The sequence below is a fragment of the Janthinobacterium breve genome, from assembly GCF_051380895.1.
GTDB lineage: Bacteria > Pseudomonadota > Gammaproteobacteria > Burkholderiales > Burkholderiaceae_D > Janthinobacterium.
Map to the genome: position 1 here is coordinate 115344 of NZ_JBNYXY010000013.1, position 57048 is coordinate 172391.

Here is a 57048-nt window from a genome sequence, read left to right on the forward strand (position 1 = left end):
TTGCTGGCCAGGTCGACCAGCACCACTTCCACGTCCACCAGCGGCGCGGCAACCGCTGGAGCTGCCGCGGGTGCGGCCGCCGCTGGCGCGTCGGTAGCGGCAGCTGGCGTGGCTGCCGGAGCGGCGTCGGACGCATGGTGGAAGATTTTGTTATAGATATTGCTGAAAATGCCCATAAGGTTACCTCGAGTTGAGTGAATGGAAGAAGGTTTGCCTGCGCGCCCGGTTCATAACGCGAACCGGTGACAGCTGGAGCCGGGCGCAGGCGCCAGCCCGTCGAGTATAAGCCCGTTCAGGCCGGGAGCCCTGTCCCGCAGGGCCAATGGACATCTGGTGGCAGGGCACGCCTGTTTCAAGGGTGCAAGGGCCGCCGGGCGTGCAGCAGCGCATCGAACGCTTCGATGGCCAGCGGCGGCGCAAACAGATCGCCTTGCGCAAAGTCACAGCCGATCTCCAGCAGCCGTGCGCGCTGCTCTGGCGTCTCCACCCCTTCGGCGATGACCTGCAAGCCCAGCTTGTGGGCCATGGTGACGATGGCTTCGCACAGCACCAGTTCGCTGGCGCCGGGCGCCAGCTTGCGCACCAGCACGCCGTCGAGCTTCAGGTAATCGATGCCGCATTGCTGCAATTGCGTCAGCGAGGCCTGGCCGCTGCCAAAGTCGTCCAGGGCGATCTGCAAGCCCGCCTCGCGCAAATGCTGCAGCCGCTGCGCCATGCCGCTGCCGGCGCTGGCACCGGGTCCCAGCAGAGCATCTTCGCGCATGTCGAGCACGATGGCCGAGGCCGGCACATCAAGCGCCATCAGCTGGCGCAGCCAGGTGCCGGGCGCCTCGGCTTCGCGCTGCAGCTCCAGCGGCGACTGGTTCAGGCACAGTTGCAGCCCCGGCAAGCCAATGGCCTGGCCCTGCGCGCGCCAGCGCAGCAGTTGCGCGGCCGCCGTGCGCAGCACCCAGTCGCCGATGTCCACGATCAAACCGCTGCTTTCGGCCAGCGCCAGAAAATCGGGCGGACACACGATGCCCCGCTGCGGATGGTGCCAGCGCAGCAAGGCCTCCGCTTTGACAATTTTGCAGCCATGCAGCTCGACAATGGGCTGGTAATGCAGCTGCATCTGCTGTTCGCGCAGGGCCGTGCGCAAGTCCGCCCCCATGCGCATGCGGTTGACGGCCGCCACCTGCATCGCCGGCGTGAAATAACTGTAACGGTTGCGCCCCGCGCCTTTCGAGACATACATGGCCTGGTCCGCATGCTTGAGCAAGTCCTCGATATTGCCCGCGTCGTCCGGATACAGGGTGATGCCGATCGAAGCCGAGACGAATGCCTGCTCCGCCCCCAGCAAAAACGGCGCCAGCAAGCCGTCGAGTATCTGCCGCGCGATGCGGTCGACTTGCTGCAAGTCATCAAGGTCGGACAGGATCACCGTGAATTCATCGCCGCCCAGACGCGCCACCGTGTCCGTCTCGCGCACGCCCACGCGGATGCGCCGCGCCGCTTCGATCAGCAAAATATCGCCCTGGTGGTGGCCCAGGGTGTCGTTGACTTCCTTGAAATGGTCGAGGTCGATGAACAGGATGGCCACGCGGCTCGTATCGCGGCGGCCCTGGGCCAGCGCCTGGCGCAGGCGTTCGTGGAACATGCGCCGGTTCGGCAATTGCGTCAAGGTATCGAAATTGGCTTGCTGCCAGATCAGCGCTTCCGTTTGCCGCTTGTCCGTCACGTCTTCCAGCATGCACAGGTGGTGCGGCCCGCCGTGGCTTGCCGTGGCAATGGCCGTCACCGAGGCATCGACCCACACCACGCCGCCATCGGGACGCACGATGCGCTTGGCGTGGCGGAAGCCCGGCATGCGCCGCGCCAGCAACTGCGCCACGTGCGCCTGCTCGCCGGCCACGTCGTCGGGATGGCTGATCTCCATCCAGCTCGTTTGTTTCATGTGCTCCAGGGTGCGCCCGGCGATGGCCAGATAGCGCGGATTGATATCAAGAAACTGTCCACTCACGGTATCGATCAGGGCGATGCCCATGGGCGCTTCCTCGAACATGGTGCGAAAGCGCAATTCCCCCTGGCGGATGGTTTCCTCCGTGCGGCGGCGCTCGCGTGCCAGGTTGCTAAAATGAAAGGCGGCCGACACGGCCAGCAGGCTGCCCGCCACGCCCAGCGACAGGTACAGCCAGCCCAGGTCGGCGCCTGGCACGGGGTGATACAGGAAGCCCTTGTAGGCGCGGCTGTCCGTGGCATTGGGCGGCAGCACGCCCATGGCGACATACGTGTCGGCGATATGCTGCCAGCGCTGGGGATTCATGTAGCCGAGCTCCACCAGCACGGGCTGCAGCAGCAACTCCATCTGTTGCGCCTCGTACAGCAGATGTGCGTGGTCGTGGCGCTGACTGTACTTGACGTGGATCAGACGCGCCATTTCCTCGCGGTGCGCCATCGCGTATTGCCAGCCGCGCAGGCTGGCCGCGCGGAACGCTTTCACGCGCTCGGGATGGCGGTGCAGTTCGTGCTCACTGGTAAACAGGTTGTCGCCGTAAAAATCGATGCCGGCCGTGCGCGGCGTAAATTGATAGTAGGGAAAACCCGCCCGGTCCAGGTAGTCCGGTTCGTTGGTGGAATACGCGGCAACCGCGTCGACCTTGCCGTCGATCAAATCCTCGATCCGGTAGCTGGGCGGCAAGTGGCGCAGCTGCTGCGGCGCGACGCCCATTTTCTGCAGGAACAGCGACACTTCATCGAAGGCGGTCGCCACCTCAGTGGGCTCGCCTATCATCACGGCCGCGCCCACCAGCTTGCGCACGTCGGGCGCGCCGCCATGCTGGCGCATCAGCAGCACGCTGGGCGAATGCTGGAATACCACGGCCAGCACCACCAGAGGCTTGCCAGCCATGCGGCTGAGCAACAAGGTGCTGTTGCCGACGCCATAGTCGGCCTGGCCCGTCAGCACGGCGGCCTCGGCACGCGGCACGCCGCTGCCTTCGAGCAGTGTGACCTCCAGCCCCGCCTCGCGGTAATACCCTTGCTCGATGGCCGCGTAATAGCCGGCAAACTGGAACTGATGCGTGAAATTGAGTTGCAGGGAGATGGGTTCCAGCGCGCGGGCTGGCGGGGCCACGCACAGCAATAAGAAGAAAAGGCAGCGCCAGCCGTACGCCAGCCTGCCGGCAGGCGGCAAGAAGGAGCGGAAAGCGTCGGATGCTTTCATCGGCATGGCAGGACACCACAGGAAACTGCCGAGCTGGCAGAAGTAAGGCTATTGTAGCCGCCCCTTTTGCCGAAGGATAATTATTTCAGTGAGGGCAATAACGTTGATGTTTTTGGCAAACAGTTTCAGCATTATTTGCGCTAGAACACGACGCCAGCCACCAGAATGACGTTGGCATACGGACTGCATTCACCCGTGCGCACGATGGCGCGCGCGCCCTTCGACAGTTGCTTGAACTCATCGTGCGTCACCTGGCGCGCATCGGGCAAATCCAGGGCCGCCACCTGCGCCGCCATGGCCGGGTTGTGCTGCGGCAACTCGCTGGCGAGCAAATGGTATTCCACCTGCATTTCGCTCAGCACGGTGTTCACGGTATCGATGAAGCCGGGAATGCCGCGCGTCAAGGCCAGGTCGATCAGGGGCACGCCCGGCTGCGAGGGCAAGCCCGCGTCGCCGATGACGAGCATGTCGCCATGGCCCAGCGAAGCGATCAGTTGCGACAGCGCAATATTGAGCAGCGGTGTTTTTTTCATGGTCTCAGAACAGCTCGTGCAGGTGGGGAATCGAGGTTTGCGCGCCGGGCTTGGTGACGCTCCAGGCGGCAGCGCGCTGGCCTTGCTGAATCGCTTCCGCCTCGTCCATGCCGGACGCCAAGCCCGCCACGAAGCCGCCGATAAATGTGTCGCCAGCCGCCGTCGTATCGACAGCCTTGACGGCTTCGGCAGGGAACGTGGTATCGCCGCCATACAGGGCCGCGTGCACCCCCTTGGAACCCAAGGTGATGATGACGTTGTCGCTGCCCAGCTTTTGCAGCGCGGCCGCCAGCACCTTGACATCCGCGCCTTCCGGGCTGACGCCAGCCAGCATGGCCGCTTCGATTTCATTTGGAATCAGGTAGTCGACCAGTTCCAGCACGCCTGCCGGCAAGCTGGCGGCCGGGGCCGGGTTCAGCACCACGGTCTTGCCCAGCGAACGGGCCAGTTTGATCGCATGCACGACGGTGGCCATCGGCGTTTCCAGCTGCAGCACGACAATATCGGCCTGTTCGATCAAACCTTGCGCCGCATCAATGTGCGCGGGGCTCAATAAATCGTTGGCGCCGCCGGCAATCACGATGCTGTTCTGGCCATTGTCGTCGACGAGGATGGAAGCGATGCCGGACGCGACACCGGGCAAGGTCGTGATATGGCTGTCGATGATGCCGTCGCCGACCAGCGCCGCGCGCAGGGTCGCGCCGAATGCGTCATCGCCCACGCAAGCGATCATGGCCACTTGCTGGCCACCGGCGGCCACTTTGCCGCTGAGGCGCGCGCAAGCGACGGCCTGGTTGGCGCCCTTGCCGCCAGGAATGGTGCGAAAAGCGCCGCCCGTCAGGGTTTCGCCGGGGAGGGGCATGCGCGGCACGCGCAAGACCAGGTCCATATTGATGCTGCCGATAACCACGATCATGATGTCATTCCCATCAGTTCAGTTGCAGGTGAAGAAGTAGGTGCGGAAGAAGTTACAGTGGCAGCCACGCTGGAGCCGCGCACGTGCAGTGCGGGCGCGATGCTGCGCTGCTGGCGCGGCAAGGCGGGGTCGGCGATACGCGCCAGCAGGCAGGCGGCCGTGATGTGGCCCAGCTCGCGCGTGTTTTGCGCCACGCTGCTCAAGGCCGGATGCACGAAGCTGGCCAGGTCGATATCGTCGAAGCCGACGACGGCCAGCTCCGCCGGCACGGCAATGCCCCGCTCGGCAGCGGCGCGCAGGGCGCCAAATGCCATCAAGTCATTGCAGCAGAACAAGGCGTCGGGGCGCTGGCCTTGCGGCAGCGCCAGCAAGTCCAGCGCCGCCGCATAGCCGCCCGCGCTCGTGAAATCGCTATGGCGACACAGCGCGTCGGCCAGGACCACGCCCGCGTCCGCCATGGCGCCGCGCGCGCCGTCGACGCGCTCGTTGGAAATGCTCACTTCGCGGGGACCGGCGATGCAGGCGAGGCGCCGGCGTCCCAGCCCCAGCAAATGGCGCGCGGCCAAAGATCCCCCGGCGCGGTTGTCGACGGCCACGGCATCGATGGACAGGTCGCTGGGCGCGCGGTCGAGCAGCACGGCCGGCACCTTCATCTTGCGCAGCAATTCGCCATCGCTGTCGGCCAGCGCGGATAAAATCAAGCCGTCGCAGCGCTTGGTCAAGAGCACGTTCAGGTAGTCGCGCTGCTTGACGGGGTCGTCATCGGAATTGCATAAAATAACGCTGTAGCCGGCCGCGTAGCAGCTATCCTCGATGCCGCGCGCCACTTCCGAAAAATACGGGTTCGTATTGTTTGGAATGATCAGGCCGATCGTGCCCGTGCTGCGGCTGCGCAAGGAACGCGCCAAGGCGCTGGGCACGTAATGCAATTGCTCCGCCGCCGCCAGCACGGCGCGGCGCGCCGCGTCGCTGACGGGGCGGGTATTGTTGAGGACGTGCGACACGGTGGTAAACGACACCCCCGCCGCCTGCGCCACTTGTTTGATGGTTGCCATGAAACGCGCTTTCTCCTGTGATCAGGCGCGTTCGCCGCGGCGGCGGTAAGTGTCGAGCACCACGGCGGCCACGATCACCAGGCCCGTGACGATGCGTTTCACGGGTTCGGATACGCCCACTTGCGCCAGACCCGCTTCCAGCACGGAAATGATCAACACGCCGATAAAGGTGCTGATGACGGAACCGCGCCCGCCCATCAGGCTGGTGCCGCCGATCACGACGGCGGCGATCACTTGCAATTCCATGCCCACGCCGCCATTCGGGTCGGCAGCTTCCAGGCGCGAGACCTGGAACAGGGCGCCCACGCCGGCAAGAAAGCCCATCAAGGCAAACACCAGCACTTTTGACGGCTTCGTGTTGATGCCGGACAAACGCACGGCTTCTTCATTCGTACCGATGCCGATCCAGTGACGACCCAGCACCGTGCGCGTCAGCACCAGGTGGCCGATGACAACAATGGCGATGGCGGCGATGAAGGCGGGCGACAGGCCGAAGGCGATCGGCGAGCTGATGCCGTCAACGGCACTGCCGATGTATTCGGTGCGCGAGTTCGTCACTTCATACGCCAATCCCCGTGCCATTTCCAGCACGCCCAGCGAAACGATGAAGGAGGGTATGCGCCAGCCGACGGAAATCAGGCCCGTGGTGGCGCCGCACAGGGCGGCGACGAACATGCCCAGCAGGGCCGCGCTCCACACGGGCCAGCCCCAGTGCACGACGGCCAGCGACAGCACGGAAGCGGCCAGCGCCATCACGGAGCCGACGGACAGGTCGATGCCGCCGATGATCAGCACAAAGGTCATGCCGACGGCCATCACGACCAGAGTCGGGATGTTGTTCGACAGGGTGCTGAGGGTGGCGAGCGTAAAGAAATTTTCGCTGGCAAACGAGAACAGCACGCACATGGCGACCAGGGCGCCGATCAGGCCCGCATAGTTTTTCAGGTCGGCCAGGCTGCGCTGCAGATACGAAGGAGAGGAGTGGGTGGTCATGGGAATCTTTCCGGCGGATCAGGCCGCAGCTGGAGTGGAAGTGGGGGTCAAATAGCCGGAGAAGGCGGCCGACAGCAGCGCGTCCTGGCTCCAGGCACCGCGCTCGAAGGTCTCGACGATGCTGCCCGCGCTCATGACGGCGATGCGGTCGCAGATCAGCATCAGTTCGCGCAAGTCGCTCGACACGATGAGCAAGCCCTTGCCCTGGCGCGCCTGTTCCGCCAGCACCTGATAAATATCAAACTTGGCGCCGATATCGATGCCGCGCGTGGGCTCGTCGAACAGCATCACGGGGCAGTCGCGGTACAGCCAGCGGGCAATCACCACCTTTTGCTGGTTGCCGCCTGACAACTCGGCCACCGTTTGCGCGCTGTTGCGCGAGCGGATGCCCAGGCGTTGAATGTAGTCGTCGGCCACCGACGCTTCGGCCGCGTCGTTGAGCCAGCCTGCGCCACTGACGGTATCGAGCGATGCCAGGGTGGTGTTGACGGCGATGGACTGGCGCAGCAACAAGCCTTGTCCCTTGCGATCTTCCGTGATCATGGCGATGCCGGCTTTCACTGCTGCCTGCGGAGAAGACAAGGCGGCGGGCGTTGTGCTGTCACCGAGGAACACCTCACCAGCATCGGCACGGTCGGCGCCGAAGATCAGGCGCAGCAATTCCGTGCGGCCCGAGCCGATCAGGCCCGCAATGCCGAGGATTTCGCCCGCGCGCAAGTCGAAGGAAGTGGGGTTGACCACCTTGCCGCGCGCCAGGCCCCGCACGCGCAACAGCGGCGCGCCGATGGTGCGCCCGCTCAAGTCCACTGCATCGTCGGCCGAGCGGCCCACCATCAGGCTGACCAGGTCGGCGGCGGAGTGTCCCGCGATATCGTCGTCGCACACGAGCTGGCCGTCGCGCAGTACGGCGATGCGGTCGGCCACGCGCTTGAGTTCTTCCAGGCGGTGTGAAATATAGATGATGCACACGCCTTCGGCCTTCAGGCGTTCGATTTGCAGGAACAGCAATTCCACTTCGCGGTGCGTCAGCATGGCCGTCGGCTCGTCGAGCACCAGCAGGCGGCAGGAACCGATCAGATTGCGCGCGATTTCGATCATTTGCTGGTGGCCGATGCCCAGTTCGCCCACGAGGGTCCACGGGTCGAGGCCGCCCAGGCCGACTTTTTCCATCTGTTCACGCGCGTCGCGTTCGAGGCGCGTACGGTCGATAAAGCCGAAACGCTGCGGCAGGTTTTTCAGGTACAGGTTTTCCGCGATCGACAGGGTGGGAATCAAATTGAGTTCCTGCATCACCATGCGGATGCCCAGCGCCTCGGCGGCGCCGCGCGAGGCGGGCTGGTAAGGCTTGCCATCGAGCAGCATGGTGCCGGTGGTGGCTTGCTCCAGGCCGCAGATGATCTTCGACAGGGTGCTCTTGCCCGCGCCGTTCTCTCCCGTCAGCGCCAGCACCTGGCCAGGGGCGAAGCGCAGGCCCACACCGCCCAGCACGGGGCCGACATAGGACTTGCCGATGTTGTCCAAGGTCAATAGAGGGGTGGCGGCCGGTGGCGCCGGGGGAATGTCGGTAGGCATGATAAAACTCCGCGGTAGTGGCGGCGGGGCCGGCGCCGCCTACTCGTAAGTAGGCAGGCGCCGGCCCCGGCGGGATCAAACGATCAGGACTTGGCGCCCTTGGCGACCAGTTCGACCTTGGTTTCGATGACGCCACCAAGCTCGGCCTGTTTCTTCTTCTGCGCCAGGGCTTTCAGCACGGTGTCGATGCCGAACACGGCTTGCTGCGAACCGAACTGGTCGGCGGTGGCCAGCACGCGGCCATCGGCCAGCATCGGCTTGATGGCGTTGATGTTGTCGTAGCCGACGACCAGCACCTTGCCCGTCTTGCCGGCCGCCTTGATGGCGGAAATGGCGCCGATGGCCATGTTGTCGTTACCGCACAGCAAAGCCTTGATATTCGGGTTGGCGTTCAGCATGGCGGCGGCCACCGTGTTGGCAGGAGCGATTTCCCACTGGCCCGACTGCACGCTGACGACCTTGGCACCGGCCGCGTTCATGGCGTCCTGGAAACCCAGGGTGCGCTGCTGCGCGTTGTAGGTGGTGGACACGCCTTCGATGATGCCGACAGGGTCGCCCTTCTTGATCTGCTTGGCCAGGTAATCGCCGACCACCTTGGCGCCCTTGCGGTTGTCCGGACCCACAAACGGCACGCTGATGCCCTTCTCTTTCAGGGCGCCCTCGTCGAGCTTGTTGTCGATATTGACGACGATGATGCCCGCGTCGATGGCTTTCTTCAGCACCGGCACCAGCGCCTTCGAGTCGGCCGGAGCGATCACCAGCGCGTTGACGCGCGAGACGATCATTTGCTCGACCAGCTTGATCTGGCTCGACGTATCCGTTTCATCCTTGATGCCGTTCGACAGCAAGTCGTACTTGGCGGCATTCGCCTTCTGATGCGCCTTGGCGCCGTTTTCCATGGTCAGGAAAAATTCATTGGCGAGCGACTTCATCACCAGCGCCACCTTCGGCTTGGCAGGTGTCTGTGCCATCGCCGGCACGGCGGGCAAGGCACACACCAAGACAGCAGCGGCAATCATTTTCAGGCGAATACGGGATGTCATGAGCGTCTCCAGAGTTGTTGGTCAAGCACGTGTAGAGCATGCTTTTATGGAATTTCATTGCGCGCAAACGTTTGCGCGAAGCGAATAGTGCCTCAATGCGCCATATCAGTGCAAGCAAAACTGTATGTGCGGTGCAGCAAAAAAGGGGATGTCCGGAGGGGAACTGGCAGGCCGATGCGATCAGCCCGCCTGGGAGAAATGCGCGGAAGTCAGCGGTTTGTTGCGGGCCGGGCACTGGCCCACTGCACGGCCAGCACGCTGGCCAGCACCAGCAGCAAGCCCAGCATCGACCAGCCCGTCATGGCCTGGCCCAGCAAGGCCCAGCCCAGCACGACGGCCATCAGGGGACTGAGCAGGCCCAGCGAGGAGACGGCCACGGGCGACAGGCGGGCGATGCCGCGGAACCACAGCCCATACGCCAGCAGGGCGCCGGCCAGGCACAGGTAGGCGTACGCCAGGACTTGCTGCAGGGATAGCGCCGGCAAGGGCGCATCGGCCAGCCAGGCGACGGGCGCCAGCATCAGGCCGCCCAGCAGCAATTGCCAGCCCGTCAGCGCCAGCACGGGCAAGTCCGGCTTCCAGCGCCGCGTCAGGTAGGTGCCGGCCGCCATGCAGGCCGTGCCGCCCAGTGCGGCGGCGATGCCGATGGGTTCCCACACCGTGCGCGGCGACAACAGCAAGACGCCCATGCCGGCCACGCCCAGCACGCTGGCCCCCAGCGCCAGGCGGGCCGGACGACGCCCTTCCACGCCCCAGGCCAGGCCCATCACCAAGAGCGGCTGGATGGCACCCACCACGGCCGCCAAGCCGCCCGGCAAACGGTAGGCGGCCACGAACAGCAGCGCCTGGAACACGCCGATATTTAATGCGGACAAGATTAGCACGCGGCCCCAGTCGCGCCGCGCGGGCAGACGCCGCATCAGCAGCAGCAACAGCAAGCCGGCCGGCAGCACGCGGATCAGGGCCGCCGTGAAGGGGCGATCGGGCGGCAGCAGTTCGGACGTGACGATATACGTGGAACCCCAGATCAGGGGCGCCAGCGCCGTGAGTACGATATCGCCCCAGGCGGGGCGGGCGGAGGAAGAGGTCATACAACTATCTCGATATTAAGATAAAAATCGAGTGTGGGCGCGAACTATCTTGATGTCAAGATAAACCAGTCGCTGCGCCGCCGGCTGACAAGCGTAAAAAAGCCCGGCACGGCCGGGCTCTGGAAATGATGCAAGGCGGCAAGCTGCGCCGCCTGGATAGCTGCTTAATCCCGCATGCGCTGCAGGGTCGTCACTCGCATGCCGCCCATGCTGATCTGCGCCGTGCTGCCATCGTCGCTGACGATAATGTCCATGGCCGCATCGCCCGCGCCTTCCGGCGTGATCGTCACGGTATTGCCGTTGGTGGTGAAGGTGGCCTTGGTCGACGTCCCGTTATTGATCACGCTGTCACTTGTAAATTCCAGGACATTGCCCATCGCCGCCTGCCATTTCCCCACCGCCGGGTGGCCGCCAAAGCGGAACGCGCTCTTCAGCTTGTCCAGCATGCCCGCGCCCTGCACGGCCGGCGATTTGCCCATCACACCAGTCATGGCCGCCTGGCTCATCTGCGCTTCATCGATGACTTGCCATTGCTTGTCGACCAGCGCCATCGGCAGTCGCACTTCCAGGTCGCCATCCGGCAAGCGTTGCAGGATCAGCGCGCGGTCCGCCGACTTGGCGAACCACGCCGCCTCATCGGTCAGCGTCAGCGTGGCCTTGGCCATTGCTACCTGCTGTGCGCCCAGGTCGCGCACCTGATCGTAGCCGCTGACCTTGGCCGCTTTCACGCCCTTGGCCACGCACAGCTTGTCGCCGCGCAAGGCGGCCTTGCCCGGGGCGGCCAATGCGTAGACAAATTGCGATTGGGCAACCCAGCCACCGCTGCCTTGCTCGACGGGAGCGCTGTACAGCCCGCCACGCACGAGGATATCGAGCCATTGCCGGGTCGAGGTATCGTACGAGGCCACGCGGATTTCTTCCTTCTGGTACGGCAAGTTGGCGAGGCACAGCAACTTGTCGCGCGCCGCCGCGTCGGCCGCCAGATGGGCGTTGATGGCGCGGCTGAAACTGCTGGCCGAGGCCGCTTCGGGCGCCAGCAGCCACGCCAGCGCGCCACCGGCAACGATGAGCACCGCCAGCACGCCACCGGCGATAATGACGTGATGCCGCTTCACGCCAGACAACGCCGACGTCGCGGCCGGTGCAGGTGCCGGCGACGATGCGGCGTTCAGGGCCTTGCCGCATTCATCGCAAAAGCGCGCGCCCGGGGCATAGGCCGTGCCGCATTTGGTGCAGAAGTGAGCCATGGTCTGCCTTACTTGAGTTTATGCGCGCATTCGCCGCAGAACGCATCGTCGGATGCGACCGGCGCCTTGCAGTTCGGGCATTGCAGGCTGTCAGCCGGTGCAGCGGCTGCCGCTGCCGGGGCGGCTGGAGCGGCTGGTGCCGTCGCCTGCTCGGTCAGGGCACGCGCACGTTCACGCGCTTCCTCGGCTTTCTTCTTGACCACGGCCAGGCCGTCGTTCAGGCTCGCTTCCGAGGCGCTGAAATCGACATTGCGCGTGGCGTTCAGGTAAATGATGCACACGCCCTTGGTGAAGATCAAGCCCGGTACGACGGCTGCGGCCGCCATCAGCAAGCCGCCGCCAAGGCCGGCAGCGATGATATAGCCGGAACCGCTGCCGCCACCCAGGCCCGAGGCCAGCGTGTACATATTCATCTGACTGCCCAGGCCCAGGATGCCGGCCGACATGCCCGTGGTCAGCGACCCGCCCGTGCCCAGCACGCCAAAGATCAGCAGGGCCACAAACGACGTGATCAGGAACAGCAGCACTTCCAGCAGGATCACGGACACCAGCTTGGTGCGCACGATCTGGTTCAGGCGGGCAATGATCTGGAACACGCTGGCACCCGACCAGGCGGCAGGGCCGGCCAGCGGCAACATCACGTAGAACAGCGCAAACACCAGCACGCCCAGCACGATGGCCGACAAGGGGAAGACCACCGCATACAGCACGGGGCCCAGCACGGGAATCTTGCAGACGAACAAGATAATGGCGATGGCGATCATGGCCGCCAGCACGATCAAAAACTCCAGGAAGACGACCGCGATCAGGCGGTGGCTCGTGTACAGCGAGACGAGCACGGCATCAACCAGGCTCATGCCAGGCTGGCCCTGCACATCGCGCATCAGCAGGATGCCCACGGCGTTGGAACCGTAAAACATCACGAGGAAGGCCATCAAGCCACCGAAAAAGGCCAGCAGCGGGCTCCTCATGCTGCCGGCAAGCATCGTCAGCACGCCACCGACGAGCACGGCGCCGATGAAGGTCAGGGCCAGCAGGGCAATCGCGCGGAAATTCTTGATGGCGTCGGTCGCTTCGATCAGCGATCCCACGGCGGAGGAAAAGGGAAGAGGTTTATGTGCTTCTGTGGAAATGGTCATGTCTAGCCTGGAAGGGGTGAATAGGGATGGGACGGCCGGCCTGGCCGCCCCGTGTATTGCTCTGTGTTAGTAGGCCAGCGCCAGTTGCAGTTCGCTCGCAGGCGCCTGGCGCTGGACGATCTGCAGCTTGACGTCCTGGCCACCGACACGCTTGCTATTCAGGTACAAGGCCGTACGCACGGGGTAAATGCCCTGCGGTACGCCTTCGGGCATGGGAATCGAGAAGCCGCCCTTGTAGGCGCCGCTGCCGTTGTTGCTGCTGACCACTTTGCGCACAGTTTTGATCAAGTCGCCATTTGGCTTGTACAGGCTCAATTCTTCTTCCACCAACGGATTCGGATCGCGCGTGCCGGCCGCCACTTCAATATACGAATTGGTCTGCGCCTTCTGGCCCGGACGCACGGAGGACGGCGTAAAGCCCGTCTCATACTTCACCAGCGTCGACTGCTCGGGCAACTTGCCCTTGTTGGCCACCTTGTAGTCAGCCTGTACCTGCTGCGCCGTCTTGACTTGCTGGCTTTGATAATTCAAGGCCACGCAGGCGAGTGCGCCCAGGCTGGCGCCCAGGGCCGCGCCGCGCACGGTATTGGTGCCACCGCCCAGCAAACCGCCGACGACGGCGCCGATGCCGGCCAGCATGGCGGTATTGCATTCACCGCTGGCCGCTTCCGTGCCTGCGGTGGTGGTGCCGGTGGCGCCAGGGCCACCCGGCGCGGCGCAACCGGCCAGCATCGAGGACACGACCAGCAGCGCCACCATGGGCTTGGCAATTTGTTTCAAGTTTTTCACGTTATTCTCCGGGAGGAACAAAATAGGGGGAAGGCAAACAGCGCGGCTTACTCGATCTGGATTTGCGACAGCGCCTTGTCTTGCGCTTCTTTCGCCTTGTGCTTGATGTCGAGCGCGTAGCGGTTGCCCTTGTCCATGCGCAACACGGCATTCGCGTTGGCAATGGCACAGTCGTATTTGCGCTGGCTCATGCAGTGGCTCGCTTCCGACAGGCTCTCCGTAATCACGCTTTCCAGGCCGGCAGCCTTGTTGGCAGGGGCGGCTGGCGGTGCTGCCTTGACGGGCTTGGCCGGCTTTTCCGCAACAGGTGCCCGTGCCAGCTCGGGAGCGGGAGCGGCCTCCGGCACTGGCGTGGGTTCATCTGCAGCCGCAGCAGGAGTTGCGGCAAAGTCGGCCGTCGCGGCGCCATCGAGCACAGGGTCGCTGATGGCCAGAGGCTGCTCGGCGGCAGACGCAGGGTCCTCCTGCGCAGACAAGGTTGGCGTGGGTTCCGGCGCCGCTGCTGGCGGCTTGCCTGACAAGAAATAGTAAGCGCCCGCACCGCCCAGCAGCACCACCGCTGTGACCGTCGCAGCGATCAGTTTCATGCGCTTGCCGCCCGTTGGGCTGTCAGCCGGCATATCGGGAACACTGTCCGGCACGCGTGCGGGAGTGGCTTCTGGTTCCGGCACAGGTGCGGGCACAGGTTCGGGATCGGCACGGCGCTTTTCCAGCACGGGCGGTGGCGGTGGTGACGCGACCGGTTCCGGGATGGAAATGGGAACGGGAACGGGTTCCGGGACAGCTTCGGCGACCACGTCTGCTACTGGCACGGCGACCGGCAGCGGCGCGACAGCAAAATTGAACGCGCACTTGGGGCAGAATTTGGCATCGGCCTTGCAATCATGACCGCACTGGCCACAGGATTTGCCTGGCACCGGGGCGGCAACGGTCGTGGCAACGGCAAACGTCGTGCCGCAGGAAGAACAGAATTTTGCGCCCGGTTTATTCTCGGCCTGGCAGGAAAGGCATTTCAATTGGCATCTCTTTTCATATCAACGCTGACGCCGTACGCCTGTATCGCTTGCCAGAATGGCAGCATTGTTGCCGTACGACTAAATATTCAACGAGTATATTTTCAAACACCAAGTTGCCACAAGGGAAAATTGCCTTTTGCTCTATTCAATTTTTAAATATTGGTAAAAATCCTGCCACCAAAGGGTACCGCGCCCCATCTTGGTGCGCAGAGAGCAAAAAACCCGGCAACGCAGTACGCGTTGCCGGGTTTTTCAGAGGAGGCGCCAGGATTGGTCAGGCTGGCTTACTTGCGTCCGCTCCGTGCCGGCGCGGCATGGCCGCCCTTGGCCGGCGGCTTGCTGCCACGGCCCATCGACGCGGCGGCCGGTTTGGCCTTCGTCTTGATGGTCGACAAGATCGATGGACGCACTTTCGACTCGGCAGCCGACGCTTTCGGCGCCGCGGCCGTGCCGCCCAGGGCGATGCGGTTCTTGCCCGGCGTGACCTTGAACTTGTCCGGCGTGCCGGCGCCATGCGTCTGGCGGCTGCGTTCGCCTGCGGCCAGGCCGCCCGATTCCGACGAGGTCCAGGCAGGAATCAAGTGCTTGTCGCCATTGCCGATCAGGTCACCACGGCCCATGTTGACCAGCGCTTCGCGCAGGATAGGCCAGTTGGCCGGATCCTGGTAGCGCAGGAAGGCTTTGTGCGTGCGGCGGATCTTGCCGCTGCGCGCCGTTTCCACCACTTCCGAATCTGCCGTGACCTTGCGCAAAGGATTCTTGCGCGTGTGATACATCGTCGTGGCCATGGCCATCGGCGTAGGCATGAAGGTTTGCACCTGGTCCAGCTTGAAATTGTTTTTCTTCAGCCACAGGGCCAGATTCAGCATGTCCAGGTCCGTCGTGCCCGGATGGGCGGCGATGAAATACGGGATCAGGTATTGCTTCTTGCCCGCTTCCAGCGAGAAACGGTCGAACATTTCCTTGAACTCGTCATACGCGCCGATGCCAGGCTTCATCATCTTCGACAAGGTCCCCTCTTCCGTGTGCTCGGGCGCGATCTTCAGCAAGCCGCCCACATGGTGCGTCACCAGTTCCTTCACGTATTCGGGCGAACGCACGGCGAGGTCGTAGCGCAAGCCCGAGCTGATCAACACTTTCTTGATGCCGGGAATGGCGCGCGCCTTGCGGTACAGCGAGATCAGCTTGCTGTGGTCGGTGCCCAGGTTGACGCAGATGGACGGGTACACGCACGACAGGCGGCGGCACGACACTTCGATCTCTTTTTCCTTGCAAGCGAGGCGGTACATATTCGCCGTGGGACCACCCATATCGGAAATGGTGCCCGTAAAGCCCTTGGTTTTATCGCGGATATGCTCAATCTCGCGCAGGATCGACGGTTCCGAACGGCTCTGAATGATGCGGCCTTCATGTTCCGTGATCGAGCAGAAGGTGCAACCGCCGAAGCAGCCGCGCATGATGTTGACGGAGAAACGGATCATTTCCCAGGCAGGGATGTGCGCCTTGCCATAGCTCGGGTGCGGCGCGCGCGCGTAATTCATGTCGTACACGCCATCCATCTCGTCCATGGCCAGCGGCAGCGGCGGCGGATTGAGCCACACGTCGCGTTCTCCGTGCGCCTGCACCATGGCGCGCGCATTGCCGGGATTCGATTCCAGGTGGAACACGCGCGAGGCGTGCGCATACATCACGGGGTCATCCTTGACGACGTCGTAGGCGGGCAGGCGCACGACCGTCTTGTCGTGCTTTTCCTTGGCCATGGCCAGGCGCTCTTCGCGGCTCATGATGCGGATCGGCTTGATGACTTCGGCCGATTTCGAGGCATTTTCCGTGGCGCAGGCGGTCTTGTCTTCCTGCACCATCTCGTACGGGCTGTAGTGCGGGTCGACCTTGCCGGGCACGTCGACGCGGGTGGAATTGTGCACGCCCCAGTCCTCGCCGGGCAGCCAGCCGGCCGGCACCATGAAGGCCGTGCCGCGCAAGTCGCGGATATCCTTGATCGCTTCGCCAGCGGCCAGGCGGTGGGTCAGGTCGACCAGCGCCCGCTCGGCATTGCCAAAGATCAACAAATCAGCCTTGGAATCGGGCAAGACGGAACGGCGGACCTTGTCCGACCAGTAATCGTAATGGGCGATGCGGCGCAACGACGCCTCGATGCTGCCGATCACCACCGGCACGTCGGGATACGCTTCGCGCGCGCGCTGGGCGTACACGGTGACGGCGCGGTCCGGGCGTTTATTTGGTTCCGCGTTCGCCGTGTAGGCATCGTCGGAGCGGATCTTGCGGTCGGCCGTGTACTGGTTGACCATGGAATCCATGTTGCCGGCGGTAATGCCGTAGTACAGGCGCGGCTTGCCGAGGATGCGGAAGGCCTCGGCCGACAGCCAGTCCGGCTGGCTGATGATGCCGACGCGGTAACCTTGCGCTTCGAGCAGGCGGCCCACCAGCGCCATGCCGAAACTCGGATGGTCGATGTAGGCGTCGCCCGTGACGAGGATGACGTCGCACTGGTCCCAGCCCAGCGCATCCATCTCGGCACGCGACATCGGCAGGAAAGGCGCCACGGCAGCGCGGGCAGACCGCTTGGGAACGGTCGAAAATAAATTGGTAGGGGAGCTCATAGGGTACGGATTGTACCGGAATTGGCCATTTCCAACCTGACAGCCAGCTTTTTACTGTTGGATTTTCGTATAAAAAACGTTTATTTTTCAATCACTTGGGGAAATGTGGCCCTTTCCCGCAGGAACGGGCCCGGCATTCCTCAAGACTTGCTCAAATACCCATATTGGCTAAAATCTCACCCAATTCCCGTAAGGCCGGCTCCAGTTTCGGATGCTTGACGGCGAACTTGGCCGACAATTCCTGGCTGCGCTCGGCCAATCCATAAGTGATCGACTCTTCGTCCTGTTCCTGCGCGGCGCGCTTTTCCATCAACAACTTGATGTCGACATCGAGTTTTTGCAGCAAACCATGCAGTTCTTCATCGACGGGGCCGCTGGTTGCTAGTGTCGAATGCAGCTGTTGCAGCGATTCCTTGAGTTTGCTATCCATATCTTTTTCCTGTCAGTCAGTAAATTGCGTGTCCAGGTACAGCTGTTCCACCTTGCTCCTGGCCCACGGGGTCTTGCGCAAAAACTTCAGGCTCGACTTGATGCTGGGATCGCTAATGAAGCAATTGATATCGATGTGCTTGGCCAGGCCGTCCCAACCGTAATGGGCGTGCAGGCGCGTCACGATACCTTCCAGGGTAATGCCATTCAAATCTTGCTGACTCATATACTCTTTCAACTGCCTTCTTATTTACATCTTCATTGACATCTTACTCAATTCTACGCCGCCGGCACGGAAAGCTTGCGTGCGCCATGTCAACGCAACGCAAGCTTCTGATGAGGACGGCTTACTTCGCGTTCAAGCCGCGGCGTTCCAGCAATGGCTCCACGGTGGCGTCGCGGCCACGGAAGTCGCGGAACAGTTGCAGCGCATCGACGCTGCCGCCACGCGACAGCAATTTGCTGCGGAACCAGTCGCCATTCTTGCGCGTCAGGCCGCCGTTTTCCTTGAACCAGTTGACCGATTCCGCGTCCAGCTTTTCCGACCACAGGTAGGCATAATAGGCCGCCGAGTAACCGCCCGAGAAGCTGTGCGAAAAGTAGCTGGTGCGGTAGCGCGGCGGCACGGGCGCGTAGTCGACGCCCGCATCCTTCAACGACGCCGCTTCAAAGGCCAGCACGTCGGTCGGGATCTGGCTCGGCGCCAGCTGGTGCCAGCGCTGGTCCAGCAGGGCCGCCGACAGGTATTCGGTGGTCATGAAGCCCTGGTTGAATTTCTTTGCCGCCGTGACTTTATCGAGCAATTCCTGCGGCATGGCCGCGCCGCTCTGGTAGTGCTTGGCATAGTTTTGCAGCACTTCCGGCCAGACGGCCCACATTTCATTGACTTGCGATGGATACTCGACGAAGTCGCTCGGCACGCTGGTGCCGGCAAAGCGCGGGTATTTCACGTTCGAGAACATGCCGTGCAGCGCATGGCCGAATTCGTGGAACATGGTCGTCACTTCATCGAACGTCAGCAAGGTCGGCTGGCCGGCGGGCGGCTTGGGAATATTCAATTGGTTGGCGACGACAGGATGCGTGCCCATCAACGACGATTGCGACACGTATTCATTCATCCACGCGCCGCCATGCTTGTTGCCGCGCGCATAGAAGTCGGCGATGAACAGGGCCAGCGGCTTGCCGTTGGCATCGAGCACGTCGTACACGCGCACGTCCGGGTTGTATACCGGCAAGTCTTTGCGTTCCTTGAAGCTGATGCCATACAGTTTATTGGCGGCAAAGAAGACGCCGTTATTCAGCACGCTGTTGAGTTCCAGATACGGTTTCAACTCGTTTTCATCGAAATTGAAACGTTGCTTGCGCAGCTTGTCCGTGTAGATGGCCCAGTCGGCCGCTGCCACCTGGAAACCGCCTTTTTCCGCATCGACCACTTGCTGCAGGTCGGCCGCTTCGCGGCGCGCATTGGCCACGGCCGGTTTCGCCAGTTCCGACAGCAAGGTGTTGACGGCCGTGGTGGTCTTTGCCGTCTGGTCTTCCAGCGAATACGCGGCATAGTTGGCGTAACCGAGCAGGGTGGCACGTTCGGCGCGCAGTTTCGCCAGCTTCAGCACGATGGCGCGGTTGTCGAACTCGCCGCCCTGGCTGCCCCGGTTCAGCGACGCATCCATCAAACGCTGGCGCGTGGCGCGGTTGGTCAGCACGGCCAATGGCGGCTGGCCGCTGGTGTTGACGAGGGCGATGAGGAACTTGCCCGTCAAGCCGCGTTCCTTGGCGGCTGCGGCGGCCGTGTCGATATCGCTGTCCGTCATGCCCGCCAGTTCGGCGCGCGTGTCGACGACGACGCTCTTGGCATTCGTTTCCTTCAGCACGTTTTGCGCGAAGGCCGTTTCCAGGCCCGCCTGCTCGGCGTTGTAGGCTTTCAATTTTTCCTTGTCCGCATCGGACAGCTTGGCACCGGCGCGCACGAAATCCGTGTGATAGCGTTCCAGCAAGCGCAAGGATTCGGCATCGAGGCCCAGCTTGTCGCGCTTGGCGTACAGGGTGTCGATGCGGGCAAACAGTTTCGGGTTCAGGGTGATCGCGTCGCCATGTGCGGCCAGCTTGGGCGACACATCCACTTCCACCGCTTCGAGCACGCTATTCGTGTTGGTCGACGTCATGTTGCTGAAAATGCTCTGCACGCGGTGCAGCAGCTGCCCTGTGCGCTCGAGGGCCACGATGGTGTTTTCAAACGTGGGCGCCTGACGGTTGCTGGCAATCGCATTGACTTCGGCCAGCTGGCGTTTCATGCCTTCGGCAAACGCCGGCGCGTAGTGAGCATCCTTGATCAGACCGAACTGCGGCATCTGGAACGGCAGCGGGCTGACTTTCAACAGGGGATTCTGGGCGCTGATGGCGGCGGCGGGTGCGGCGGCGGCGGCCAGGGCGGAAGGAGCGGCGTGGGCCAGCATGACGCTGGCGGCGATGACGAGCAGTTGTGGACGGATCATGACATCTTTCAGGAAGCGCGGGGAAGAACCGCGATCGCGTCGCGGGCCAGTGGCAGATCATAGCAGCCTGTCACACAGGCGTCATCCAACATGGGCGATCCTGTGGTGCATCGCGCCAAATGCGCGATTTACCACGGTTTGCAATCAAAATCTCCAAATAAAAATGGCCGCCAATTGCTTGGCAGCCATTTTCAATTACCCGGCGTTGACGCCGGAATAACACGACTTACTTGCCGCTCAAGCCACGGCGTTCCAGCAGCGGCTCGATCTTCGCATCGCGGCCGCGGAAGTTGCGGTAGATGTCGAGCGCATCGGCGCTGCCGCCGCGCGACAGCAGCTTGGCACGGAACCAGTCGCCGTTCTTGCGCGTCAGGCCGCCGTTTTCCTTGAACCACTCGACCGTGTCGGCATCGAGCTTTTCCGACCACAGATAGGCGTAGTAGCCAGCCGAATAACCGCCCGCAAATGCGTGCGAGAAGTACGTGGTGCGGTAGCGCGGTGGCGCCGGGGCAAAATCGACGCCCGCGTCCGTCAAGGCCGCTTTCTCAAACGCCAGCACGTCGGTGGGAATCTGCGCCGGGGTCAGCTGGTGCCAGCGCTGGTCCAGCAGGGCCGATGCCAGGTATTCCGTGGTTTTATAGCCCTGGTTGAAATTGTCGGCCGCCGTCACTTTGGCCAGCAGCTCGGCCGGAATGGCCGCGCCCGTCTGGTAGTGCTTGGCGTAGTTTTGCAGCACTTCCGGCCACAGCGCCCACATTTCATTGACTTGCGACGGGTATTCGACGAAGTCGCGCGGCACGCTGGTGCCGGCAAAGCGCGGGTATTTCACGTTCGAAAACATGCCGTGCAGCGCATGGCCGAATTCATGGAACATGGTGTTGACTTCGTCAAACGTCATCAGGGTCGGCTGGCCCGCTTCCGGCTTTGGAATGTTGAGGTTATTCGCAATCACCGGCTTGCGGTTCAGCAAGCTCGACTGGCCCACATAGGCATTCGCCCAGGCGCCGCCGCGCTTGTTGCCGCGCGCGTAAGGGTCGAGCGTGAAGATGGCCAGCTGCGTGCCGTCTTCGTTGAAGACGTCGTACACCAGCATGTCGGACGTGTAGACGGGCAAGTCGGTGCGCTGCTTGAAGGTGAGGCCGTACAATTTACCTGCGGCAAAGAACACGCCCTTGGTCAGCACGCTGTGCATTTCAAAGTACGGTTTTAATTGGGTCTCATCAAAGTTGTAGCGTTCGGCACGTACCTTGTCGCTATAGAAAGCCCAGTCGGCGGCACCCACCTTGAAGCCGCCTTTTCCTGCATCGATGACCTTCTGGATATCGTCCGCTTCACGGCGCGCATTGACGACGGCCGGTTTCGCCAGCTCGCCCAGCAGCGCGTTCACGGCAGTGGTGTCGTGCGCCGTCTGGTCTTCCAGCGAGTAGGCCGCGTAATTCGGGTAGCCCATCAGCGCGGCACGTTCGGCGCGCAGTTTCGCCAGTTCCAGCACTTCGGCGGTGTTGTCGAACTCACCGCCACGGCTGCCGCGCGCTTGCGAAGCGGCCATGATGCGTTCGCGCAAGGCGCGGTTGGTCAGCAACGACAGCGGCGCCTGGCCCGTCGTGTTGACGAGGGCGATCACATACTTGCCATCCAGGCCGCGCTTCTTGGCCAGGCCGGCGGCCACTTCGATGGCGGCCGGTGACAGGCCGTCCAGTTCTTCGCGCGTGTCGACGACGACAGCCGAAGCGTTCAATTCTTTCAGCACGTTTTGCGCAAACTTGGTCGACAGGGCGGCCAGCTGGCCGTTGTAGCCGCGCAGCTTTTCTTTGTCGGGCGCCGACAGCTTGGCGCCCGCGCGCACGAAGTCCGTGTGATAGCGCTCCAGCAAGCGTTTCGATTCGGCATCGAGGCCCAGCTTGTCGCGCTTGGCGTACAGGCTGTCGATGCGCTTGAACAATTTGTCGTTGAGCATGATCGCGTCGCTGTGGGCTGCCATCTTCGGCGCCAGCTCGCGTTCCAGGCCCTGGATCGTGTCATTCGTGTTGGAACCGGACATCACGGAAAAGACGGTGCGCACGCGGCCCAGCAACTGGCCCGAGCGCTCCATGGCGACGATGGTGTTGTCGAACGTAGCTGGCTTCTTGTTATTCGCAATCACGTTGATTTCCGCCAGGTTGGCGGCCATGCCGGCCGTAAAGGCGGGCGCGTAGTCGGCATCCTGCACCTTGTCGAACGGTGGATAGTGGAATGGCAGGCTGCTGGCTTGCGCAAACGGGTTCGAAACGGGCAAGGCGACGGCCGCGGTAACGGCAGTGGTGGGCGCGGCAGTGGCGGTAGCGGTGGCGGCAAAAGCGGCGGCGGCTGGCACCAGCATCAGGCTGGCGGCGATGACGAGCATTGTTGGACGGGTCATGTCTTCTTTCAAGAAACGCAAGAGAGCCGCGATTGTGTCGCGGGCCAGCCTGAAATAATAACAGCCTGAAACACTTGCGTCACCAGCAACTACTGACCTTAGCGGGTTGACGGGTAATGAATGGTTTTCATGCGCGCCGCGCCACGATGCCGATTTAGTAATGCGGCGGACGCTCGTTGACCAGTCCGCCATTCGCCTGCTGCGCCCCGTCGCGCACGTGCTCGCCCAGCTTGTGCAGCATCGCTTCCAGCTGGTCGATGCGCTTGCCCTGCTGGTACACCATCTGGTTCAACGACTCGACCAAGTCTTCCTGCTGCGCCAGCTTGATTTCAATATCGACGAAACGTACTTCCATCTGTTCTGCATTGTCCATGGTGCTCACGGTGACTCCTGACTGAAAGGGGGCATTTTACCGCCGCAGCGGCGTGAGCCAGGACAAACTCCCGCCATTCGCCGCCAGGCGGCCCCGGATTTCTGTTTATTCTCTGTATATCGGCTCAAACCGCTTGACGAATGAGAACAAACGATTACAATGAACGCACCAACGCCATCCGAGCCATCCCTGATCGATACGCGCAAGACGGTTGAATACCGGCGCTGGGAAGATGGCCTGCACGACGTGGCGGCCGCCGCCATCGATGCGCGCATCAAGCATTTGCAGCATGGAAAAAAGGGCGACTGGCGGCCGGTAGGCGAAGGCGTGTGCGAGCTGCGCTTCTTACAAACCGGCCCCGGCTGGCGCGTGTATTTTCACGAGACCAATCTGGGTACCCTGATCTTGCTGCTGCTGGGCGGCACCAAGTCCAGTCAGCAACGCGACATCAAGCAGGCACAAGCAATCCTCAGGGACTTGAAAGCCCGGCAGGCGGCCATTCGGAAAGCGGCGGCAGGTCCATCAACAGGAGCACGAAAGAAATGAACCAGGATATCAACGATAACGGCTTTGACCCGGACGATCTCGACGCGCTGGGATTGAGCAAATTTGACCCGACGCAACATCTGACCAGCAAAGCCGCCGTGGCCGCCTACATGAGCGAAATCGTCGCCACGGGCAACGCAGAACTGTTCCAGTCGGCCATGAATGACGTGGTACGCGCCTATGGCATGGGCAAGGTGGCGGCCAGGGCCGACATCACGCGCGAAGGCGCGTATAAAGCCTTACGCGAAGGCAGCAAGCCACGCTTTGAAACCATTTTAAAGATGCTCGATGCGCTGGGCATGCAGCTGGCCATCGTGCCAAAAACCACGCCAGACGGCGCCGTGGAAGCGTGAACGTCCTTTAATTAAACTTTCGGTGTGGCCAAGAGCGCCTTCATGCGCGCCAGCCGTTCCTTGGGCGAAATGATTTCCGCCTCCGTCGGCACGGCGTCGCCCACGTCGAGTTGCATTTCCTTGATGAAGCGCGACGGGTCGCAATGGACTTGCTCGCCGGCCCGCTTGCGTTTCTTGCACCAAGTGACGTGCAAGGTGCGCTGGGCCCGCGTGATGCCCACATACATCAGCCGCCGCTCTTCCTGGATGCGCGCGGCGATGGTTTCGGCGGGCGCGTCAGGGTCGCCCTTGTGCGGCAAAATCCCCTCTTCCACACCCACCAGAAACACGTGCGGGAACTCCAGCCCTTTCGAGGCGTGCAGGGTGGACATGCGCACGGCGTCCTGCTCTTCGTCCTTGCCTTCCAGCATGGTCATCAGGGCCACCATCTGCGTCAGTTCCAGCACGTTCTTTTCTTCGCCATCGCGGTCCTTGCCGCCCCGGCCCCGTTCCTTCAGCCAGTTGACGAATTCCAGCACGTTCTGCCACTTGCTTTGCGCTTGCCGCTCTTCGAAGGCATCGTACAGATACGATTCATAGTGGATTTCCTTCATCATGTCGTCCAGCACTTCGGCCGCGTTGTCGCCGCTGCCGGCCGCACCCGGACGGCTGGCGCGCGATTCGAGGTCATTGATGAAGTTGCAGAAGTCGCGTAGCGGCCCCAACTGGCGGTCCGTCAGCTTGGCCTCGATGCCGCCCTTGAACACGGCCTGGAACAGCGAGCACTGCCACTGGCCCGAGAACGCGCCCAGCACTTCCAGGGTCGACTGCCCCACGCCGCGGCGCGGTGTCGTCACGGCGCGGATGAAGGCCGGATCGTCGTCTTCGTTGGCCAGCAAACGCAGATAGCTGATGATGTCCTTGATTTCAGCCTTGTCAAAGAAACTCTGGCCACCCGAAATCGTGTACGGAATGCGTTCCTTGCGCAAGCATTGCTCGATGATGCGCGCCTGGTGGTTGCCCCGATACAAAATCGCGTAATCGGAAAATTTGTTCTTGCGTTCAAAATGGTCGGCCGAAATCATGATGGCGACCTGCTCCGCCTCCTGCTCGTCCGTCTGCATGCCCAGCACCTTGATCGGCTCGCCCAGGCCGTGTTCGGACCACAGCGACTTTTCAAACAGCTTCGGGTTGTTGCCGATGACGGCATTGGCCGCGTTCAGCACGCGCATGGTGGAGCGGTAATTCTGCTCGAGCTTGATGACGCGCAAATCGGGGAAATCCGTTTCCAGCGTCTTCAGATTTTCCACCGTGGCGCCGCGCCAGGCATAAATGGCCTGGTCGTCGTCACCCACGGCTGTAAACATCGGCTTCTTGCCGATGCCCGTCACCATCAGTTTCACCAGTTCGTACTGGCAGGTGTTCGTATCCTGATATTCGTCGACGAGCAGGTAGCGCAGGCGGCGCTGCCACTTGTCGCGCACGGGGCCATTATTGCGGAACAGTTCCACGGGCAAACGGATCAGATCGTCGAAATCGACGGCCTGGTAGGCAGAGAGCGTCGCCACATAGCTGCGGTAGATGCGCGCCGCGTTCGCCTCGTCCTCGTCCTTGGCTTGCGCCAGCGCCGTGTCCGGGTCGATCAGGCCGTTTTTCCACAGCGACATGGCGCTCTGGATGCCGCGTATCACCTGTTTATCGGTGGTAATGGCAAGGTCTTGCACCAGGGAAAAACAATCGTCGCTATCCATGATGGAAAAGCGGTCCTTCAAGCCCACGCCATTGGCTTCCTGGCGCAGGATTTTCACGCCCAGCGAGTGGAAGGTCGATACCGTCAACTGCTTGGCCTGGCGTGGTTGCTTCAAGAGTTTGGCGATGCGTTCCTGCATTTCCAGCGCCGCCTTGTTGGTGAAGGTCAGCGCGGCGATGGTGCGCGGGTCGTAGCCCCGGTCTTCGATCAGATGGGCGATCTTTTGCGTGATCACGCGCGTCTTGCCCGAGCCGGCGCCCGCCAGCACCAGGCAGGGGCCGTCGAGGTAGGTAACGGCTTCGCTTTGGGGCGCATTCAGACCGAACTGTGGTGCTTTGGACATCAGGGGTATTTCCGCAGGGAACAGCAGCCCATTGTAACAGCGTCGCGTGGGCCATTTGCACGGCAAGACCTGCGCAAAAAACAGGCAATGCCATTGATATCTCGCCCTGTGCCGCCATCTTGGCCCATGCAATGCGTGCGGCGACGTCAGCGCTGGGGTACCATTCCGCCTATATCGCCCGTGCGCGCCCACTTACCGAATGGCAGTCCCATGAAATTTGAACATCTGATTGAAATCAACGATCCGCTGAACCCGCTGATCGACACCCTGAGCCTGGAACAAGTCTGGCGCGGCCTGGTCTTGCGCGCCGAATCGCCCAGGCTGTTCGTGCCGCATCTGGACGAGTGCCAGATCAGCCAGCGCAGCGATGCCGGTTTCGCGCGCAGCCTGCGCTATGGCGAGCTGGTCATCAACGACAAGGTGGTACTGGTGCCGCAACTGCAGGTGCGCTATGAAGTGCCGGCGCAACAGGATATCAGCGCCTCCTCGCTGGTGATGACCATCGAGATGCCCGATGAAGCCAGCCTGTGGGTGCGCTTCCAGTACGACGACGGCCACGACGCGGCCACCGATGCGGCCAACGCCCTGTACGACGACTTCCGCCGCTCCGCCTACAAGGAGTCCGACATCGACACCGTGCGCATCATGCGCGAGCTGGCGGCCGAGGGACGGCTGGATGCGGGCTTGCTGAACTAAATTAAAGTCTCGCGCTGCGGCCCCACAACTGGTCGGGGCGAAACTGCAGCCCCGCCTGCTCCGCGCTGAGCACTTCGCGGATGGCGTGCAAATCCACGCGCGTATCGCGGCGCAGCGGCACGTCCAGGCGCGCGCCACGCGGGCCGATCAGCGACTGCACGTGAGGCGTGGTGGCATTCAAACCCTTGCGCGTGACGACGCCGATTTCGCCATTCAACAGTTTGACGAAGGTGCCGACGGGGTAGATGCCCAGCTCGCGCACCAGCAGCGAGGCCAGCGGCGCATCCAGGGTGGCCTTGTCGGCCATCAGCATGTCGCGCAGGGCCACATTCGGCAGCAGGGGCTGGCGGTAGCTGCGCTTCGACACGCGCGCGCAATAGCGGTCGGCCAGCATGATCAGGCGCGCGCCGATGCCGATCGCCTCGCCTTGCGTGCCCAGCGGATAGCCGCTGCCATCGATATTTTCATGGTGCTGCAGCACGGCTTGCAGCCAGACGCCATCCGTAGCGCCGGCCGCGCGCAGCAAGTCGACGCCCGCTTGCGGATGGGCGCGCAAATAGGCGCGCTCATCCGCGTCCAGCGGCCCCGCCTTGTGCTGGAAATCCGCATGGCGTTCCAGCATGCCCACATTCATGCTCAGCGCGGCCAGTACCACGCTGCGCACGACGCCATCATCGAGCTTCAGGGCGCGCGCCAGCAGGGCCGTGATGACGGCCGTGTCGACGCTGTGGCGCACGGCAAAGTCGCCCGCGCCCTGGTTGTGCAGGATGCAGGCCAGCGCCACGTCGGCGTCCAGTACCACCGCCTCTTCCACCAGTTGCGCCAGCGCCGCCAGCGATGCGTGGCTGCCCGCCTGCCTGGCGGCAATCGCCGGCAAGACGAGGGCCAGGCCCGCCGTGACGAGGTTCAGCATGCGCAGGGCCGACGGCGCTTCCGTGGCCGTGCGCGGCAGGTCGGCACTGGTATCGGCGATGACGCCGCGCGCCAGCAGCAATTCGATCTGGTTCTCGCTGCTGATGACATGGCCCAGCCTGGCCAGCAAGCCGCCCGTCTCGCCGTGCACGTCCCAGGGCAGGGCCACGCCCAGGGCGAGTTCTCCCGCGTAAATGCGCCGAATTTTCACATCGTCTCCGTCATCGCTAGCCGCCACCCTTTTTACCATCGGGTGATCGTGGGCATGAACCATTTGAAATGTTTTTTGCTTTTAATCAATATTCCAATGTGGCAGCGATGATCGCGCAATCATGTGCGCTTGTCTACAAAATTGTTTAAATATAAAAATTGCATCAGACGCCAGGCGAGCAATCGGCGCAGCCGGGCGCGTGTTCCGGGTCTTTTTCCAGGTGCAGCGCCAGCTCGCGCAAGGCCGTGCGCACGCCTTCCTCGATAACGGGGTGATAGAACGGCATGTCGAGCATGGCCGGCACCGTCAGCTGGGCCTGGCACGCCCAGGCCAGCAAATGGCCCAGGTGTTCCGCCCTTGGGCCGATCAGCTCGGCGCCGAGAAAACGCTTGCTGCCAAATTCCGCATACACGCGCAGCAAGCCCTGGTTTTGCAGCATCACGCGGCTGCGGCCCTGGTTGCCGAACGACACGGCGCCCACGGCAAAGCGGCCCGCGTGGCTCACGCACAATTGCTGGTAGGTGGCGCCCAGGGTGGCGATCTGCGGCTCCGTGAAGGCGATCGTCAACGGCGTGCGGCGCAAGCCCGGTTTGACGTCAGGAAAGCGCGCCGCGTTATCGCCCGCGATGCGGCCCTCGTCGGCTGCCTCGGGCAGCAGGGGTAATGCATTGTCGGCGTCGCCCGCGATGAAGATGGCGCTCTTGCCGCACTGCATGGTGTGCGGGTCATGCAGGGGAATGCCGTGGCGGTCGAGTTCGATTTGCGCCGTTTCCAGGCCGATCTTGTCCACGTTCGGTGCGCGGCCGATGGCGGCCAGCAGATACTCGAATTGCTCGGTTTTTTCCTCGCCCGCACCGTCACGGCTGGTCAGCGCGATGCCGCTGCCATCCGGGCTTTTCGCCACGTGCGCCACGCTGGTCTGGAAGCGGATGTCGAGTTCGCGCGCCAGTACGGCGCCCGCCTCGCGCAGCACTAGCGGGTCCGACAGTTGCGCGACTTTGTTGCCGCGCGCAAACAGGGTTACGCGCACGCCCAGCCGCGCCAGCGCCTGGCCCAGCTCCAGGCCGATGACGCCGCTGCCGACCACGGCCACGGAGCTTGGCAAGTCCGTCCATTCGAACACGGCGTCGCTGGTGATGACGCGCTCGCCCGCCGCCTGCCACTCGGGCGGCACGATGGGCGTGGAACCGGTGGCGATCACCACGCTGGTGGCCTCGACGATGGTGTGCTCATCCACCTGCAGCTTGCCGGGCCCGATGAAGCGCGCGTGGCCGCGCAGTTTTTCCTCGTCGGGGATGGCGTTGACGCCGTCGAGCACGAAGCCGACAAAGCGGTCGCGCTCGCTGCGCACCCTGCTCATCACTTGCCGGCCGTCGATGCGCGCGGGACCGGCATGCACGCCGAAGCCGGGCGCGCTAGCCACCGCATGAGCCGCCTCGGCGGCCGCAATCAAGAGTTTGCTGGGCATGCAGCCCACACGCGCGCACGTCGTGCCGTACGGCCCGCTTTCGATCATCAGCACGCGCTTGCCTTCCATGCGCGCCGCCCTGTGGGCCGTCATGCCGGCCGTGCCACTGCCAATTACGGCCACATCCACTTGTATCGTCTTCATCGTGCGGTCCATCCCACTGAGGTTGCTCACAGCGTTCGATACTACCCGCTTGGCGAAAATAAGGTTTTACTTTGCAGCAATATATGCATTAGTATAACTAATCATTTTCAAAATTTATAAGCTGAGCTAATGGGATCACTCGATTATCGCGCGCTGGCCGTGCTGGACGCCGTGGCCAGCCATGGCAGTTTCGACAAGGCCGCCCTGGCCCTGGGCATCACCCAGTCGGCCGTCTCGCAACGCATCAAGGCGCTGGAAGACGCCAGCGGGCGCCTGCTGATCATCCGTGGCCAGCCAGCCGTGCCGACGGGACTGGGCCAGCGTCTGATCGTGCATCACCGCAACGTCAAGCTGATGGAAGCCTCGCTCGACATCGACCTGGGCAACAGCGTCAGCATGCCGGAAATCGCCATCGCCATCGATGCCGACAGCCTGGCCACCTGGTTCCCCGACACCTTGTCCGCCCTGCTGGCGCCGCCGCGCTGCCAGCTCGACGTGCGCCTGGCCGACAGCGACGGCGCCTTGCAGATGGTGCGCGACGGCTCCGTGTTTGGCTGCGTGGCCGCAGAGTCAGGCACAGCGCTGGACGCGGCGGCGGCCACCAGCGTCACGCCGCTGGGCACCTTGCGCTATGTCTGCGTGGCCACGCCCGTGTTTGCGGGCCACTGGTTCGGCGATGGTTTCAGTGACGAGGCGGTGCAACTGGCGCCCGCCGTAGTGGGCCAGCACGGCTTGCTGGCACGTTTCCTCGCGGAACAATTGAGTATGCGTGAACCATTTCCACACCACACCCTGCCGGTGGAAGCGGCGCGCCGCGCCTGCGTCCAGGATGGCCTGGCCTACGGCCTGATGCCGCAGCGCCTGGCCGCGCCAGCGCTGGCAACAGAGCGTCTCGTGGATCTGATGCCGGGCAACACCCTGGACGTACCGCTGAGCTGGCATGCCTGGACCCTGGACACGCCGTTTACCAAGCTGCTGTCCGAGCAGATCGTCAAGTCGGCGCGCGACTACCTGAATTAATCAGATATCCAGCGGGTCCACTTCCAGCGACCATTTCACGCGCGACTTCATGGCACGCAACTCAGTCAGCCATTCTTTCAGGAACGCCTGCAGCGCGGGCCGCGAGGGGGATTCGAGCAGCAGCTGGGCGCGATCCACGTTGTACACGCGCGTCATGCTCATGGGAATCGGGTCATTGATGGTCACTTGCGGGTGCGCCATGCACTCCTTGGCCGCCTGCAGGAACTCGATGGCCGTGGCCAGCTCGGGCGCCTCGGCGCGCAGCAGGGCCTGGAACAGATACGGCGGCAGCGCCGCCTGCGCCCGCTCTTCCAGCAAGGTGGTGGCGAAATGGTCGTAATCGTGGTTGACGACGGCGTCGTACAGCGGATGGCGCGCATAGCGCGTCTGGATCAGCACCTCACTGACGCTGCCCCCTTCCGTCTGCGCGGCCCGCCCGGCCCGGCCCGCCACCTGCATCAACTGGGCAAACAGCCGTTCGCTGGCCCGGTAATCCTGCGAAAACAGGGCCGTATCCGGATTCAAAATGCCCACCAGGGTCAGCTTTTTGAAATCGTGGCCCTTGGCCACCATCTGCGTGCCGATCAGAATATCCACTTCGCCCCGGTGCACGGTGTCGAACGCTTCCTGTGCGCTACCTTTCTTGCGCGTGGAATCGGCGTCGATGCGCAAGATACGCGCCTCTGGAAACAATTGCTGCAAACCCTCTTCCACGCGCTGCGTGCCGCGTCCCAGCGGCTGCAAATCGACGTTGCCGCAGGTGGGGCAATGGCGGGGGATGCGCAATTCCAGGCTGCAATGGTGGCAGCGCAGCCGGTGTTCGGGCTTGTGCAGCACCATGAACGAGGTGCAGCGCGTGCAATTGCTGATCCAGCCGCACGATTCGCAACAGATAACGGGGGAATAGCCGCGCCGGTTCAGGAACAGCAGCGACTGTTCGCCGCGCTCCATGCGCAGTTTTAATGCGGCTATCAAATGCGAAGTCAGGCCATCTTTCGGCTTGTCGCGCTCCATGTCGAGGATCTTGACGCGCGGCAACACTGCATTCTTGACGGCCCGTTCGCGCAATTCCAGTTTGCGGTAGCGTCCCGTCTGCGCGTGGTGCCAGCTTTCCAGCGAGGGCGTGGCCGAGCCCAGCACGATGGGTATCTGCAATTGCCAGGCGCGCCACACGGCCAGGTCGCGCGCCGAATAGCGCAAGCCTTCCTGCTGCTTGTAGGAAGGATCGTGTTCCTCGTCGATGACGATCAGCTTGAGCTTGGGCAGCGACGCCAGGATGGCCAGCCGCGTGCCGAGCACGATGCGCGCCTGGCCCTGGTGGGCGGCCAGCCAGTGCAGCATGCGCTCGCCTTCGGACAGGCTGCTGTGCAGGGTGGCCAGCATGACGCCGGGAAAGCGCGCACGGATATTGCCTTCCAGCTGGGGCGTCAAATTGATTTCCGGCACCAGGATCAGGATTTGCGCCGCCTCGTCGCGCGCCAGCACCTGGGCGCAGGCTTGCAAATACACTTCCGTCTTGCCGCTGCCCGTCACGCCGTACAGCAGGGTCGGCTTGAAACCCCGGGCGCCGCCGATGGCGTCCGCCGCCTCTTGCTGGGCGGCATTGAGTGCCGGCATGTTCAGCGGCGTGCCATCGTGCGCGTCGGCCAGCTTGGCCAGCTTCTTGATGGCGCGGTCCAGCGCTACGGTGGTGAGCACGCGCAAATTCTTCGGCAAGCCCGGCAAGGCCACCTCGCCCAGCGGACGCTGGTAGTAATCGGCGGCAAAGGCGGCCAGCGCCAGCCACTGTTCCGACAACGGTGCCAGCTGGCTGCGCACGGCCAGCACATCCTTCAATTTCGTGGCAGGCACATCGGTGCTGTCGGACACGCCGACGATCAGCCCCATCACTTCGCGCCGGCCGAACGGCACCAGCGCCAGCTGTCCCACTTGCGGCAGTGATATGGCGACGTCCGCCCCGGCGTCCGCATCGGGCTCTGCTGCCGCGTTCCAGCGGTAGTCGAACAGGGCGTTCAAGGGCGTGTCGAGCGCGATTTTCAGGATGCACGACGTCAAAATGCACTGCGACATGGGGGTGGCCTATCTCAATAAAAAAGCGCGCCGCAGGGTAGAGGGCGCGGCGGGATGTCAGGCATCAAGCCAGCGGGCCATGATACTTGTTTCGTCCCTCAAACGCCTAACGGCGGACGCCACCGCGTGGCATGCTGCCTGAAGAAAATTCTGTGGATAACTTTGTGGACAAAGCAAAATTAACTTTCAGAAAAATGTGGATAGAAGATTTTGATCGCCGTCAAGAGGGACACGCAAGAAAAATTAACTATTTAAAATCAATGACTTAAAAATTGATGCCCGGGAGGCGATAAATCCGTGGGTGATTTCTGCCGCTGTGCATAACTGAACCATTTCTCATTTTTTTGTACACAAATAAGCACCGTTTTGATGCACGCAATCCGGAAAAATGCCTGCCGCATGAGGCAAAGTTGACAATTGCCGGGCAAGCGTTCGTTTTTGCCAACCGTGCGGCGAAACATTGTGCAATTATCATGCGCTGCAACATGCACTTCAGGTAAAACCTGAACATCTGCGCTAAGTATCGGTTAACAAATTACTTTTCAATTTTATCCACAGAATCTGTTGATAACTTTGTGGACAATGAAGGAATAAGGCTGGCAACCGGAAGAATAACCTTATCAATTGCAATAAAGTGCGCCGGACAATGCATTTTTTATTTCTTAATAATCAAGCACTTGCAGAGTCTCCCCGGGCATGGGTTTTCGACTGCCTCTTATTTCCGCAGCAAAAAAAATTGTGCATAAGTCGGTATTTTCTTGCTAGCGTGCAGCAAAGAAAAAGGCAGGCTTCCGCTGGAAAGCCTGCCTTGTACGCCCTGCGCCAGGGGAAGCGGTACTTGCTTACTGGCCGCTGCGCATGGCGCGGCTCATGCTGTGCACGGCTTCCACCATGGCTTCCACCGACTCCGGCGGCGTGAACTGGGAAATGCCATGGCCCAGGTTGAATACGTGGCCCGTGCCTGCCGACGGCGGGCCAAAGGCGTTGAGCACTTTGGCCACTTCGGCGCGGATCTGCTCGGGGCTGGCGAACAGGATGGCGGGGTCGAGGTTGCCCTGCAAGCCCACTTTATGTCCCACCAGCTGGCGCGCGCGCGTCAGGTTGACGGTCCAGTCCAGGCCCACGGCATCGGCGCCGATGTCGGCGATCTGCTCGATCCACTGGCCGCCGCCCTTGGTAAACACGATGGCGGGGATTTTCACGCCATCCTTGTCGCGTTTCAGCTGCGCCACCACTTGCTGCATGTAAGCCAGCGAAAATTCCTGGTAGGCGCCATCGGCCAGCGCACCGCCCCAGGAATCGAAAATCATCACGGCTTGCGCGCCGGCATCGATTTGCGCATTCAGGTACTGCGCCACGGAGGTGGCGTTGATCGCCAGGATGTGGTGCATCAGGTCAGGGCGCTTGTACAGCATCTTCTTGATGGTATGGAACTCTTTCGAGCCGCTGCCTTCCACCATGTAGCACGCCAGGGTCCACGGGCTGCCGGAAAAACCGATCAGCGGCACGCGGCCATTGAGTTCCGTGCGGATTTGCGTGACGGCCTTGAAAACGTAGTCTAGCGATTCCAGGTCCGGCACTTGCAAAGCCTTCACGTCCTGCTCCGTGCGCAGCGGACGCTCAAACTTCGGCCCTTCGCCATCGGCGAAATACAGGCCCAGGCCCATGGCGTCAGGCACCGTCAGGATGTCGGAAAACAGGATGGCCGCGTCGAGCGGAAAGCGTTCCAGAGGCTGCAAGGTCACTTCGGTCGCGTAATCGGGATTCTTTGCCAGGCCCAGGAAGGAGCCGGCCCGCTCGCGCGTGGCGCGGTATTCGGGCAGGTAGCGGCCCGCCTGGCGCATCAGCCAGACGGGAGTGTGCTCGGTCGGCTGGCGCAACAAGGCGCGCAGGAAAGTGTCATTCTGGAGCGGAGCAAATTGTGGCATGGCAGGCAATCGAGCTTGGAGAAGCGGTATTATCGCATCCAATCGCTGCCATTTCATTGATTCCAGTGCCACTTTGCCGCATTTGCCACGCACAGCGATGACTTTCGTTGTGCCGGCCCTTCCATTATGATGATGCACGCCGCCGCGCTGCCTGACGCCGCCTGGAGGCCCCTCTTCCCACCACGACACGGAGCCCGCATGACCTCGACAGCATCCAGCACCCCTTATGGCATTTGGCCATCGCCGATCAGCGCGGCCATCGTCGCCGCTGGCGCCTCGCCGCTGACGCAGCTGGCCCTGGGCGGTGCGGATGGGACCGATGTGCTCTGGCTGGCCGGACGCGCCAGCGAGGCGGGCCGCAATACCCTGCTGCGCCAACGGGGCGCGCGGGTCGATGAATTGACGCCGGCACCCTTCAATGTTCGCACCCGCGTGCATGAATACGGCGGCGGCGCGTATGCCGTCGACGGCGATACCGTGTATTTTTCGCATTTCGCCGACAATTGCCTGTACCGCGTGGCTGGCGACGGCGCGCCGGAAGCCTTCACCACAGGCGGCAACACGCGCCACGCAGACTTCGTCATCGATGCGGCCCGTTCCCGCCTGATCGCCGTGCGCGAGCAGCATCCGGCAGAAGGCCACGCGCATCCGGAAAACTGCCTGGCCGCCGTCGGCTTCGACGGGCGCGACACGGTGCTGGCGAGGGGCCACGATTTTTATGCCGCGCCGCGCTTGTCGCCGGACGGCAAGCAGCTGGCCTGGATCAGCTGGGACCACCCGCGCCTGCCGTGGCAAGGCACGGAACTGTGGCTGGCCGACGTGCACGCGGATGGCAGCCTGGGTTCGCCACGCCTGATCGCCGGCGGTGCGCGCGAGTCAATCTGCCAACCGGAATGGTCGCCGAACGGCTTGCTGCACTTCGTTTCCGACAGCAGCGGCTGGTGGAATCTGTACCGTCTGCACGGCGCCGACATCGAGGCGCTGTGCCCGATGGAGGCGGAATTTGCCACGCCGCACTGGACCTTCGGCGCCAGCATGTACGGTTTTCTTTCCGACGACGAGATCGTCTGCACGTATATCCAGGCCGGCGTCAGCTACCTGGCGCAATTGAACGTGGCCGAGGCCAAGCTGGAGCCGATTCCCCACCCGTACCAGGAAATCCGCGAACTGCGCGTGGGCCCGGGCTTCGTCGCGCTGCTCGGTGGTAGCCCAACCATCGCGCTGGAACTGGCGCGCATCGACCTGTCGAATCATGAGCTGGAAGTGCTGGCGCAGTCGATAGCCCACTTGCCCGCGCTTGCATACCTGTCCGTGCCGCGCAGCTTGAGCTTTCCTAGCAGCAATGGCCGCACGGCCTACGCCTTCTTTTATGCGCCCACCAACGGCGACGTGCAGGCGCCGGCAGGAACATTGCCGCCCGTCATAGTCATCAGCCACGGCGGCCCCACCAGCATGGCCAGCAATACCTTGAAACTGGCGACGCAGTACTGGACCAGCCGCGGCATCGGCGTGCTCGACGTCAACTATGGCGGCAGCAGCGGCTTCGGCCGCGAATACCGCGACGCGCTGCGCGGGCAATGGGGCATCGTCGACGTGGAAGACTGCATCGACGGCGCGCGCTACCTGGCGGCCAACGGCCTGGCCGACCCCGAGCGCCTGATCATCCGCGGCGGCAGCGCGGGCGGCCTGACGACCCTGTGCGCCCTGACCTTCCACGACGTCTTCAAGGCCGGCGCCAGTTACTACGGCGTATCCGACCTGAAAGGCCTGGACCTCGATTCGCACAAATTCGAATCGCACTACAACGACTATCTTATCGCCTCGCAGCCGCAAGCCGAAGCCCTGTACCGCGCACGCTCGCCCATCCACCACACGGATAAACTGTCGCGCCCGATGATCTTCTTCCAGGGCCTCGATGACAAGGTCGTGCCGCCGCAGCAGTCGCAATTGATGGTCGACGCCCTGCAGGCGCGCGGCGTGCCCGTCGCGTATGTGCCACTGGAAGGCGAAGGCCACGGCTTCCGCAAGGCGGAAAACATCGTGCGCACGCTGGAGGCGGAACTGTATTTCTACCAGCGCGTGTTCGGCCTGCCCGTGGCGGCCGGCGAACCGCCCGTGCATATCGCCAATTTGCCCGCATGACAGACCCGCATTCAGACCAGCTCCTGCTGGACGAATTCGCCGCCCTGGAGCAGCACGAACAGATGATCCTGGCCTTGCTGGCCATCGCGGGCGAACCGGTGGGCAAGCACGCCGTGTATGAACACTTGCAGCGCGCCAATGTCGTCGAGCCGGACGGCACGCCGTTTGCCTTGCTCACAGTCACGGGCATGCTGCAACATTTGACGCGGCACGCGCTGGCGTCCGAAGTGGTGGGACGGGGCTTTGCCTGCGAAGCGAAGCTGCGCTGGCCCGCCATGCGCGCGGCCATCGAGCACCTGGTGTTTCGCGACCTGTGCCAGGCCATCGAGCTGATCAACCCTGTGCGCCGCAACTGGGATGGCTATGTGGAATTGCGCAGCTACCGGCAAGGCGTGGCACGCTTGCGCATCGCCCTGCTGCGCAATGACGAGGTACGCCACGTGGCCGCCATCCTGGCCGCCTGCATGGCTTGCTATGAAGCGCAGCAGCTGCATCCGCTGATCGAGATTTTCGGCCGCCCGTTTGAGCCGGAAATGTTGTCTTTCGTCATGCCGCAACTGCAGGATGACATCCTCGCCGTGCTGTTGGGCAATGCCCCCCGCGAGCCGGCCACGGCGCACGCCATCCGCACCTACGCGCGCGCCCATTATGCGCGCCAGGCGGCGGCCGGCGACCATATCGGCGCCGCCCTGCCCCTGGCCCTGGCAGAAGATGCCCTGCTGTGCGGCGAACTCGACGTGGCCGCGCGTTACCTGGCAGGCCAGCAGGGGCCGCAGGCGCTGTTTGTCGACAGCAGCATCGCCCTGTTGTGCGGCGAACATGCGCACGCCGTGGCGGGCTTTGAAACGGCCCTGAAAGGACTGCGCAAGGAGGCGGGCAAGCGCAAGCTGTGCTTTACGGGCATCGGCGGCCACCTGTACGTGCTGGCCCTGCTGCGCGGCAACGACGCCAAGTTGCTGAAAAACGCAGAGGCCTACCTCGATATCGCGCTGCACGCGCAGCCGAACCACGACAGCATCGTCTACCAGCAGCTCAACACCTTGCGCCTGGTGCGCGCCGGGGTGCAGCCGGCGGAAAGCATCCCCACACGCAGCTGGGAAACGGGACTGCAGGCGCAGCTGTTCCAGGCCTTGCTGTACTACTGGCTGGCGCTACCGCAATTGAGCGAACGCAAGGACCAGCTGCGCTTGCTGGTGCAGCAAGCCGACGCCGCCGGCTACGATTTGATCGCGGCGCAGGCGGCCGGCTTGCTGGGCTTGATGGGCGAGCCGCAGCAGGAACGCTATGCGACGGGCAAGCGGGCGCAACACGGCTTGACGGACATGGCGCCGTGGTTCGAGCGCCAGGAAGCGTGGCAGCGCCAGTTGAGCGCCCTCATCAACCTGCAGCAGAGCGCACCCGCCGAAGCACTGGGCAGCGTCTCGCGCCTGGTGTGGCTGGTGGCATTCGACCCGCGCTTTGGCCTGACGGCCGTGGAAGTGCGCGAACAGAAGCGCGACGCGCGCGGCGGCTGGAGCAAGGGCCGCGCCATGGGCTTGAAACGCCTGGCCGAAGAGGCGGGCGACATCGATTTCCTCACGCCGCAGGATGCCCGCGCGGCGGGCAGCATCGCGCCGTTCAAACAGTATTATTCGTCGGCACCGCGCTATGAAGTCGAGCTGGACAAGGCCGCCATCTTGCTGGTGGGCCACCCGCTCGTCTTCTGGCTCGACCATCCCGACACGCGCGTGGAACTGATTGCCGGCGCGCCCGAACTGCTGATCAAGTCGCACGAGGGCCAGCTGTGGCTGGGCATGCAGCCGCCCCTGCCCGACAACGGCAGCAACGTCGTGGTGCAGAGGGAAACGCCGACGCGCTTGCGCGTGGTGCACATCCTCGACGAGCACCGGCGCATCGGCGCCATCGTGGGCCTGGGCCTGTCCGTGCCCCTGCATGCGGAAAAACAGGTGATGCAGGCGATCGGCGCCATCTCCTCGATGGTCACCGTGCAATCGGACATCGGCGGCGGTACCGGCGACGCGGAAGCGATCACGGCCGACCACCGCCTGCACGTGCACCTGCTGCCCTATCAACAGGGCTTGAAAATGCAGATTTTAGTACGCCCCTTGCTCGATAATGGCGCCTATTACGCGCCCGGCAGCGGCGCCGAAAGCGTATTTGCCGACGTGGCGGGCCGGGCCGTGCAAGCGCGGCGCGACCTGAACGGGGAGCGCGAAGCGCAGCGCCAACTCATAGGTCGTTGCCTGGTACTGGAAGAGGCGGAAGAGGAGCATGGCGAGTGGCTGCTGGGCCAGCCTGCCCTGGGCCTGCAATTGCTGGTCGAGCTGCAAGCGCTTGAGCCAAACGGCATGGTGCTGGCCTGGCCCGAAGGCGAGACCATGCGCGTGTCGAAACGCATCGACAGCGGCCAGATGCGATTGAATATCAAGAGCGAAAAAGACTGGTTTGCCGCCAGCGGCGACGTGCAGATCGATGAAGACAAGGTGATGGATTTGCGCGCCCTGCTCGATTTGATGCAGAACAATAAAAGCCGCTTCGTGGCCCTGGGCGACAACCAGTTCCTGGCATTGAGCGACGAATTGCACCGCCGCCTGTCCGAGCTGGCCGCGTACGGCGAAGCGCATGCCGACGGCGTGCACATCCACCCGCTGGCCGCCTTCGCGCTGGAAGAGCTGGCCAGCGATGCGGGCGGCGTGAAAGCCGACAAGTTGTGGCGCGAACACTTGCTGCGCCTGCGCGCCCTCGACGATTATCAACCGCAGCTGCCCAGCACCCTGCAAGCGAACCTGCGCGACTACCAGCTGGCCGGCTTTGAATGGCTGGCGCGCTTGGCGCACTGGGGCGTGGGCGCCTGCCTGGCCGACGACATGGGACTCGGCAAGACCTTACAAGCGCTGGCCCTGATCCTGGCGCGCGCGCCCAACGGCCCCACCCTGGTCGTGGCCCCCACGTCCGTCTGCATGAACTGGATCAGCGAAGCGCAACGCTTCGCGCCCACCTTGAACATCAAACTGTTCGGCAGCGGCGACCGGGCCGACATGCTGGAAACATTGCAGCCGTTCGACGTGGTGGTGGCCAGCTACGGCTTGCTGCAGCAGGAAGCCGCCCTGTTTGCCGGCGTGCGCTGGCATACGATCGTGCTCGACGAAGCACAGGCCATCAAAAATGGCGCCACCAAGCGCTCGCAAGCCGTGATGGCGCTGCAAGGGGATTTCCGCATGGTGGCCAGCGGCACGCCACTGGAAAACCATTTGGGCGAATTGTGGAATCTGTTCCGCTTCATCAATCCCGGTTTGCTGGGCACCCTCGACCAGTTTAACTTGCGCTTCGCCGGGCCCATTGAGAAAGATCAGGACAAGCGGGCGGCGGCCGGCGCGCGCTTGCGGCTGCGCCGACTGATCGCGCCATTCATCCTGCGCCGCACCAAGACGCAAGTGCTGTCGGAATTGCCGTCGCGCACGGAAATCGTGCTGGAAGTGGAACTGTCGCCGCAGGAAACGGCGCTGTACGAATCGTTGCGCCGCGAAGCGCTGGAAAAGCTGGCCATGGTGGAAGGGCCGGCGTCCAAGAAAGCCATCCAGATCCTGGCCGAGATCATGAAGCTGCGCCGCGCCTGCTGCAATCCGCAGCTGGTGGCGCCGGAACTGGGCCTGGCCAGCAGCAAGCTGGCGGCCTTCGCGCAGTTGCTGTCGGGCTTGCTGGAAAACCGCCACAAGGTGCTCGTCTTCAGCCAGTTCGTCGACCATCTGACCCTGATCCGCCAACACCTGGAGCAGCATGGCGTCAGCTATCAGTATCTCGACGGCAGCACGCTCATGCAGGAGCGCAAGCGCCGCGTGGACGCCTTTCAGGCGGGCGAAGGCGATGTTTTCCTCATCAGCCTGAAGGCGGGCGGCATGGGCATCAACCTGACGGCGGCCGATTACGTGATCCACATGGACCCGTGGTGGAACCCTGCTGTGGAAGACCAGGCCTCGGACCGCGCCCACCGCATGGGGCAATTGCGCCCCGTCACCATTTACCGGCTGGTGGCCAGGCACACGATCGAAGAAGGCATCGTCGAATTGCACCAGCACAAGCGCGACCTGGCCGACAGCTTGCTGGAAGGCAGCGATGCGGCTGCGCGCATGTCGGCCAACGACATGCTGGGCATGCTGCAGGAGGGGTTGAAGCAATGAGATTGAAAAAATAAACGGGAAGCCCCGTTCCATGCGATGATCGTTTTTCCGTTCTTCTTTCTTGCCCCATGACCGACTTTATCGCCACCACCGCCGGCCAGCGCGCCACCTTTTTGTGCGGCAAATCCTGGACGGCCTACGTCAGCACGTTCGTCATTGCCGTGCTGCTGTTTTTTGCCGCCCTGCCGCTGGCCTTCAAGTACAACGCGCGCGCCGCCTTCGTGGTGCTGATCGGCTCGGCCCTGATCGTCGGCTACCGCCTGCTGACCATCCGCAGCTATCAGCTGTACTACGACGAGGCAGGCGTCTGGCTGGCATCCGGCATCTTGCCGTGGAAAAAGAAACTCATGGGTGTCAAATGGCGCGACATGGATGAAGCCGTCTATGAAACGAATTTCTGGAGCTGGCTGTTCCAGTCTTACACGGTGCGCGTCAGCCAGCGTTACACGCAAGACATCGAAATCCACGCCACCGGCATGGCGCGCGGCAAGGATGCCGTGGCGACCCTGAATGCACGCCATCAAGAGATGCTGCAAGGCAGCGCCGTCGTCGTCTAATGGGATAGGCAGACAGGCAAAAAGCTGCGCAAGCGCGGCAATTAATGCTAATCTTTGGCCGCCCTGGCAAGCAAAGCCAACCTTTCAATAGTTGTTTGTTACTTATATTATCAGTTTATTATTTTCTGATTAGAACAAACAGCAAAATATTCAAGAGATGAACTATGCTGATAAAAAATAAAGTTGCGCTCGCCGCATTGATGATGGCCTTTACCCTGACACCGGCCAGCGCCGCCAAGAAGCCGCAGAAAAACGGCAAGGCCAGTACCAGCAGCAGCAAGAAGAAAACCGGCGTCAAGAAAGCGGCCGTCGCCAGCGCCGCCACGGCAGCCACGGTCGCCGCCGTCGCCAGCGAGAACAGCAGCGACCGCTCCATGAATAATCTGAGCGGCCAATTCCTGACGGCCCTGTGGCGCCTGGACCCGGAAAGCGCGATTTCGGTCGGCAAGTACGATGGCGCCGCCAACCTGAGCATCCCCGACGCGGCCAGCCGCCAGAAGCAACTGGCCTTCATCGAAGAATGGCTGGGCAAGTTCGGCAAGCTGAATGCGAGCAAAATGTCGGACAAGCAACGCACCGACCTGGCCTTGCTGACGAATAAACTGCAATCGGACCGCTGGTATCTGACTACCTTCCGCGAATTCGAATGGAATCCGGCCCAGTACAACGTGGCCGGTTCCATCGACTTCATCCTGAACACGGAATACGCGGCGCAGCCGCAGCGCCTGCGCACCTTGCTCAAGCGCATCGCCACCGTGCCCCAATACTATGCGGCCGCGCGCGCCAGCATCGTCAACCCCACGCGCGAACACACGCAGTTGGCTATCGCCCAGAGCGCCGGCGTACTCAGCGTGCTTGACGACCTGAACAAGACGGCACAGGCATCCATCCTGACGCCGCTCGAGAAACAGCTGTACAACGCCCGCATCGCTGCGGCCCGCACGGCCGTGCAAGGCTATGCCGCCTGGCTGACGGAACAGGATGCAGCGCTGGCGCAGAACGGCAATGCGCGCTCCTTCCGCATCGGCAAGGATTTGTATGAACAGAAATTTGCCTACGATATCCAGGCCAGCGTGAGCGCCGAGCAGATGTACCAGAAAGCCCTGGCCGCGCGCGAAAAGTTGCTCGAACACATGGATAGCCTGTCCGACGAGCTGTGGGTGAAAACCATGGGCGCCACGGCCAAGCCGGCAGACCGCACGGCGAAGATCGGCATGGTGATCGACAAGCTGTCCAGCAATCACGTGGCCGCTGCCGATTTCGTACCGGAAATCCGCCGCCAGATCCCGGAATTGCAGGACTGGGTGACCAGCCACAACCTGCTGACGATGGACCCGAAAAAGCCCCTGGTGGTGCGTGAAACGCCCGCTTACCAGCGCGGCGTGGCGGGCGCCAGCATCGAAGCGCCCGGTCCCTACCGTCCGCAAGACCGTACCTATTACAACGTGACGCCACTCGACGGCGAAACGCCGGAACAGGCGGAAAGCAGCTTGCGCGAATACAACCACTGGATCTTGCAGATCCTGAACATCCACGAAGCCATCCCCGGCCATTACACGCAGCTCGTGTATGCCAACAAGTCACCGTCGTTGGTCAAGTCCATCTTCGGCAACGGCGCCATGATCGAAGGCTGGGCCGTGTATGGCGAACGCATGATGCTTGAATCGGGCTATGGCAACAATGCACCGGAAATGTGGCTGATGTATTCGAAGTGGAACTTGCGCAGCGTCACCAACACCATCCTCGACTACAGTGTGCACGTGCTGGGCATGACGCAAGAGCAGGCACTCGACCTGCTGACGCGCCAGGCCTTCCAGACCAAGCGTGAAGCAACAGAGAAATGGCGCCGCGTGCAGCTGAGCTCGGTGCAACTGACCAGCTATTTCAGCGGCTACAGCGAAATCATGGACTTGCGCGAACAACGCAAGCAAGCGCTGGGCAACAAATTCGTGCTGAAGGATTTCCATGAGCAATTCCTCAGCTACGGCAGCGCCCCCGTGAAAGTCATCAAGGAATTGATGAATTAAGCGGCGCTCGCCATCCGCTTGCAAAGGGCGCTGCGGCGCCCTTTTTGCATCCGTTTGCGCCGCCGCAAACTACCGGCTGTCCTGTCCATTAAGCTGATGGGAAGGCAGGCGCGCCCGTGCAACAAGGGTAGCGCATGCAGCAAGTACTCACCAAGCGCCTGCGCAATGAAAAAGCCGCTGCTCCCGACGGAGGTCAGCGGCTTTTGCCTGCTTATCGTGCTTAGCGTGCTTGCAATATCTTGCTTGCGTCTAGGACGCTTCTTCCGGCGCCTGGGTGGCCTTGACGAAGATGGGCGCCACCAGCAGGCCCAGTTCGAACAGCAGGCACATGGGGATGGCCAGCGAGAACTGGCTAACCACATCCGGCGGCGTGACGATGGCGGCAATCACGAAGGCGCCGACGATGATGTAGGGGCGTATTTCCTTGAGTTTCGCGATGCTGACCAGGCCCATGCGCACCAGGATCACCACCACCACGGGCACCTCGAACGTGGCGCCAAAGGCCAGGCACATCGACATGACGAAATCAAGATAGTTTTCGATATCGGGCGTGACGGCAATCGACGATGGCGAAAAGTCGCTGATGAAGTGGAACACGCGGCCAAAGACAAAGAAGTAGCAGAAGGCCACGCCGGCGATGAACAGCAGGGACGAGGAGATGACCAGCGGCGCGATCAGACGTTTTTCATGCGCGTACAGGCCGGGCGCGATGAAGGCCCACATCTGGTACAGCACCCAGGGCAAGGCAACGATGAAGGCGATCACCAGGGTCACTTTCATCGGCACCAGGAACGGTGAAATCACGCCCGTGGCGATCATTTTCGAGCCGGCCGGCAGCGAGGCGATCATCGGTGCGGCAATAAAATCGTAGATATGCGAAGGGCCGGGCCAGTAAAACAGCACGGCGCAGACGACGGCGATACCGATCGAGGCCTTGACCAGACGGTTGCGCAGCTCGACCAGATGCGAGATAAAGGTTTCTTCCACCGGGGCTTTGCTACTCATGAGTAAAAGGAGGAGGAACTGGCGCGCGGACGGAAACGCGCCACGCGGGCAGCCGCCGACTGCACGTGCTGCTTGCCGCCATGGCGCTGCTTGTACCAGCCAGGGATGGCGGAATTGCGCACCAGCTTCTTGCGGCGAAATTCGCGCGCCTTGCGGGCCAGGTCATCATTGGTGGCGCGCAACATGGCTTCATGGGCATCGTGGTGCCCCTCATACGAGCTGGAATCGCCGCGCCAGGCGTTTTCCACTTCGGCCAGGTTGCCGGAGATCGAGTTTTCCACGCCATGCATGGATTTCTCCACGCTTTGCTTGACGGAATGGGCCGCATCCTGCACTTCCTTCTGCAGGTTTTTCAGCTCTTCCAGTTCAATTTCGCGCGAGACTTCGGATTTCACCTGGTTCAGGTAGCGTTGCGCGCGGCCATACAGGGTGCCGGCCATGCGTGCTACTCTCGGCAACTTTTCAGGGCCGATGACTATCAACGCAACCACGCCGATGATGGCGATTTTAGAGAGACCGAGATCGATCATAAGCGGACAAGGGCTGTTACCGGACGAGGCAAGCGCCCCGCCACGCTATCAGAACTTGCTTTTCTCTTTCGTCTCGACGTCGATGGTGCTTTTGTCGGCCACTTGCGATGGCGCAGCAGGAGGGGTGCCGGCTGCCGGGGCATCATCATCGCCCTTGACGCCATCCTTGAAGCCTTTGACGGCTTTGCCGATATCACCGCCGATATTGCCCAGTTTCTTGGTGCCGAAGACCAGCATCACAATGACCAGAACGATCAGCCAGTGCCAAATACTCAATGAACCCATCACATTCTCCTTGCGGGACGGTGCCCGAATAGCGTCAACCAATGCCGATAGTATACACGCGAACCCGGCGCACGGCGAAATCAGTGCTGGCCACGCCAGGGGCGGGGACCGCCGTACACATGCATGTGCAGGTGATACACCTCTTGCCCGCCATTCGGGCCGCTGTTGATCATGGTCTTGAAGCCGCCGGCAGGCGTGCCATCGGCGTCATAGCTGACGGCGCAGCCGAACTCGGCGGCGAGCTTCGGCGCCAGGCGCAACAGCTTGCCCAGCAGTTCCGTATGGCTATCGTCGCAGTCGGACAGGCTGGCCACGTGGCGCTTCGGAATCAGCAGCAAATGCACGGGAGCGGCCGGGTTGATGTCCTTGAAGGCCAGCAAGTCGTCGTCTTCATACACGATGGAAGAAGGAATTTGTTTTGCAGCAATCTTGCAAAAAATACAGTTATCCACGCATGCTCCAGTAGGTCAGTGTTTGTCTGTTTCGCCGGCGTCGCGCAACGCATCCTTGCGGGCCGCCTTTTCTTCCAGGCCGGACAAGCCTTCGCGGCGCGCCAGCTCGTCGAGCACCTGCTGCGGCGTCAGGTCGAACTGCGCCAGCATCACCAGCGAGTGAAACCACAGGTCGGCGCATTCGTACAAGACCTTCGATGGGTCGTTGTCGCGGCGCGCATCCTTGGCGGCCATCACCGTTTCCGTCGCTTCTTCGCCGATTTTTTTCAAAATGGCATCATCGCCCTTGGCAAACAGGCGCGCGACATAGGAGGTGGCGGGGTCGCCGCCGTTGGCAGGCTTGCGCGATTCGATCACGGCGGCCAGGCGCTTTAAGGTTTCACTCATTTGGTCTTGCTTTCCGCGTAAATCGTATCAGGGTCTTTCAGAACGGGGTCGGTGATATGCCATTCGCCCGTTTTTTCGTCGCCTTCGAATTTCTGGAAGAAACACGAATGACGGCCCGTATGGCAGGCGATGCCGCCGGCTTGCTCGATTTTCAGCAAGACCACGTCTTCATCGCAATCGAGGCGGATTTCCAGCACCTTTTGCGTGTGGCCCGATTCTTCGCCCTTGTGCCAGAGTTTCTTGCGCGAACGGCTCCAGTATACGGCTTCGCCCAGCTCCACCGTGCGCGCCAGCGCGTCGCGGTTCATCCAGGCGAACATCAGCACGTCATTGCTGCCCGCTTCCTGCGCGATCACGGGCACCAGGCCGTGCTCGTCCCATTTGACCTTTTTCAGCCACTTGGCATTGCTTGCTACGATGGTTCCGTTTTGCATGTTCTGTATCCTGGGTACTATTTTGTTTACGCCAGGCGCATGGGGATGCCCTGCTGCGCCATGAAACGCTTGGCTTCCTGCACCGTGTGCTGACCATAGTGGAAGATGCTGGCTGCCAGCACGGCATCCGCGCGGCCCACCTTGATGCCGTCGACCAGGTCTTGCAAGCCGCCCACGCCGCCCGAGGCGATCACGGGAATGCTGACGGCATCGGACACGCCGCGCGTCAGGCCCAGGTCGAAGCCGACCTTGGTGCCGTCGCGGTCCATGCTGGTGAGCAAGATTTCGCCGGCGCCCAGGCTTTCCATTTTACGCGCCCATTCAAACGCGTCCAGACCGGTGGCTGTGCGTCCGCCATGGGTAAACACTTCCCACTTGCCGGGCGACACCTGCTTGGCGTCGATGGCGACGACGATGCATTGCGAGCCGTGCTTTTGCGATGCCTCAAACACCAGTTGCGGGTTCGTCACGGCCGAGGTGTTGATGCTGACCTTGTCGGCGCCCGCGTTGAGCAGCCGGCGCACGTCTTCCACCACGCGCACGCCGCCGCCCACGGTCAGCGGAATGAACACTTGCGACGCCACCGCTTCGATGATGTCGAAGATCAAGCCACGGTTGTCGCTGGACGCGGTAATGTCGAGGAAAGTGATTTCGTCGGCGCCCTGCTCGTCATAACGGCGGGCAATTTCCACCGGATCGCCCGCGTCGCGCAATTGCGTGAAGTTGACGCCTTTGACGACGCGGCCATTGGTCACGTCGAGGCAGGGGATGATACGTTTTGCAAGCATGATGGTATCCAGATTGTCGCCCGGCCCGGGCATGCACGCGCACGCCCCGGCCGGACTGGCTTAAACGGCGGCGTCGGTCAGCGCGTCGGCGCGTTCTTGCGCCTGCGCCAGGTCGATCGTGCCTTCATAGATGGAACGGCCGCAGATCACGCCTTCGATGCCTTCGGCCTGGACCGCGCACAGCGCTTCCACGTCGCCGATATTGTGCAGGCCGCCCGAGGCGATGACGGGGATCTTGACCGCTTGCGCCAGCTTGACGGTGGCGTCGATATTGATGCCGCCCATCATGCCGTCACGGCCGATGTCCGTGTAGATAATCGATTCGACGCCATAGGCTTCGAATTTTTTCGCCAGGTCGATCACTTCGTGGCCCGACATCTTGCTCCAGCCATCCGTTGCTACTTTGCCATCCTTGGCGTCGAGGCCGACGATGATGTGACCCGGGAAGGCGCCGCAGGCGTCGTGCAGGAAGCCGGGACTTTTCACGGCCGCCGTTCCGATGATGACGTAGGTGATGCCGGCGTCGAGGTAGCGCTCGATGGTGTCGAGGTCACGGATGCCGCCGCCCAGTTGGACGGGGATTTCCTCGATGTCGTTTTCCAAGGCGAAATCCTGCACTGCCTTCAGGATGGCTTTCACGGCGCCTTCGTTCTTCGGCTTGCCGGCAAAGGCGCCGTTCAGGTCGACCAGGTGCAGCCGGCGCGCGCCTTGCATCAGCCAATGGCGAGCCATTTCGGCCGGGTCTTCGGAAAATACGGTGGCAAGTTCCATATCGCCTTGTTTCAGGCGTACGCAGTGACCGTCTTTCAGGTCGATGGCGGGAATAAGCAGCATGGTCAGTGTGGTGTCAGAGTGAGTGAGAAGCGAAGCCGGAAAGGCCACGAAGGTACATCAAAAGGTACGTCAGGGTTGCCAGTGAACGAAGTTCTTGTACAGCTGCAAGCCAGCGGCAGCACTTTTTTCAGGGTGAAACTGTGTCGCGAAAATATTATCACGCGCGACGGCGCACGCGAACGGCGCACCATAGACAGTCTCGCCCACCGTGTGCGCCGCCTCTTGAGGTTGAGCAAAATAGCTGTGCACAAAGTAAAAATACGCGTTGTCGTCTATGCCCTCCCACATCGCATGGGACGCCGTTTGCCGCACTTGGTTCCAGCCCATTTGCGGCACCTTGAAGCGCGAGCCGTCTTCCTGCACCTGGCCGTCGAGCTGGAAGCGCACAACCTTGCCTGGCAGCAAGCCCAAACCGGCCGCATCGCCCTCTTCGCTGCCGTCGAACAGCATTTGTTCGCCGATGCACACGCCCAGCACGGGCTTGCTGTCGGCGGCGCGCAGCAGCGCTTCGAGCACGCCCGATTCGCGCAGGCTGCGCATGCAGTCGGGCATGGCGCCCTGGCCCGGCAAGACGATGCGGTCGGCGCTGTCGATATCGGCAGCGAGGCCGGAAATGCGCACGTCGGCTTCCGGCGCCACGGCACGCAGCGCTTGCGCCACCGAGCGCAGGTTGCCCATGCCGTAATCCACCACCACAATTTTATTCATGTGTTTAATCTCAGAATTGACAGTGTATCCCGGCCAGCGCTTACAGGCTGCCCTTGGTCGATGGAATGATGCCGGCCGCGCGCTCGTCGAGCTCGGCAGCCATGCGCAGCGCGCGGCCAAAGGCTTTGAACACGGTTTCGCACTGATGGTGGGCGTTCGTGCCGCGCAAGTTGTCGATATGCAAGGTCACGCCCGCATGGTTGACGAAGCCGCGGAAAAATTCCAGCGTCAGGTCGACGTCGAAACCGGCGATCATGGCGCGCGTAAACGGGATATGGTATTCGATGCCCGGGCGGCCCGAGAAATCGAGCACCACGCGCGACAGCGCCTCGTCCAGCGGCACATACGCGTGGCCGTAGCGGCGGATACCTTTCTTGTCGCCGATGGCCTTGGCCACGGCCATGCCCAGCGTGATGCCCACGTCTTCCACCGTATGATGGTTGTCGATATGCACGTCGCCCGTCGCTTCGATATCCAGGTCGATCAAGCCGTGACGGGCGATCTGGTCCAGCATATGGTCGAGGAAGGGCACGCCGGTATTGAGCTTTTGCTGGCCCGTGCCGTCCAGGTTGAGGGCGACGCGAACTTGCGTCTCATTGGTGTTGCGCGTGATTTCTGCGGTGCGGTTCATGGGAGGCTCTGGCGATAGGCTAAACGAGGGATGCCTTGAAGGCATCGTAAAAAAGGGAATTTTCTTCCGGGGTGCTGACGCTGATGCGCAGGCAATTGACCAGCGCAGCATGCATTTTACTCATATTTTTAATTAAAACCCTGCGGGCAAGCAGTTTTGCGCAAACATCGTCGGAATCAGCCACACGAATCAGAAGAAAATTTGCCTTCGAGGGAAACACCGTCACGCCAGGCAGCGCCGCCAGGCGCAGCGCCAGGTCATCGCGCGCGCTGTTGAGCAAGGCCGCCTGGGCATTCAACACGTCGAGGTGTTCGAGCGCAAATTCGGCCGCCGCCTGCGTCAGCACATTCACATTGTAGGGCGGGCGCACTTTTTCAAACTGCGCCAGCAGGGCCGGCGCGGCCGACATGTAGCCGAGGCGTATGCCGGCCAGGCCCAGTTTCGAAACGGTGCGCATCACTACCAGGTTCTCGAATTCGGGCAAGCGGCCCATGAAGCTGTGCTGCGCGAACGGCTCATACGCTTCGTCGACGACGGCGATGCCCGTGTCACCGAGGGCGGCGAGGATGCGTTCGATATCGGCGCTGGCAAACAAGTTGCCCGTCGGGTTGTTCGGATACGCGAGGAACACCAGCGCCGGGCGGTGCTGTTCGATGGCCGCCAGCATGGCCGGCATATCCAGGCTGAAGTCCGGGTTCAACGGCACGCCAACGAAATCCATGCCGGCAAACTGCGCCGAGCGGGCATACATGACGAAGGCTGGCACGGGCGCCAGCAGCACGGCGCGCTTGCCCGGCTCCTGGTGGGCGCAAGCCATGGCCAGGATGGAGATCAGTTCATCGGAACCGTTGCCCAGCATGACCTCGTAACCGTCTGGCACGCCCAGTTTGGCGCAGATGGCCGCCTGCAGGCTGGCGTAGGACGGCGGATAGCGGTTCAGCGCCACGCCGGCCAGGCGCGTGCCCAGTTCCTCGCGCAGATGCTGCGGCAGCGGATACGGGTTTTCCATCGCATCGAGTTTGATGTAACCGCTGGCATCGGCTACCTGGTAGCTTTTGACGGCCCGCACATCGGTCCGCACGGTGTTGCTGATTAACTGATCGAGGAAAGACATGCTGCAAACACTCCTGATGGAATTAAAGGGAGACTAAATGACGACGTCTTCCGGCACGGCGGCGCCGCGCGCCTTGCGGGCCGGCGCTTTTTTCACGGCGGGCGGCTTTTTCGCCGTTGCAGGCTTCTTGGCAGCCGCCGGTTTCTTCACGGCCGCCTTGGCGGCCTTCGCCGCGGGAGCCGCCGGTGCGGCCAGTTCCTGCGCCAGTGCCGCCAGGCGCTGTTCGATGATGGCGCAGTAGTCGGGATTGAGTTCAAAACCGACGAAATCGCGCCCGCAGCGCTTCGCCGCCAGCGCCGTGGTGCCGCTGCCCATGAACAGGTCGAGTACTACGCCGCCGGGCGGACAGGAAGCCTTGAGCATGCGCTCGATGATTTCCAGCGGCTTTTGCGTCGGGTGGTCGGCCCGTTCCGGGTGTTCCTTGTGCAGGCGCGACACGCTCCACAAGTCTTTCGGGTTGTAGCCCACTTCCAGCCATTTGGCGCCGATGAAAATCGAGCGCGAACGGGCTTTCTTGGTCGCCGCGTCGTAGGCGATGCGCACCGCATCAAGGTCGAAGTAGTAATCCTTGCGCTTGACGAAGAAGCCGATGGTGTCGTGCACCGATGAAAAGCTGCGCACGCTGCCGCCCATGGATGGCACGCGGCGGTCCCAGATGATTTCATTCATCATCGCCATGCGCTGTTTCAGCATGACGAAGATCTCCGGCGAATAGCGCCAGGTGAGAAAAATATACAGGCTGCCATTGGCTTTCAGCTTGGGCAGCGCCGCATCAATCCAAGCTTCCGTCCAGCGCAGGTAGTCGGCCACGGACTGCTGGTCCGAGGCATTGCCGTAATCCTTGCCCAGGTTGTACGGCGGGTCGGTCAGGATCAGGTCCACGGAACCATCGGGAATGCGCGCCAGCCCCGCCAGCGCGTCCTCGCAATAGACCCGGTTGACCCAGTCCGGCCGCTCCGCCATATTCGTCATGGCTGCGGCTTCAAACGCAGTTCGGCGCTGCGCGCGTGGGCTTGCAAGCCTTCGCCGTACGCCAGGGTGGCGGCGACACGGCCCAGGGTTTGCGCGCCCGCTTCGCTGACGTGAATGATGGACGAGCGCTTCTGGAAGTCATACACGCCCAGCGGCGACGAAAAGCGCGCCGTGCGCGAGGTGGGCAGCACGTGATTGGGGCCGCAGCAATAGTCGCCCAGCGATTCGGACGAAAAGCGCCCCAGGAACATGGCGCCCGCGTGGCGTATCTGTTCGGCCCACTGCTGCGGGTTTTCCGCCGAGATTTCCAGGTGTTCCGCGGCGATGGCATTGGCGATTTCACACGCCTCTTGCATGCTGCGCACCTTGATCAGCGCGCCCCTGTCCTGCAGCGACGTGCTGATGGTGGCCTGGCGCGGCATCGTCGGCAGCAACTTGGCGATGCTCGCTTCGACTTTGGCGATGTATTCCGCATCGGGGCACAGCAAGATCGCTTGCGCCAGTTCGTCGTGCTCGGCCTGCGAAAACAGGTCCATCGCGACCCAGTCCGGGTCCGTCGTGCCGTCGCACAGCACCAGGATTTCGGATGGCCCGGCGATCATGTCGATGCCGACGATGCCGAACACGCGGCGCTTGGCGGCGGCGACATAGGCGTTGCCGGGGCCGACGATCTTGTCGACGGCGGCAATCGTCTGCGTGCCGTAGGCCAGCGCGCCGACCGCTTGCGCGCCGCCGATGGTGATCACGCGCGTCACGCCGGCGATTGCGGCGGCGGCCAGCACCATCTGGTTTTTCACGCCATCGGGCGTCGGCACCACCATGATGATTTCGCCCACGCCCGCCACGTGCGCGGGAATGGCGTTCATCAGCACGGAAGACGGGTAAGCAGCCTTGCCGCCCGGGACATAGATGCCGACGCGGTCCAGCGGCGTGATCTTCTGCCCCAGCACCGTGCCATCGGGCTCGGTGTAGCTAAAACCGCGCAATTCTTCGCGCTGGCGTTCGTGGAAGGCGCGGATGCGCTGCGCGGCGATCTGCAGCGCTTCGCGCTGCGCCGACGGCAAGCCGTTCAGGGCCGCCTGCAATTCGGCTTGCGAAATATCAAAGGCCGCCATTTCCGCCGCGCCGCCATGCGGGATGCGGTCGAAGCGGTTGGTGTATTCCAGTACGGCGGCGTCGCCGCGCGTTTTCACGTCGGCCAGGATTTTCGCGACCGACGTTTCAATCGCTGCATCGGTGCCCGCCTCGAACGCCAGCAGCGTATCGAGCGATTGTTGGAAACCATCCTGGCTTGAATCGAGCTTGCGTATCTGTATCGGCATAATCGGCTTTCTGCTACTGAGAGTGTCTAGGCTTGCGAGGCAGCTTGCGAAGCACGTTCAAACGCCTCGATAATCGGCTGCAAACGCTCGCGCTTGAGCTTGAGCGCCGCCTGGTTGACCACCAGGCGCGACGAGATTTCCATGATGTGCTCGACCTCGACGAGGTTGTTCGCGCGCAAAGTGCTGCCCGTGCTGACCAGGTCGACGATGGCGTCGGACAGGCCGACCAGGGGCGCCAGTTCCATCGAGCCATACAGCTTGATCAGGTCGACGTGCACGCCCTTGGCGGCGAAATGCTCGCGCGCCGTGTGCACGAACTTGGTGGCCACGCGCAGGCGCGCGCCCTGCTGCACGGCCTTTTCGTAGTCAAAGCCGGCCTGCACCGCCACCGACATGCGGCAGGCGGCGATATTCAGGTCGATCGGCTGGTACAGGCCTTCGCCGCCGTGTTCCAGCAAGACATCCTTGCCCGCCACGCCGAAATCGGCCGCGCCGTACTGCACATAGGTCGGCACGTCGCTGGCGCGCACGATGATGACGCGCACGTTCGGATCGTTGGTGGCCAAAATCAGCTTGCGCGAGGTCTCCGGGTTTTCCAGCACCTTGATGCCGGCCGCTTCCAGCAGCGGCATGGTGTCCTCAAAAATGCGACCTTTCGAGAGCGCCAGGATCAGCTGGGAGCTGTCACCGTTGTTCGATCCGTTCATGCTCATTCCTTTTCTTGTTGTTACTTGATGCGCACGATGTTCGCGCCCACTGCGGACAGCTTCACTTCCATGCGGTCGTAGCCGCGGTCGAGGTGATAGATGCGGTCGATCAGCGTTTCGCCGTCGGCCGCCAGGGCGGCGATCACCAGCGAGGCCGAGGCGCGCAGGTCGGTCGCCATCACGGGCGCGCCACGCAGCTGCTTGACGCCGGCGATAATGGCCGTGTTGCCCTCGATGGTGATGTCGGCGCCCAGGCGGTTCATTTCCTGCACGTGCATGTAGCGGTTCTCGAAAATCGTCTCGGTGACGCGGCTGGCGCCATTGGCAATCGTGTTCACGGCCATGAACTGCGCCTGCATGTCGGTCGGGAAGCCCGGGTATTCCGTGGTGCGGAAGCTGACGGGGTTCGGACGGGCCGACATTTCGGCGCGGATCCAGTCGGCGCCAAAAGTCATCGTCAGGCCCATGGCGCGCAGCTTGTCGAGCGCCGCGTCGAGGATATCGGTGCGCACGTTGCGCAAGGTGATGTCGCCGCCGGTGGCCGCCACTGCGCACAGGAAGGTGCCCGTTTCGATACGGTCGGCGATGACCGCGTGCGAGGCGCCATGCAAGGCGTCGACGCCCTGGATCACCAGGCGGCTGGTGCCGATGCCGTCGATCTTTGCGCCCATGGCCACCAGCAGGTGCGCCAGGTCGGTTACTTCCGGTTCGCAGGCGGCGTTTTCCAGGATGGTCTCGCCTTCGGCCAGGGTCGCTGCCATCAGCAGGTTCTCGGTGCCGGTGACGGTGATCATGTCGGTGACGATGCGCGCGCCTTTCAGCTTGGCGCACTTGGCGTAGATGTAGCCCGCTTCGATGCGGATCTCGGCGCCCAGCGCTTCCAGGCCCTTGATGTGCTGGTCGACGGGGCGCGAACCGATGGCGCAGCCGCCCGGCAGCGAGACCTTGGCTACGCCGAAGCGCGCCAGCATGGGGCCCAGCACCAGGATCGAGGCGCGCATGGTCTTCACCAGTTCATACGGCGCTTCCAGGGTATCGATGGCACTGCCATTCAAGACCACGCGGTCGCCGTCCTGTTGCACCTTCAGGCCCGTCTGGCCCAGCAGTTTGAGCATGGTGGCCACGTCGTGCAGGTGCGGCACGTTCGTCAGGTCCAGGTCGCCCGCAGTCAGCAGGCCGGCGCACAGGATGGGCAAGGCGGCGTTTTTCGCGCCGGAGATGGCGATGTCGCCGTTCAGGCGGTTGCCGCCGTTGATGAGGAGCTTGTCCATGTGCTTATCCTTGGAATTCTTCAGGTGTCAGGGTTTTCATCGACAGCGCATGGATTTCCTCGCGCATGCGGTCGCCCAGCGCCGCATAGACGATCTGGTGACGCTGGATCAAACGCTTGCCGGCAAATGCGGGCGAAACGATCACGGCCTGGAAGTGCTGGCCATCGCCCTCCACTTCGAGGTGCGTGCATTCGAGGCCGGCCGACAGGTAGCCGTGGATCAGTTCTGGAGTGGTGGTCACGATAAGTCCTTGATATTGAATAATGTAGTGATGTGATGTGCCGCAATCAGTGTCGCAACTAGTGACGCAAACGATAGCCGCTTTTCAGCAGGCGGATCGACGCCAGCGCCAGGATCACGAGGAAGCCGGCGACGATGGAAAGACTGAGCCACGGGCTGACGTCGGACACGCCGAAGAAGCCGTAGCGGAAACCGTCGATCATGTAAAAGAAGGGGTTCAGGTGCGATACCGTCTGCCAGAACGGCGGCAGCGAGTGGATCGAATAGAACACGCCCGACAAAAAGGTGGCCGGCATGATCAGGAAGTTCTGGAAGGCGGCCAGCTGGTCGAATTTCTCGGCCCAGATGCCGGCGATCAGGCCCATGGTGCCCAGCATGGCGGCGCCCAGGAAGGCAAAGATGACGATCCACAGGGGCGCGACAAACGACAGCTTGGCGAACCAGCAAGTGATGGCAAACACGCCAAAGCCCACGGCCAGGCCGCGCGCGACGGAAGCAAGTACATACGCCGAGAAGATTTCCCAGTGCGACAAGGGGGTGAGCAGCACGAACACCAGGTTGCCCGTGATCTTCGACTGGATCAGCGAAGACGAGGAGTTGGCAAACGCGTTTTGCAGCACGCTCATCATCACCAGGCCGGGAATCAAAAAGGCCGTGTAGCTGACGCCGGGGCTCGGCTCCACGCGGCCGTCGAGCACATGGCCGAACACCAGCAGGTACAACATCGACGTGAGCACGGGCGCGGCCACGGTTTGCGTCGCCACTTTCCAGAAGCGCAGCGTCTCTTTGTAGACGAGGGTGCGAAATCCTGTCGAAATCATACGGTACCTTTATCCATGATCTGCAAGAAGATATCTTCCAGGTCGGCTTGTTGCAATTGCATTTCATCGATTTCGACGCCCGCTTCACGCAGGCGTGCGAGGATTTTCTCGACTTCGCTGTATTCGTTGACGCGCAGGCTGAACTTGTTCGGTGCCTGCTGTTCTTCCGGGTGCAGCACCAGGTGCTGCAGGTCGGCAGGCAAGGCGCCGTGTTTCAGGTGCACCTGCAGCTGCGAACCGGCGATGCGGCGGATCAGGGCCGACATGGTGTCGAGCGCCACCACCTTGCCGGTTTTCAGCATGGCGACGCGCTGGCACATGGCTTGCGCCTCTTCCAGGTAGTGGGTGGTCAGCACGACCGTGTGACCGCCTTCGCGGTTCAGGCGCGAGATGAACTTCCACAGGGTCTGGCGCAGTTCCACGTCGACGCCGGCAGTCGGCTCATCGAGCACGATGACGGGCGGCTTGTGCACCAGCGCCTGGGCGACGAGCACGCGGCGCTTCATGCCGCCTGACAGGGCGCGCATATTCGTGTCGGCCTTGCCGGTCAGGTCGAGGTTTTCCATGACCTCGTCGATCCACTTGTCGTTGTTCGGCAGGCCGAAATAGCCGGACTGCAGGCGCAGGGTTTCGCGCACGGTGAAAAACGGGTCGAACACCAGCTCCTGCGGCACCACGCCCAGGTTGCGGCGCGCATTGCGGAAGTCCTTGACCACATCGTGGCCGTGGATCTTGACGGTGCCAGCGTCGGGGCGTATCAGGCCGGCGATGATGGAAATGAGGGTCGTCTTGCCGGCGCCATTCGGGCCGAGCAGGCCGAAAAACTCGCCTTCCTCGATGGCCAGCGACACGCCGCCCAGCGCCTTGAGCGATTTATAGCTCTTTTCTACATTCGTGATTTGAATTGCGGTCATGTGCTTGTTTCAAGTGTAATGCGTCTGGTGTGATGCGCCAGTTGCCGGAGACATCCAGGCCGGCAGGCCGGTGCAGGGCGCCGCCTTCAGGTGAGGATGGCGCAACAGTCAATTATAGTTGGAAAATTCGTGGAACACTTGGAGATCAATCCGGCGGCGCTGCTGGCCAGCCGGCTTGAAAGCTACTGCTGATGCGGGGAGTGGGACAGGATCAATGATGATGCAGGTCGGACGGGCTGCGTTCGGCGAGGCCGCCGGCGCTGCCGCAGTCGTCGGCGCTCAAAGTGCTCGAGACAAGCGAGCAGACGCCATACAGCTTGGTGAGGTTTTTCAGGTTGTTCGGCAGGTTTTTCAGCTCCAGCACGCCGCCCGCATCCTGCGCGGCGCGCTGCCACGTCAG

At 62.5% G+C, this 57048-nt stretch carries 52 protein-coding genes and 1 pseudogene (2 of these 53 running past the window's edge); 9 read left to right on the top strand and 44 right to left on the bottom strand.

What is annotated here, in order from left to right; all coding sequences use genetic code 11:
* From ACQ4W0_RS25305 to ACQ4W0_RS25400, 20 genes and pseudogenes are all read right to left on the bottom strand, one after another.
* Positions 1-176, bottom strand: partial view of a DUF3597 domain-containing protein gene (locus ACQ4W0_RS25305; RefSeq protein ID WP_436579261.1) — the 5' end (the start) only. 217 nt of this gene lie to the left of the window's left edge; only the first 176 of its 393 coding nucleotides appear in the window; the start codon lies at positions 174-176; the stop codon falls past the left edge of the window.
* Positions 177-352: 176 nt separating this feature from the next.
* On the bottom strand, positions 353-3208 hold the full coding sequence (locus ACQ4W0_RS25310) for an EAL domain-containing protein (protein WP_436579262.1): 2856 nt from the start codon (positions 3206-3208) through the stop codon (positions 353-355).
* Between the two features lie 134 nt (positions 3209-3342).
* Positions 3343-3735, bottom strand: a complete 393-nt coding sequence (gene rbsD, locus ACQ4W0_RS25315; protein ID WP_436579263.1) for a D-ribose pyranase — start codon at positions 3733-3735, stop codon at positions 3343-3345.
* A gap of 4 nt (positions 3736-3739) precedes the next feature.
* Positions 3740-4651 carry a ribokinase gene (gene rbsK, locus ACQ4W0_RS25320; protein ID WP_436579264.1) on the bottom strand — a complete coding sequence of 304 codons (912 nt, stop codon included), beginning with the start codon at positions 4649-4651 and terminating at the stop codon, positions 3740-3742.
* Positions 4648-5706 (bottom strand): LacI family DNA-binding transcriptional regulator, encoded by a 1059-nt coding sequence (locus tag ACQ4W0_RS25325; RefSeq protein WP_436579265.1) that lies wholly within the window; start codon positions 5704-5706, stop codon positions 4648-4650. Before ACQ4W0_RS25325 ends, rbsK begins: the two co-directional genes overlap by 4 nt.
* A gap of 21 nt (positions 5707-5727) precedes the next feature.
* Complete coding sequence (locus tag ACQ4W0_RS25330) at positions 5728-6699, bottom strand: ABC transporter permease (protein ID WP_436579266.1); 972 nt, start codon at positions 6697-6699, stop codon at positions 5728-5730.
* Positions 6700-6717: 18 nt separating this feature from the next.
* The gene (locus tag ACQ4W0_RS25335; protein ID WP_436579267.1) at positions 6718-8271 is read right to left on the bottom strand and encodes a sugar ABC transporter ATP-binding protein; all 1554 of its coding nucleotides are present in this window, start codon (positions 8269-8271) and stop codon (positions 6718-6720) included.
* 83 nt (positions 8272-8354) lie between these two features.
* A complete protein-coding gene (locus ACQ4W0_RS25340) occupies positions 8355-9314 on the bottom strand; it encodes a sugar ABC transporter substrate-binding protein (protein WP_436579268.1) in 960 nt (319 codons plus the stop codon).
* A gap of 209 nt (positions 9315-9523) precedes the next feature.
* Positions 9524-10405, bottom strand: coding sequence for an EamA family transporter (locus tag ACQ4W0_RS25345; protein ID WP_436579269.1), 882 nt, complete (start codon positions 10403-10405; stop codon positions 9524-9526).
* 164 nt (positions 10406-10569) lie between these two features.
* Positions 10570-11652 carry a zinc ribbon domain-containing protein gene (locus ACQ4W0_RS25350; protein ID WP_436579270.1) on the bottom strand — a complete coding sequence of 361 codons (1083 nt, stop codon included), beginning with the start codon at positions 11650-11652 and terminating at the stop codon, positions 10570-10572.
* 8 nt (positions 11653-11660) lie between these two features.
* Positions 11661-12791, bottom strand: a complete 1131-nt coding sequence (locus ACQ4W0_RS25355) for a zinc ribbon domain-containing protein (RefSeq protein WP_436579271.1) — start codon at positions 12789-12791, stop codon at positions 11661-11663.
* A gap of 66 nt (positions 12792-12857) precedes the next feature.
* Positions 12858-13580, bottom strand: coding sequence for a hypothetical protein (locus ACQ4W0_RS25360; RefSeq protein WP_436579272.1), 723 nt, complete (start codon positions 13578-13580; stop codon positions 12858-12860).
* Positions 13581-13627: 47 nt separating this feature from the next.
* On the bottom strand, positions 13628-14392 hold the full coding sequence (locus tag ACQ4W0_RS25365) for a hypothetical protein (RefSeq protein WP_436579343.1): 765 nt from the start codon (positions 14390-14392) through the stop codon (positions 13628-13630).
* A gap of 96 nt (positions 14393-14488) precedes the next feature.
* A pseudogene (locus ACQ4W0_RS25370) lies at positions 14489-14596 on the bottom strand (zinc-ribbon domain-containing protein); the annotation flags it as partial.
* Between the two features lie 284 nt (positions 14597-14880).
* Entirely contained in the window at positions 14881-17142 is a 2262-nt protein-coding gene (locus tag ACQ4W0_RS25375; RefSeq protein WP_436579339.1) for a YgiQ family radical SAM protein, read from the bottom strand.
* 226 nt (positions 17143-17368) lie between these two features.
* Positions 17369-17647: a DUF4404 family protein gene (locus ACQ4W0_RS25380; RefSeq protein ID WP_436579273.1), complete on the bottom strand. Its 279-nt coding sequence runs from the start codon at positions 17645-17647 to the stop codon at positions 17369-17371.
* 12 nt (positions 17648-17659) lie between these two features.
* Positions 17660-17872 carry a VF530 family protein gene (locus tag ACQ4W0_RS25385; protein ID WP_071326083.1) on the bottom strand — a complete coding sequence of 71 codons (213 nt, stop codon included), beginning with the start codon at positions 17870-17872 and terminating at the stop codon, positions 17660-17662.
* A gap of 121 nt (positions 17873-17993) precedes the next feature.
* Positions 17994-20138, bottom strand: coding sequence for a M3 family metallopeptidase (locus ACQ4W0_RS25390; RefSeq protein ID WP_436579274.1), 2145 nt, complete (start codon positions 20136-20138; stop codon positions 17994-17996).
* A 226-nt stretch (positions 20139-20364) separates the two neighbouring features.
* Positions 20365-22536 (bottom strand): M3 family metallopeptidase, encoded by a 2172-nt coding sequence (locus ACQ4W0_RS25395; protein WP_436579275.1) that lies wholly within the window; start codon positions 22534-22536, stop codon positions 20365-20367.
* 154 nt (positions 22537-22690) lie between these two features.
* A complete protein-coding gene (locus ACQ4W0_RS25400; RefSeq protein WP_034753936.1) occupies positions 22691-22909 on the bottom strand; it encodes a SlyX family protein in 219 nt (72 codons plus the stop codon).
* A gap of 159 nt (positions 22910-23068) precedes the next feature.
* On the opposite strand from ACQ4W0_RS25400, the gene ACQ4W0_RS25405 reads away from it, so the two are divergent.
* Together ACQ4W0_RS25405 and ACQ4W0_RS25410 are read left to right on the top strand one after the other, a co-directional pair.
* Positions 23069-23455, top strand: a complete 387-nt coding sequence (locus tag ACQ4W0_RS25405; RefSeq protein ID WP_436579276.1) for a type II toxin-antitoxin system RelE/ParE family toxin — start codon at positions 23069-23071, stop codon at positions 23453-23455.
* Positions 23452-23808, top strand: a complete 357-nt coding sequence (locus ACQ4W0_RS25410; RefSeq protein WP_436579277.1) for an addiction module antidote protein — start codon at positions 23452-23454, stop codon at positions 23806-23808. Before ACQ4W0_RS25405 ends, ACQ4W0_RS25410 begins: the two co-directional genes overlap by 4 nt.
* An 11-nt stretch (positions 23809-23819) precedes the next feature.
* On the opposite strand, the gene ACQ4W0_RS25415 is transcribed toward ACQ4W0_RS25410, so the two are convergent.
* Positions 23820-25880 (bottom strand): UvrD-helicase domain-containing protein, encoded by a 2061-nt coding sequence (locus ACQ4W0_RS25415; protein WP_436579278.1) that lies wholly within the window; start codon positions 25878-25880, stop codon positions 23820-23822.
* A 210-nt stretch (positions 25881-26090) separates the two neighbouring features.
* Here ACQ4W0_RS25415 and ACQ4W0_RS25420 point away from each other — a divergent pair, with 210 nt between their 5' ends.
* A complete protein-coding gene (locus ACQ4W0_RS25420) occupies positions 26091-26576 on the top strand; it encodes an SRPBCC family protein (RefSeq protein ID WP_102120983.1) in 486 nt (161 codons plus the stop codon).
* A gap of 1 nt (position 26577) precedes the next feature.
* Here the strand turns inward: ACQ4W0_RS25420 and ACQ4W0_RS25425 are convergent, their stop codons facing one another.
* Positions 26578-27699 carry an HD-GYP domain-containing protein gene (locus ACQ4W0_RS25425; RefSeq protein WP_436579279.1) on the bottom strand — a complete coding sequence of 374 codons (1122 nt, stop codon included), beginning with the start codon at positions 27697-27699 and terminating at the stop codon, positions 26578-26580.
* 163 nt (positions 27700-27862) lie between these two features.
* On the bottom strand, positions 27863-29311 hold the full coding sequence (locus ACQ4W0_RS25430) for a dihydrolipoyl dehydrogenase (protein ID WP_436579280.1): 1449 nt from the start codon (positions 29309-29311) through the stop codon (positions 27863-27865).
* Positions 29312-29440: 129 nt separating this feature from the next.
* Between ACQ4W0_RS25430 and ACQ4W0_RS25435 the strand changes: the two genes are divergently transcribed.
* Positions 29441-30331 (top strand): ArgP/LysG family DNA-binding transcriptional regulator, encoded by an 891-nt coding sequence (locus tag ACQ4W0_RS25435; protein ID WP_436579281.1) that lies wholly within the window; start codon positions 29441-29443, stop codon positions 30329-30331.
* Here ACQ4W0_RS25435 and ACQ4W0_RS25440 read toward each other — a convergent pair whose 3' ends face one another.
* A complete protein-coding gene (locus ACQ4W0_RS25440) occupies positions 30332-32401 on the bottom strand; it encodes a primosomal protein N' (protein ID WP_436579282.1) in 2070 nt (689 codons plus the stop codon).
* 131 nt (positions 32402-32532) lie between these two features.
* Here ACQ4W0_RS25440 and ACQ4W0_RS25445 point away from each other — a divergent pair, with 131 nt between their 5' ends.
* On the top strand, positions 32533-32670 hold the full coding sequence (locus ACQ4W0_RS25445) for a hypothetical protein (RefSeq protein ID WP_436579283.1): 138 nt from the start codon (positions 32533-32535) through the stop codon (positions 32668-32670).
* A 573-nt stretch (positions 32671-33243) separates the two neighbouring features.
* Here the strand turns inward: ACQ4W0_RS25445 and hemE are convergent.
* Positions 33244-34329 (bottom strand): uroporphyrinogen decarboxylase, encoded by a 1086-nt coding sequence (hemE, locus tag ACQ4W0_RS25450; protein WP_436579284.1) that lies wholly within the window; start codon positions 34327-34329, stop codon positions 33244-33246.
* Between the two features lie 198 nt (positions 34330-34527).
* Here hemE and ACQ4W0_RS25455 point away from each other — a divergent pair, with 198 nt between their 5' ends.
* The 4 genes from ACQ4W0_RS25455 to ACQ4W0_RS25470 all read left to right on the top strand — a co-directional run bounded on the left by ACQ4W0_RS25455 (position 34528) and on the right by ACQ4W0_RS25470 (position 43233).
* Positions 34528-36471 carry a dipeptidyl-peptidase 5 gene (locus tag ACQ4W0_RS25455; protein ID WP_436579285.1) on the top strand — a complete coding sequence of 648 codons (1944 nt, stop codon included), beginning with the start codon at positions 34528-34530 and terminating at the stop codon, positions 36469-36471.
* A complete protein-coding gene (locus ACQ4W0_RS25460) occupies positions 36468-40649 on the top strand; it encodes a DEAD/DEAH box helicase (protein ID WP_436579286.1) in 4182 nt (1393 codons plus the stop codon). Before ACQ4W0_RS25455 ends, ACQ4W0_RS25460 begins: the two co-directional genes overlap by 4 nt.
* Before the next feature lie 68 nt (positions 40650-40717).
* Positions 40718-41206, top strand: coding sequence for a hypothetical protein (locus tag ACQ4W0_RS25465; protein ID WP_436579287.1), 489 nt, complete (start codon positions 40718-40720; stop codon positions 41204-41206).
* A gap of 167 nt (positions 41207-41373) precedes the next feature.
* Positions 41374-43233 carry a DUF885 domain-containing protein gene (locus ACQ4W0_RS25470; protein WP_436579340.1) on the top strand — a complete coding sequence of 620 codons (1860 nt, stop codon included), beginning with the start codon at positions 41374-41376 and terminating at the stop codon, positions 43231-43233.
* A gap of 249 nt (positions 43234-43482) precedes the next feature.
* Here the strand turns inward: ACQ4W0_RS25470 and tatC are convergent, their stop codons facing one another.
* The 19 genes from tatC to ACQ4W0_RS25565 form a co-directional block, all read right to left on the bottom strand.
* A complete protein-coding gene (gene tatC, locus ACQ4W0_RS25475; protein ID WP_436579288.1) occupies positions 43483-44238 on the bottom strand; it encodes a twin-arginine translocase subunit TatC in 756 nt (251 codons plus the stop codon).
* The gene (gene tatB / locus ACQ4W0_RS25480) at positions 44235-44768 is read right to left on the bottom strand and encodes a Sec-independent protein translocase protein TatB (RefSeq protein ID WP_436579289.1); all 534 of its coding nucleotides are present in this window, start codon (positions 44766-44768) and stop codon (positions 44235-44237) included. The genes tatC and tatB overlap by 4 nt, the downstream gene beginning before the upstream one ends.
* A 48-nt stretch (positions 44769-44816) precedes the next feature.
* A complete protein-coding gene (gene tatA, locus ACQ4W0_RS25485) occupies positions 44817-45053 on the bottom strand; it encodes a Sec-independent protein translocase subunit TatA (RefSeq protein WP_436579290.1) in 237 nt (78 codons plus the stop codon).
* An 80-nt stretch (positions 45054-45133) separates the two neighbouring features.
* Positions 45134-45505 carry a histidine triad nucleotide-binding protein gene (locus tag ACQ4W0_RS25490; protein WP_436579291.1) on the bottom strand — a complete coding sequence of 124 codons (372 nt, stop codon included), beginning with the start codon at positions 45503-45505 and terminating at the stop codon, positions 45134-45136.
* Positions 45506-45520: 15 nt separating this feature from the next.
* Positions 45521-45892, bottom strand: coding sequence for a phosphoribosyl-ATP diphosphatase (locus ACQ4W0_RS25495; RefSeq protein WP_436506340.1), 372 nt, complete (start codon positions 45890-45892; stop codon positions 45521-45523).
* Positions 45889-46326 carry a phosphoribosyl-AMP cyclohydrolase gene (gene hisI, locus ACQ4W0_RS25500; RefSeq protein WP_436579292.1) on the bottom strand — a complete coding sequence of 146 codons (438 nt, stop codon included), beginning with the start codon at positions 46324-46326 and terminating at the stop codon, positions 45889-45891. The genes ACQ4W0_RS25495 and hisI overlap by 4 nt, the downstream gene beginning before the upstream one ends.
* A gap of 26 nt (positions 46327-46352) precedes the next feature.
* On the bottom strand, positions 46353-47114 hold the full coding sequence (hisF, locus tag ACQ4W0_RS25505) for an imidazole glycerol phosphate synthase subunit HisF (protein WP_436551127.1): 762 nt from the start codon (positions 47112-47114) through the stop codon (positions 46353-46355).
* 60 nt (positions 47115-47174) lie between these two features.
* Positions 47175-47948 (bottom strand): 1-(5-phosphoribosyl)-5-[(5-phosphoribosylamino)methylideneamino]imidazole-4-carboxamide isomerase, encoded by a 774-nt coding sequence (gene hisA / locus ACQ4W0_RS25510; RefSeq protein WP_436579293.1) that lies wholly within the window; start codon positions 47946-47948, stop codon positions 47175-47177.
* Between the two features lie 69 nt (positions 47949-48017).
* A complete protein-coding gene (hisH, locus tag ACQ4W0_RS25515; protein WP_436579294.1) occupies positions 48018-48656 on the bottom strand; it encodes an imidazole glycerol phosphate synthase subunit HisH in 639 nt (212 codons plus the stop codon).
* Positions 48657-48696: 40 nt separating this feature from the next.
* Positions 48697-49287 (bottom strand): imidazoleglycerol-phosphate dehydratase HisB, encoded by a 591-nt coding sequence (hisB, locus tag ACQ4W0_RS25520; RefSeq protein WP_010402123.1) that lies wholly within the window; start codon positions 49285-49287, stop codon positions 48697-48699.
* Between the two features lie 19 nt (positions 49288-49306).
* The gene (hisC, locus tag ACQ4W0_RS25525) at positions 49307-50401 is read right to left on the bottom strand and encodes a histidinol-phosphate transaminase (protein WP_436579295.1); all 1095 of its coding nucleotides are present in this window, start codon (positions 50399-50401) and stop codon (positions 49307-49309) included.
* A 33-nt stretch (positions 50402-50434) separates the two neighbouring features.
* Positions 50435-51373 (bottom strand): DNA-methyltransferase, encoded by a 939-nt coding sequence (locus ACQ4W0_RS25530; protein WP_436579296.1) that lies wholly within the window; start codon positions 51371-51373, stop codon positions 50435-50437.
* Positions 51370-52695: a histidinol dehydrogenase gene (gene hisD, locus ACQ4W0_RS25535; RefSeq protein WP_436579297.1), complete on the bottom strand. Its 1326-nt coding sequence runs from the start codon at positions 52693-52695 to the stop codon at positions 51370-51372. Before hisD ends, ACQ4W0_RS25530 begins: the two co-directional genes overlap by 4 nt.
* 26 nt (positions 52696-52721) lie before the next feature.
* The gene (gene hisG, locus ACQ4W0_RS25540; protein WP_436579298.1) at positions 52722-53408 is read right to left on the bottom strand and encodes an ATP phosphoribosyltransferase; all 687 of its coding nucleotides are present in this window, start codon (positions 53406-53408) and stop codon (positions 52722-52724) included.
* A gap of 14 nt (positions 53409-53422) precedes the next feature.
* A complete protein-coding gene (murA, locus tag ACQ4W0_RS25545) occupies positions 53423-54673 on the bottom strand; it encodes a UDP-N-acetylglucosamine 1-carboxyvinyltransferase (RefSeq protein WP_436579299.1) in 1251 nt (416 codons plus the stop codon).
* Between the two features lie 4 nt (positions 54674-54677).
* Positions 54678-54914, bottom strand: a complete 237-nt coding sequence (locus tag ACQ4W0_RS25550; protein ID WP_034753824.1) for a BolA family protein — start codon at positions 54912-54914, stop codon at positions 54678-54680.
* 58 nt (positions 54915-54972) lie between these two features.
* Complete coding sequence (locus ACQ4W0_RS25555; RefSeq protein WP_436579300.1) at positions 54973-55734, bottom strand: ABC transporter permease; 762 nt, start codon at positions 55732-55734, stop codon at positions 54973-54975.
* Positions 55731-56648, bottom strand: coding sequence for an ABC transporter ATP-binding protein (locus ACQ4W0_RS25560; RefSeq protein WP_326459558.1), 918 nt, complete (start codon positions 56646-56648; stop codon positions 55731-55733). The genes ACQ4W0_RS25555 and ACQ4W0_RS25560 overlap by 4 nt, the downstream gene beginning before the upstream one ends.
* A 211-nt stretch (positions 56649-56859) precedes the next feature.
* Positions 56860-57048, bottom strand: partial view of an STAS domain-containing protein gene (locus tag ACQ4W0_RS25565; protein WP_436579301.1) — the 3' portion only. Its footprint extends 159 nt past the window's final position; the window shows 189 of its 348 coding nt (coding positions 160-348); the start codon falls outside the window, past its right edge — the gene reads right to left on this strand; it ends in the stop codon at positions 56860-56862.

Bases quoted from the DNA above. Each gene is read 5' to 3' on its own strand.
- ACQ4W0_RS25310 (WP_436579262.1), bottom strand. From the start codon at position 3,208: ATGCCGATGAAAGCATCCGACGCTTTCCGCTCCTTCTTGCCGCCTGCC.
- rbsD (WP_436579263.1), bottom strand. From the start codon at position 3,735: ATGAAAAAAACACCGCTGCTCAATATTGCGCTGTCGCAACTGATCGCT.
- rbsK (WP_436579264.1), bottom strand. From the start codon at position 4,651: ATGATCGTGGTTATCGGCAGCATCAATATGGACCTGGTCTTGCGCGTG.
- ACQ4W0_RS25325 (WP_436579265.1), bottom strand. From the start codon at position 5,706: ATGGCAACCATCAAACAAGTGGCGCAGGCGGCGGGGGTGTCGTTTACC.
- ACQ4W0_RS25330 (WP_436579266.1), bottom strand. From the start codon at position 6,699: ATGACCACCCACTCCTCTCCTTCGTATCTGCAGCGCAGCCTGGCCGAC.
- ACQ4W0_RS25335 (WP_436579267.1), bottom strand. From the start codon at position 8,271: ATGCCTACCGACATTCCCCCGGCGCCACCGGCCGCCACCCCTCTATTG.
- ACQ4W0_RS25340 (WP_436579268.1), bottom strand. From the start codon at position 9,314: ATGACATCCCGTATTCGCCTGAAAATGATTGCCGCTGCTGTCTTGGTG.
- ACQ4W0_RS25345 (WP_436579269.1), bottom strand. From the start codon at position 10,405: ATGACCTCTTCCTCCGCCCGCCCCGCCTGGGGCGATATCGTACTCACG.
- ACQ4W0_RS25350 (WP_436579270.1), bottom strand. From the start codon at position 11,652: ATGGCTCACTTCTGCACCAAATGCGGCACGGCCTATGCCCCGGGCGCG.
- ACQ4W0_RS25355 (WP_436579271.1), bottom strand. From the start codon at position 12,791: ATGACCATTTCCACAGAAGCACATAAACCTCTTCCCTTTTCCTCCGCC.
- ACQ4W0_RS25375 (WP_436579339.1), bottom strand. From the start codon at position 17,142: ATGTCGCGTGCCGAGATGGATGCGCTGGGCTGGGACCAGTGCGACGTC.
- ACQ4W0_RS25380 (WP_436579273.1), bottom strand. From the start codon at position 17,647: ATGGATAGCAAACTCAAGGAATCGCTGCAACAGCTGCATTCGACACTA.
- ACQ4W0_RS25385 (WP_071326083.1), bottom strand. From the start codon at position 17,872: ATGAGTCAGCAAGATTTGAATGGCATTACCCTGGAAGGTATCGTGACG.
- ACQ4W0_RS25390 (WP_436579274.1), bottom strand. From the start codon at position 20,138: ATGATCCGTCCACAACTGCTCGTCATCGCCGCCAGCGTCATGCTGGCC.
- ACQ4W0_RS25395 (WP_436579275.1), bottom strand. From the start codon at position 22,536: ATGACCCGTCCAACAATGCTCGTCATCGCCGCCAGCCTGATGCTGGTG.
- ACQ4W0_RS25400 (WP_034753936.1), bottom strand. From the start codon at position 22,909: ATGGACAATGCAGAACAGATGGAAGTACGTTTCGTCGATATTGAAATC.
- ACQ4W0_RS25405 (WP_436579276.1), top strand. From the start codon at position 23,069: ATGAACGCACCAACGCCATCCGAGCCATCCCTGATCGATACGCGCAAG.
- ACQ4W0_RS25410 (WP_436579277.1), top strand. From the start codon at position 23,452: ATGAACCAGGATATCAACGATAACGGCTTTGACCCGGACGATCTCGAC.
- ACQ4W0_RS25415 (WP_436579278.1), bottom strand. From the start codon at position 25,880: ATGTCCAAAGCACCACAGTTCGGTCTGAATGCGCCCCAAAGCGAAGCC.
- ACQ4W0_RS25420 (WP_102120983.1), top strand. From the start codon at position 26,091: ATGAAATTTGAACATCTGATTGAAATCAACGATCCGCTGAACCCGCTG.
- ACQ4W0_RS25430 (WP_436579280.1), bottom strand. From the start codon at position 29,311: ATGAAGACGATACAAGTGGATGTGGCCGTAATTGGCAGTGGCACGGCC.
- ACQ4W0_RS25435 (WP_436579281.1), top strand. From the start codon at position 29,441: ATGGGATCACTCGATTATCGCGCGCTGGCCGTGCTGGACGCCGTGGCC.
- ACQ4W0_RS25440 (WP_436579282.1), bottom strand. From the start codon at position 32,401: ATGTCGCAGTGCATTTTGACGTCGTGCATCCTGAAAATCGCGCTCGAC.
- ACQ4W0_RS25445 (WP_436579283.1), top strand. From the start codon at position 32,533: ATGCTGCCTGAAGAAAATTCTGTGGATAACTTTGTGGACAAAGCAAAA.
- hemE (WP_436579284.1), bottom strand. From the start codon at position 34,329: ATGCCACAATTTGCTCCGCTCCAGAATGACACTTTCCTGCGCGCCTTG.
- ACQ4W0_RS25455 (WP_436579285.1), top strand. From the start codon at position 34,528: ATGACCTCGACAGCATCCAGCACCCCTTATGGCATTTGGCCATCGCCG.
- ACQ4W0_RS25460 (WP_436579286.1), top strand. From the start codon at position 36,468: ATGACAGACCCGCATTCAGACCAGCTCCTGCTGGACGAATTCGCCGCC.
- ACQ4W0_RS25465 (WP_436579287.1), top strand. From the start codon at position 40,718: ATGACCGACTTTATCGCCACCACCGCCGGCCAGCGCGCCACCTTTTTG.
- tatC (WP_436579288.1), bottom strand. From the start codon at position 44,238: ATGAGTAGCAAAGCCCCGGTGGAAGAAACCTTTATCTCGCATCTGGTC.
- tatB (WP_436579289.1), bottom strand. From the start codon at position 44,768: ATGATCGATCTCGGTCTCTCTAAAATCGCCATCATCGGCGTGGTTGCG.
- tatA (WP_436579290.1), bottom strand. From the start codon at position 45,053: ATGGGTTCATTGAGTATTTGGCACTGGCTGATCGTTCTGGTCATTGTG.
- ACQ4W0_RS25495 (WP_436506340.1), bottom strand. From the start codon at position 45,892: ATGAGTGAAACCTTAAAGCGCCTGGCCGCCGTGATCGAATCGCGCAAG.
- hisI (WP_436579292.1), bottom strand. From the start codon at position 46,326: ATGCAAAACGGAACCATCGTAGCAAGCAATGCCAAGTGGCTGAAAAAG.
- hisF (WP_436551127.1), bottom strand. From the start codon at position 47,114: ATGCTTGCAAAACGTATCATCCCCTGCCTCGACGTGACCAATGGCCGC.
- hisA (WP_436579293.1), bottom strand. From the start codon at position 47,948: ATGCTGCTTATTCCCGCCATCGACCTGAAAGACGGTCACTGCGTACGC.
- hisH (WP_436579294.1), bottom strand. From the start codon at position 48,656: ATGAATAAAATTGTGGTGGTGGATTACGGCATGGGCAACCTGCGCTCG.
- hisB (WP_010402123.1), bottom strand. From the start codon at position 49,287: ATGAACCGCACCGCAGAAATCACGCGCAACACCAATGAGACGCAAGTT.
- hisC (WP_436579295.1), bottom strand. From the start codon at position 50,401: ATGTCTTTCCTCGATCAGTTAATCAGCAACACCGTGCGGACCGATGTG.
- ACQ4W0_RS25530 (WP_436579296.1), bottom strand. From the start codon at position 51,373: ATGACGAATATGGCGGAGCGGCCGGACTGGGTCAACCGGGTCTATTGC.
- hisD (WP_436579297.1), bottom strand. From the start codon at position 52,695: ATGCCGATACAGATACGCAAGCTCGATTCAAGCCAGGATGGTTTCCAA.
- hisG (WP_436579298.1), bottom strand. From the start codon at position 53,408: ATGAGCATGAACGGATCGAACAACGGTGACAGCTCCCAGCTGATCCTG.
- murA (WP_436579299.1), bottom strand. From the start codon at position 54,673: ATGGACAAGCTCCTCATCAACGGCGGCAACCGCCTGAACGGCGACATC.
- ACQ4W0_RS25555 (WP_436579300.1), bottom strand. From the start codon at position 55,734: ATGATTTCGACAGGATTTCGCACCCTCGTCTACAAAGAGACGCTGCGC.
- ACQ4W0_RS25560 (WP_326459558.1), bottom strand. From the start codon at position 56,648: ATGACCGCAATTCAAATCACGAATGTAGAAAAGAGCTATAAATCGCTC.